Source organism: Streptomyces sp. NPDC019224 (genome assembly GCF_040632605.1).
Taxonomy (GTDB): Bacteria; Actinomycetota; Actinomycetes; order Streptomycetales; family Streptomycetaceae; genus Streptomyces.
Map to the genome: position 1 here is coordinate 1 of NZ_JBEYCF010000058.1, position 48,473 is coordinate 48,473.

At 73.1% G+C, this 48,473-nt stretch carries 42 protein-coding genes and 2 pseudogenes; 23 read left to right on the plus strand and 21 right to left on the minus strand.

Annotation, left to right across the window (positions count from 1 at the left end; translation table 11 throughout):
• Nucleotides 1-819: IS5 family transposase (locus ABZ564_RS27915; protein ID WP_360861714.1), on the plus strand; the 819-nt coding region annotated here is incomplete at its 5' end.
• On the opposite strand, the gene ABZ564_RS27920 is transcribed toward ABZ564_RS27915, so the two are convergent.
• Both ABZ564_RS27920 and ABZ564_RS27925 read right to left on the minus strand, forming a co-directional pair.
• A complete protein-coding gene (locus ABZ564_RS27920) occupies nt 767-1,381 on the minus strand; it encodes a hypothetical protein (protein ID WP_360861716.1) in 615 nt (204 codons plus the stop codon). The two genes, ABZ564_RS27915 and ABZ564_RS27920, sit on opposite strands and share 53 nt — an antisense overlap.
• 45 nt (nt 1,382-1,426) lie before the next feature.
• Nucleotides 1,427-1,639, minus strand: a pseudogene (locus ABZ564_RS27925) (IS200/IS605 family accessory protein TnpB-related protein); the annotation flags it as partial.
• Between the two features lie 339 nt (nt 1,640-1,978).
• Here ABZ564_RS27925 and ABZ564_RS27930 point away from each other — a divergent pair.
• Nucleotides 1,979-2,293, plus strand: coding sequence for a DUF5955 family protein (locus ABZ564_RS27930; protein ID WP_360861718.1), 315 nt, complete (start codon nt 1,979-1,981; stop codon nt 2,291-2,293).
• A 32-nt stretch (nt 2,294-2,325) separates the two neighbouring features.
• Here the strand turns inward: ABZ564_RS27930 and ABZ564_RS27935 are convergent, their stop codons facing one another.
• Together ABZ564_RS27935 and ABZ564_RS27940 are read right to left on the minus strand one after the other, a co-directional pair.
• On the minus strand, nt 2,326-2,958 hold the full coding sequence (locus ABZ564_RS27935) for a response regulator transcription factor (RefSeq protein ID WP_360861719.1): 633 nt from the start codon (nt 2,956-2,958) through the stop codon (nt 2,326-2,328).
• Nucleotides 2,955-4,157 (minus strand): sensor histidine kinase, encoded by a 1,203-nt coding sequence (locus ABZ564_RS27940; protein ID WP_360861721.1) that lies wholly within the window; start codon nt 4,155-4,157, stop codon nt 2,955-2,957. Before ABZ564_RS27940 ends, ABZ564_RS27935 begins: the two co-directional genes overlap by 4 nt.
• Nucleotides 4,158-4,266: 109 nt before the next feature.
• Between ABZ564_RS27940 and ABZ564_RS27945 the strand changes: the two genes are divergently transcribed.
• Together ABZ564_RS27945 and ABZ564_RS27950 are read left to right on the plus strand one after the other, a co-directional pair.
• The gene (locus ABZ564_RS27945) at nt 4,267-5,340 is read left to right on the plus strand and encodes an ABC transporter permease (protein ID WP_360861723.1); all 1,074 of its coding nucleotides are present in this window, start codon (nt 4,267-4,269) and stop codon (nt 5,338-5,340) included.
• Nucleotides 5,337-6,017, plus strand: coding sequence for an ABC transporter ATP-binding protein (locus ABZ564_RS27950; protein ID WP_360861725.1), 681 nt, complete (start codon nt 5,337-5,339; stop codon nt 6,015-6,017). The genes ABZ564_RS27945 and ABZ564_RS27950 overlap by 4 nt, the downstream gene beginning before the upstream one ends.
• A gap of 51 nt (nt 6,018-6,068) precedes the next feature.
• Here the strand turns inward: ABZ564_RS27950 and ABZ564_RS27955 are convergent, their stop codons facing one another.
• Nucleotides 6,069-6,869: an IclR family transcriptional regulator gene (locus ABZ564_RS27955; protein ID WP_360861727.1), complete on the minus strand. Its 801-nt coding sequence runs from the start codon at nt 6,867-6,869 to the stop codon at nt 6,069-6,071.
• Nucleotides 6,870-7,182: 313 nt separating this feature from the next.
• On the opposite strand from ABZ564_RS27955, the gene allB reads away from it, so the two are divergent.
• Nucleotides 7,183-8,532 (plus strand): allantoinase AllB, encoded by a 1,350-nt coding sequence (allB, locus tag ABZ564_RS27960; protein ID WP_360861729.1) that lies wholly within the window; start codon nt 7,183-7,185, stop codon nt 8,530-8,532.
• Entirely contained in the window at nt 8,529-9,644 is a 1,116-nt protein-coding gene (gene alc / locus ABZ564_RS27965; RefSeq protein WP_360861731.1) for an allantoicase, read from the plus strand. Before allB ends, alc begins: the two co-directional genes overlap by 4 nt.
• A 21-nt stretch (nt 9,645-9,665) precedes the next feature.
• On the opposite strand, the gene ABZ564_RS27970 is transcribed toward alc, so the two are convergent.
• The 5 genes from ABZ564_RS27970 to ABZ564_RS27990 form a co-directional block, all read right to left on the minus strand.
• Entirely contained in the window at nt 9,666-10,496 is an 831-nt protein-coding gene (locus ABZ564_RS27970) for an aldo/keto reductase (protein WP_360861732.1), read from the minus strand.
• 85 nt (nt 10,497-10,581) lie between these two features.
• Nucleotides 10,582-11,328, minus strand: a complete 747-nt coding sequence (locus tag ABZ564_RS27975; protein WP_360861735.1) for an SDR family oxidoreductase — start codon at nt 11,326-11,328, stop codon at nt 10,582-10,584.
• 98 nt (nt 11,329-11,426) lie between these two features.
• Entirely contained in the window at nt 11,427-12,011 is a 585-nt protein-coding gene (locus ABZ564_RS27980; protein WP_360861737.1) for a TIGR03086 family metal-binding protein, read from the minus strand.
• Nucleotides 12,012-12,040: 29 nt separating this feature from the next.
• Complete coding sequence (locus ABZ564_RS27985; protein WP_360861739.1) at nt 12,041-12,475, minus strand: hypothetical protein; 435 nt, start codon at nt 12,473-12,475, stop codon at nt 12,041-12,043.
• 126 nt (nt 12,476-12,601) lie between these two features.
• A complete protein-coding gene (locus ABZ564_RS27990) occupies nt 12,602-13,225 on the minus strand; it encodes a TetR/AcrR family transcriptional regulator (RefSeq protein WP_360861741.1) in 624 nt (207 codons plus the stop codon).
• Nucleotides 13,226-13,379: 154 nt separating this feature from the next.
• Here ABZ564_RS27990 and ABZ564_RS27995 point away from each other — a divergent pair, with 154 nt between their 5' ends.
• The 7 genes from ABZ564_RS27995 (at nt 13,380) to ABZ564_RS28025 (ending at nt 20,594) form a co-directional block, all read left to right on the plus strand.
• A complete protein-coding gene (locus tag ABZ564_RS27995) occupies nt 13,380-14,309 on the plus strand; it encodes a DMT family transporter (RefSeq protein WP_360861743.1) in 930 nt (309 codons plus the stop codon).
• Between the two features lie 160 nt (nt 14,310-14,469).
• Nucleotides 14,470-15,645, plus strand: coding sequence for a cytochrome P450 (locus ABZ564_RS28000; protein WP_360861745.1), 1,176 nt, complete (start codon nt 14,470-14,472; stop codon nt 15,643-15,645).
• 168 nt (nt 15,646-15,813) lie between these two features.
• A complete protein-coding gene (locus ABZ564_RS28005; RefSeq protein ID WP_360861747.1) occupies nt 15,814-16,797 on the plus strand; it encodes a sugar ABC transporter substrate-binding protein in 984 nt (327 codons plus the stop codon).
• Nucleotides 16,794-17,840, plus strand: a complete 1,047-nt coding sequence (locus tag ABZ564_RS28010) for an ABC transporter permease (RefSeq protein ID WP_360861749.1) — start codon at nt 16,794-16,796, stop codon at nt 17,838-17,840. The genes ABZ564_RS28005 and ABZ564_RS28010 overlap by 4 nt, the downstream gene beginning before the upstream one ends.
• Nucleotides 17,837-18,700 (plus strand): ATP-binding cassette domain-containing protein, encoded by an 864-nt coding sequence (locus tag ABZ564_RS28015; RefSeq protein ID WP_360861751.1) that lies wholly within the window; start codon nt 17,837-17,839, stop codon nt 18,698-18,700. The genes ABZ564_RS28010 and ABZ564_RS28015 overlap by 4 nt, the downstream gene beginning before the upstream one ends.
• A gap of 119 nt (nt 18,701-18,819) precedes the next feature.
• A complete protein-coding gene (locus ABZ564_RS28020; protein ID WP_360861753.1) occupies nt 18,820-19,983 on the plus strand; it encodes an ROK family glucokinase in 1,164 nt (387 codons plus the stop codon).
• A 14-nt stretch (nt 19,984-19,997) separates the two neighbouring features.
• Nucleotides 19,998-20,594 (plus strand): hypothetical protein, encoded by a 597-nt coding sequence (locus ABZ564_RS28025; RefSeq protein ID WP_360861755.1) that lies wholly within the window; start codon nt 19,998-20,000, stop codon nt 20,592-20,594.
• On the opposite strand, the pseudogene ABZ564_RS28030 reads toward ABZ564_RS28025, so the two are convergent.
• Nucleotides 20,556-20,842: pseudogene (locus ABZ564_RS28030) on the minus strand (isocitrate lyase/phosphoenolpyruvate mutase family protein); the annotation flags it as partial. The gene ABZ564_RS28025 and the pseudogene ABZ564_RS28030 overlap by 39 nt on opposite strands.
• Nucleotides 20,843-20,973: 131 nt before the next feature.
• On the opposite strand from ABZ564_RS28030, the gene ABZ564_RS28035 reads away from it, so the two are divergent.
• Together ABZ564_RS28035 and ABZ564_RS28040 are read left to right on the plus strand one after the other, a co-directional pair.
• Nucleotides 20,974-21,642: a hypothetical protein gene (locus tag ABZ564_RS28035; protein ID WP_360861757.1), complete on the plus strand. Its 669-nt coding sequence runs from the start codon at nt 20,974-20,976 to the stop codon at nt 21,640-21,642.
• A gap of 49 nt (nt 21,643-21,691) precedes the next feature.
• Nucleotides 21,692-22,297 (plus strand): class F sortase, encoded by a 606-nt coding sequence (locus tag ABZ564_RS28040; RefSeq protein WP_360861759.1) that lies wholly within the window; start codon nt 21,692-21,694, stop codon nt 22,295-22,297.
• A gap of 7 nt (nt 22,298-22,304) precedes the next feature.
• On the opposite strand, the gene ABZ564_RS28045 is transcribed toward ABZ564_RS28040, so the two are convergent.
• The 3 genes from ABZ564_RS28045 to ABZ564_RS28055 are packed head-to-tail and all read right to left on the minus strand — an operon-like array spanning nt 22,305 to nt 26,523.
• Nucleotides 22,305-23,768 carry a M20/M25/M40 family metallo-hydrolase gene (locus ABZ564_RS28045; RefSeq protein WP_360861761.1) on the minus strand — a complete coding sequence of 488 codons (1,464 nt, stop codon included), beginning with the start codon at nt 23,766-23,768 and terminating at the stop codon, nt 22,305-22,307.
• Nucleotides 23,761-24,825, minus strand: a complete 1,065-nt coding sequence (locus ABZ564_RS28050) for a DUF917 family protein (RefSeq protein ID WP_360861763.1) — start codon at nt 24,823-24,825, stop codon at nt 23,761-23,763. The genes ABZ564_RS28045 and ABZ564_RS28050 overlap by 8 nt, the downstream gene beginning before the upstream one ends.
• Before the next feature lie 57 nt (nt 24,826-24,882).
• Complete coding sequence (locus ABZ564_RS28055; RefSeq protein WP_360861765.1) at nt 24,883-26,523, minus strand: OPT/YSL family transporter; 1,641 nt, start codon at nt 26,521-26,523, stop codon at nt 24,883-24,885.
• Between the two features lie 233 nt (nt 26,524-26,756).
• Between ABZ564_RS28055 and ABZ564_RS28060 the strand changes: the two genes are divergently transcribed.
• Nucleotides 26,757-27,539, plus strand: a complete 783-nt coding sequence (locus ABZ564_RS28060) for an IclR family transcriptional regulator (protein ID WP_360861767.1) — start codon at nt 26,757-26,759, stop codon at nt 27,537-27,539.
• A gap of 99 nt (nt 27,540-27,638) precedes the next feature.
• Here ABZ564_RS28060 and ABZ564_RS28065 read toward each other — a convergent pair whose 3' ends face one another.
• Both ABZ564_RS28065 and ABZ564_RS28070 read right to left on the minus strand, forming a co-directional pair.
• On the minus strand, nt 27,639-28,319 hold the full coding sequence (locus ABZ564_RS28065; protein ID WP_360861769.1) for an AroM family protein: 681 nt from the start codon (nt 28,317-28,319) through the stop codon (nt 27,639-27,641).
• 360 nt (nt 28,320-28,679) lie between these two features.
• Nucleotides 28,680-29,909, minus strand: coding sequence for a metallophosphoesterase (locus ABZ564_RS28070; protein WP_360861771.1), 1,230 nt, complete (start codon nt 29,907-29,909; stop codon nt 28,680-28,682).
• Nucleotides 29,910-30,442: 533 nt separating this feature from the next.
• Here ABZ564_RS28070 and ABZ564_RS28075 point away from each other — a divergent pair.
• Complete coding sequence (locus tag ABZ564_RS28075) at nt 30,443-31,762, plus strand: type III PLP-dependent enzyme (RefSeq protein WP_360861773.1); 1,320 nt, start codon at nt 30,443-30,445, stop codon at nt 31,760-31,762.
• Nucleotides 31,759-32,340, plus strand: coding sequence for a GNAT family N-acetyltransferase (locus tag ABZ564_RS28080; protein ID WP_360861775.1), 582 nt, complete (start codon nt 31,759-31,761; stop codon nt 32,338-32,340). The genes ABZ564_RS28075 and ABZ564_RS28080 overlap by 4 nt, the downstream gene beginning before the upstream one ends.
• Before the next feature lie 45 nt (nt 32,341-32,385).
• Here the strand turns inward: ABZ564_RS28080 and ABZ564_RS28085 are convergent, their stop codons facing one another.
• Nucleotides 32,386-33,717 (minus strand): glutamine synthetase family protein, encoded by a 1,332-nt coding sequence (locus tag ABZ564_RS28085; protein WP_360861795.1) that lies wholly within the window; start codon nt 33,715-33,717, stop codon nt 32,386-32,388.
• A gap of 811 nt (nt 33,718-34,528) precedes the next feature.
• Between ABZ564_RS28085 and ABZ564_RS28090 the strand changes: the two genes are divergently transcribed.
• From ABZ564_RS28090 to ABZ564_RS28110, 5 genes are all read left to right on the plus strand, one after another.
• Nucleotides 34,529-35,245 carry an FCD domain-containing protein gene (locus ABZ564_RS28090; RefSeq protein WP_360861777.1) on the plus strand — a complete coding sequence of 239 codons (717 nt, stop codon included), beginning with the start codon at nt 34,529-34,531 and terminating at the stop codon, nt 35,243-35,245.
• A 126-nt stretch (nt 35,246-35,371) separates the two neighbouring features.
• Nucleotides 35,372-36,247, plus strand: coding sequence for an NAD(P)-dependent oxidoreductase (locus tag ABZ564_RS28095; protein ID WP_360861779.1), 876 nt, complete (start codon nt 35,372-35,374; stop codon nt 36,245-36,247).
• Nucleotides 36,248-36,355: 108 nt separating this feature from the next.
• Nucleotides 36,356-37,708, plus strand: coding sequence for an MFS transporter (locus tag ABZ564_RS28100; protein WP_360861781.1), 1,353 nt, complete (start codon nt 36,356-36,358; stop codon nt 37,706-37,708).
• Complete coding sequence (locus ABZ564_RS28105) at nt 37,705-38,613, plus strand: transketolase (RefSeq protein WP_360861783.1); 909 nt, start codon at nt 37,705-37,707, stop codon at nt 38,611-38,613. The genes ABZ564_RS28100 and ABZ564_RS28105 overlap by 4 nt, the downstream gene beginning before the upstream one ends.
• 2 nt (nt 38,614-38,615) lie before the next feature.
• Nucleotides 38,616-39,614: a transketolase C-terminal domain-containing protein gene (locus tag ABZ564_RS28110; RefSeq protein WP_360861785.1), complete on the plus strand. Its 999-nt coding sequence runs from the start codon at nt 38,616-38,618 to the stop codon at nt 39,612-39,614.
• 273 nt (nt 39,615-39,887) lie between these two features.
• Here the strand turns inward: ABZ564_RS28110 and ABZ564_RS28115 are convergent, their stop codons facing one another.
• The 4 genes from ABZ564_RS28115 to ABZ564_RS28130 all read right to left on the minus strand — a co-directional run bounded on the left by ABZ564_RS28115 (nt 39,888) and on the right by ABZ564_RS28130 (nt 47,646).
• Complete coding sequence (locus tag ABZ564_RS28115; RefSeq protein WP_360861787.1) at nt 39,888-40,523, minus strand: hypothetical protein; 636 nt, start codon at nt 40,521-40,523, stop codon at nt 39,888-39,890.
• Between the two features lie 29 nt (nt 40,524-40,552).
• On the minus strand, nt 40,553-44,248 hold the full coding sequence (locus ABZ564_RS28120; RefSeq protein WP_360861789.1) for a S8 family peptidase: 3,696 nt from the start codon (nt 44,246-44,248) through the stop codon (nt 40,553-40,555).
• A gap of 105 nt (nt 44,249-44,353) precedes the next feature.
• Complete coding sequence (locus ABZ564_RS28125) at nt 44,354-44,602, minus strand: hypothetical protein (RefSeq protein WP_360861791.1); 249 nt, start codon at nt 44,600-44,602, stop codon at nt 44,354-44,356.
• 122 nt (nt 44,603-44,724) lie between these two features.
• A complete protein-coding gene (locus ABZ564_RS28130) occupies nt 44,725-47,646 on the minus strand; it encodes an AAA family ATPase (RefSeq protein ID WP_360861793.1) in 2,922 nt (973 codons plus the stop codon).
• Nucleotides 47,647-48,473: the final 827 nt, after the last annotated feature.

Genomic DNA, 48,473 nt, shown 5'->3' on the forward strand with positions numbered 1-48,473 from the left:
CGGGCGCCGCGCTACCCGTCGGACATGTCGGACGCGGAATGGGCGGCGGTGCGGCCGCTGCTGCCCACTCCGGCCTGGCTGGAGAAGAAGGGCGGGCGCCCGGAGAGCTACTGCCACCGTCAGATGCTGGACGCGGTCCGATACCTGGTGGCGGGTGGTATCTCGTGGCGGGCGATGCCGGTGGACTTTCCGCACTGGGCCCGGGTCTACGCTTTCTTCCGCCGCTGGCGCCGGGAGGAGTTGGTCACGGAGTTCCACGACCGGCTGCGCGGGCAGGTCCGGGTGCGGGAGGGCCGTCAGGCGGAGCCGAGCGCGGGGATCATCGACGCGCAGTCGGTGAAGGGCGCCGCGACGGTGCCGGCCGCCTCACGCGGTTACGACGGCGGTAAGGCCATCAACGGGCGCAAGCGCCACGTGATCACGGACTGTCTCGGCCTGCTCCTGGTCGTCGCGGTGACCGCCGCGAACGTAGGGGACCGCGAGGCGGCCACCGGGTTGCTGGCCCGGCTGCGGATGCTGCACCGGGAGATCACCCTGGTCTGGGCCGACGGCGGCTACACCGGCGGCCTGATCGAATGGTGCCGTGACAGGCTCGCGCTCACCTTCGAGATCGTGAAACGCACCGACGACACGGCGGGGTTCGTGGTGTTGCCGAGGCGTTGGGTGGTGGAGAGGACGCTGAGCTGGCTGATGCATTCCAGGCGTCTGGCCAGGGACTACGAGACCCTGACGGCCACCAGCGAGGCAATGATCCGCTGGTCGATGATCACGCGGATGAGCCGGCGGCTGGCGCGGCCACGAGCCGCCGCCCGGCACTGAACATCCCCGAGGGCTCCTGGAGCAACCACCCGCGCTCGCCCAGGCGTTTCGCCTTCGAACGCACCCCTTCGACCTTCGCCGGCACCGACGTGTCCAGGCCAAGGGCCGCTGCGATGTCCTTGGCCCGCATCGCCTCGCCACCCGGCCGGTCCTGCAGCACGTTCACGATCCGCTGATTATCGAGCGAGAGCACCGACACCGGCAGCTCCTCCCGCCAGTGCGGCACGATCACACCCGGAACCGGCGCGGACACCGACCCGGGCAGCACGGCGGGCGCCGTCTCCCGCCCGCCCTCGGTTTCCGTCACGGCCGTGCTCTCGGCGGCGGACGCGGCCAGTGCCTCGACGAGCTCCTCGCGAGCGATCACCCGGCGGTCCAGCTCGACCTCGCCGGCCTCCAGCGCCGCCGTCGCACGCGCCGCCTCCTCCCGCAGCACCTCCACCCGCTCACGAGCACAAGCCTCCCGCGCTTCCAGCAACCCCAGCATCGACGTCATCGCGCACCCCTCGACGATCAGACGGAAACAAGACGCGGGATCACTTCCTCCCCCGAACGAAACCATGCCTGACCAGGCAGAACTCAACGATCATGTTCGGTTGAGATACGGCTTCTTACGCACAGCCCACGACTCAGCACTGTGTCCCAGACCGTCCGCACACCGGGCCTTCAGATCCCGCGACGCCAGCCCACCCTGATACGCGCCCACGGCCCGCAACACCCGCTCGTCCTGGTCGGTGAGGTGCTTGAGACGGCCCCGCACCGCCACCCCGGACGGCCCAGCCACCACGAACGACGCCGCCACCGCCCGCACACCGCCCACCACCACACCCCCGCCCACGACCGGCACGCCGCACCACCCGCAACAACGAGCAACACCCCCACAAGGTCACCCATTCGATCCCAGAACCTGCATTCCCCCACACCCCCACCACTCACTCCCAAGCACCACAGCTCACTCATGCGCACTCAGCCCACAGCAGTTCAGAACCCTACGGCGGCTCCTCCCGCCCACCGCCTCGTACCTCTGCGGGGCGTGTTACGCACGCGGAGTGGCGCCCAGCACCTTTTATGGCGTTAACTTGCCCGCATCCCCGGACACTTGACCATGGTCCCGGGACCGTCGGAACGACACTGGCACAAGGACGTGCGAGGGGGAGCTTTGTTGGAGAGTGTCGGGCAGGAGCAGGTGACCGGCAGCGGTGAGGACCCCAGGGTGGCGGAGCTGCGTACCGCGGTCTCCAGGCTCCGGCGGGCCCTGGCCGGGCACCCCAGACAGTTCCCCGACCGCGCCATCGCCGAGGACGAGCTCGCCGCGCTGGACGCGATGGCGCTCAGCGGGGCGCCCGAGATCCCCCGGCTGCGCCGCTCGCTGCTGCTGATCGCGGGGGCGATCGGCTCGGTCAGTGCGCTGGCGTCGGCGTTGCGGGACGTACGGGTCGCCGTCGACCTCTTCGGCGAGCCGCCACGGCGCTGACGGGGCGGGGGAGCCGGGCGCCTTCGGCGGTCTCAGCGGCGGATCAGCCTGCGGGCCGTCGCCGCCGCCACGGCCGCCGTGCGCGAGTCGACGCCGAGCTTCGCGTAGATGTGCACCAGGTGGGACTTCACGGTCGCCTGACTGAGGAACAGCCGCTTGCTGATCTCCGCGTTCGACAGCCCCTCGCCGACGAGTTGCAGTACTTCCAGCTCGCGCTTGGTGAGCGCCTGGGCCGGGGTGCGCATCCGGTCCATCAGCCGGTGCGCGACGGCCGGGGCCAGCGCAGAACGCCCGGCCGCCGCCGTACGGACCGCGGCCGCCAGCTCCTCGGGCGGCGCGTCCTTCAGCAGATAGCCCGCCGCCCCCGCCTCGACCGCCGCCAGGATGTCCGCGTCGCTGTCGTAGGTCGTCAGGATCAGCACCCGGGGCGCGTCCGGCGCCGCCGTGATCGCGGCGGTCGCCTGCGAGCCGTGCATCCCGGCGCCGAACTGGAGGTCCATCAGCACGACGTCCACCCCGCCGCCGGCCGTCCGGGCGACCGCCTCCTCGGCGGTGGCGGCCTCCGCGACGACCCGGAAGTCCGGCTCGGTGTCCAGGACGGCCCGCAGCCCCGCCCGTACCACCGGATGGTCGTCGGCGAGCAGCAGCCGGACGGGCCCACTCATGCCGCCTCCCGCCCGGCCCGGCCCACCGGAAGCGGCAGCGTCAGCGCGACGGCGGTGCCCTGGCCGGGCGCCGACTCGACGCTCAGGGTGCCGCCGAGCGACCGGGCCCGGGAGCGCATCGCGGGCAGCCCGAAGCCGCCGGACTCCGTGGCACCGGCCGCCGGAACGTCCTGCGCGAAGCCGCGTCCGTCGTCCACCACGTCCAGCGACACCGAGGTGTCCATGAAGCTCAGCGTGATCTCCGCCCGCCCCGCCCCGGCGTGCCGCACGGTGTTGGACAGCGCCGACTGGGCGGTCCGCAGCAACGCCACCTCGTACGGCGTCGGCAGCTCGACCGGTGTGCCGCTGACCGCGAACCGCACGGCGAGCGCGGGCGTCGTGGAGCGGGCCGACAGCCGTTCCAGGGCGGCCGTCAGGGAGCCGTTCGCCAGGTCGGGCGGGGTCAGCGCGCGGACGAAGCGGCGCGCCTCGGCGAGATTGTCCTGCGCCGCCTCGCGCGCCCGGTGCACATGGGCGGCGGCCGGGGCGTCCTCGGGCAGCGCCCGTTCGGCGGCGCGCAGCAGCAGCTGGATGGAGGACAGGCCCTGGGCGAGGGTGTCGTGGATCTCCCGGGCCAGCCGCTCCCGCTCGGCCAGCGTGCCTGCGGCGCGCTCCGCCTCGGCCAGCTCCGCACGGGTCGCGACCAGCTCCTCGATGAGCTCGCGACGCCGCTCGCTCTCCCGGAACAGCGCCTCGTAACCGAGGACCGTGGCGACGGCGACGGCCGCGCCGAGCAGCGGACCGATGAACGTGCCGGGCGTGACCGCCTGCCCGTGCAGCAGGAAGCTCGCGATGGCGGCGGCCGCCGTCACCACCACGGCGGGCAGGCCCCAGCGCGTCGGCAGCAGATGCAGCTGGAGGAAGTAGAGCGGGAAGGCCACCCACAGCGCGTCCGGCGACAGCACCAGCAGCGCCGCCCACAGGACCCCGAGCACCGCCAGCCACCCGGCGCCCGCCCGGGTCCCCGGCTGCACGGACCGCGCCACCGCGCCCGCCACGTACACCGCCGCCAGCACCCCGGCGACCGCCGTCACGGCGCCGGGGTGCTGGACACCGGCGGTGAACGCCTTGACGGCGGTGAGCGCCAGCAGGCCGAGCATCAGCCCGTGCAGACACAGCCGCAGCGCGGCGGCGACCGGGGGATGGACACGCGTCTCCATGATGTTCCAGCGTAGGCGCGGGCCGTCCGGGGCCGGTCAATCGAAAGGTTGATGTCGTCACCAGCCCGGGGGCGATGTTTCCGGGACAGGCGGAAACGACGCTGGATCCATGTTCGTCGCATGGAGAGACCTACGGTTCGCCAAGGGCCGGTTCGCGCTCATGGGCACGGTGATCGTGCTGATCACGCTGCTCGTGGGCCTGCTGTCCGGCCTGACCGCCGGGCTGGCCCGGGAGAACACCTCGGCCGTCACCGGGCTGAACGCCGACCACCTCGCGTTCGCCGCCCCGCCGGACGGCCGGTCGGTGTCCTTCACCGACTCGGCCGTCGGTGAGGACGCCGTACGCGCCTGGGTCGGGCGGCCCGGCGTGGAGTCCGCGCACCCGCTCGGCATCCGCACCCTGAACGCCACCGCCGGTACGGGGAAGCGCACCGCCGCCGTCTCCGCGTTCGGCGTCGAGCCCGGCAGCGGCCTGGCGCCCGCCCGGGTCGGCCCGGGCGAGGTGGTGCTCTCGCGCGGGGGCGCCGACGAGCTGGGCGTACGCCCCGGCGACCGGCTGACCCTCGGCGGCCGGGAGGCCACCGTGGCCGCCGTCGCGGGTGACGCCTCGTACAGCCACACCCCGGTCGTCTGGACCGACCTCGCCGACTGGCGGCGGTCCGGGAGCGGGGACGGGCGCGCCACCGTGATCACCCTGGCCACCACCTCCGCCGCCGATCTCGCCGCCGGTGACCGGGCGGCCGGCACCCGCACGCTCTCGCTGGACGACTCGCTGACCGCCATCGGCTCCTACCAGGCCGAGAACGGCTCCCTCCAGCTGATGCGCGGCTTCCTCTTCGCCATCTCCGCCCTCGTCATCGGCGCGTTCTTCACCGTCTGGACGATCCAGCGCAGCGGTGACGTCGCCGTGCTCAAGGCGCTGGGCGCCTCCACCCCGTATCTGCTCCGGGACGCGCTCGGGCAGGCCGTCGTGATGCTCGCCGTCGGTACGGGCCTGGGCACCGCCCTCGCCTCCGGCATCGGCGCCCTGGTCGCCGGAGGGGCCGTGCCGTTCGTCCTCGACGCGGCGACGGTCCTCGTCCCGGCCGCTGTGATGATCGCCCTCGGCGCGGCCGGGGCCGCCCTGTCCATCCGGCGGATCACCGCCGTCGACCCGCTTACCGCGCTCGGGAGTGCCCGATGACCCTCACGCTCACCGATGTCACCCTCACCTACCCGGACGGCGACGGGCGGCTCACCGCGCTGGACCGCGTCGCGCTCGACGTGCCCGCGGGCACCCTCACCGCCGTCGTCGGCCCGTCCGGCTCCGGCAAGTCCAGCCTTCTCGCGGTGGCGGCGACCCTGGTCGCCCCGGACGGCGGGGCGGTCGTCGTCGCCGGGACGGACACCACGGGGCTGGGGCGCGCGGAGAAGGCGGCGCTGCGGCGGGAGCGCGTCGGCATCGTCTTCCAGCAGCCCAACCTGCTCCCGTCGCTGACCGCCGTCGAACAGCTCCAGGTCATGACGCATCTCTCGGGCGGCCGGGCCGGTGCCGCCCGGGCCCGCGCGCTCGATCTGCTCGACGCGGTCGGTCTTGCCGGGCAGGCCGGCCGCAGGCCCCACCAGCTGTCCGGCGGGCAGCGCCAGCGGATCAACATCGCCCGGGCCCTGATGAACGACCCGGCCCTGCTGCTCGTGGACGAGCCGACCAGCGCCCTGGACCACGAGCGCGGAGCGGCCGTCCTGGACCTGCTGGTGACGCTGACCCGGCAGCGGTCCACGGCGACGGTCCTGGTCACGCACGACCGCGCCCACCTGGACCGCGTGGACCGCACGGTCACCATGCTGGACGGGCGGCTCACGGCCCCGGCGCTCGCCTGAAACGGGGGCGGGCCCGGGCCTCTCGGAGGTCCGGGCCCGCCTCAACGCCGGTCAGCCCGCCGCGCCGCTGCTCGCCAGCGCGTCCGACAGCTCCTTGGCCGCCTGCTGGAGGATCGGCACGATGCGCTCGGTGGCCGCCTCGGTGACCCGGCCCGCCGGGCCGGAGATCGAGATCGCGGCGGACGTGGGGGAGTTGGGCACCGAGACCGCCAGGCACCGGACCCCTATCTCCTGCTCGTTGTCGTCCACCGCGTAGCCCACCCGGCGCACCTGGTCCAGCGCCTCCAGGAAGCCGTCCGGGGTGGTGATCGTCTTCTCGGTGGCGGCGGGCATCCCGGTGCGGGCGAGCAGTGCGCGCACCTCGTCCGGAGGGGTGTGCGCGAGCAGTGCCTTGCCGACGCCCGTGGAGTGCGGCAGCACGCGGCGGCCGACCTCCGTGAACATGCGCATCGAGTGCTTGGACGGCACCTGCGCCACGTACACGATCTCGTCGCCGTCGAGCAGCGCCATGTTGGCCGTCTCGCCCGTCTCCTCGACCAGCCGGGCCAGATACGGGCGGGCCCAGGTGCCGAGCAGCCGTGCAGCGGACTCGCCGAGGCGGATCAGACGGGGGCCGAGCGCGTAACGCCGGTTGGGCTGCTGACGTACGTACCCGCACAGGACCAGCGTGCGCATCAGGCGGTGGATCGTCGGCAGGGGCAGTCCGCTGCTCGCGGAGAGCTCGCTCAGGCCGACCTCGCCCCCCGCGTCGGCCATCCGCTCCAGCAGGTCGAAGGCGCGCTCGAGGGACTGCACACCGCCGCTGGAACCGGCGGGCTTGGAGTCGGAAGTGCTGGCGTGTGACGGCGGCACGTCAACGGTCCTTTCGAAGCGGAGGAGCAAGGCAGCAGCCTACCGGGCGCTTTTCGATCGGCCCACAGTCGACGGGGGCCGTCCTGGCCGGTCAGCGCCCGTCTGTCCGGGAGTCCGCAGGCCGCGCGGGGCCCCTGCCACGCGACTCCTGGCCCACCCTACATTCCGCACTGCGAAATCTGGCTTTTACTTTGTGGAAACATCCAGTGGGGTCCGGGAGTGCGCGGGGCGAGGGGGAGGGGTCTTGACGGGTCGCGCTCCCGAGTGAAGACTCCTTCAACAGTTCGTTGAAAGTGCGAAGTGAGGAGCACCGGTGTCCGGTCCGGACGTGAAGCTGCTACTGCGCTCGACGCGCGTCGTCACCCCCGAGGGGACCCGTCCCGCGGCGGTCGCCGTCACCGGCGGGACCATCGACGCCGTTCTGCCGTACGACACCGAGGCCCCGGCCGGTGCCCGCGTCGAGGACTTCGGGGACGACGTCCTGCTGCCCGGCCTCGTGGACACGCACGTCCATGTGAACGACCCGGGCCGCACCGAGTGGGAGGGCTTCTGGACCGCCACCCGCGCGGCGGCGGCCGGCGGCATCACCACGCTCCTCGACATGCCCCTCAACTCGCTGCCGCCCACCACCACGGTCGGGAACCTGCGGATCAAACAGGCGGTCGCCGAGCCCGAGGTGCACGTCGACACCGGCTTCTGGGGCGGCGCGATCCCCACCAACGTCAAGGACCTGCGTCCGCTCCACGAGGCCGGGGTCTTCGGCTTCAAGTGCTTCCTGTCGCCCTCCGGCGTCGAGGAGTTCCCCGAACTGGACCAGGAGCAGCTGGCCCGGTCGATGGCCGAGGTCGCGGGCTTCGGCGGGCTGCTCATCGTGCACGCCGAGGACCCCCGCCACCTGGCGTCCGCGCCGCAGCAGGGCGGCCCCGCCTACGCGGACTTCCTCGCGTCCCGGCCGCGCGACGCCGAGAACACCGCCGTCGCGGGCCTGATCGCCCACGCCCGGCGGCTGAACGCCCGCGTCCACGTCCTGCACCTGTCCTCCGGCGACGCCCTGCCGCTGATCGCCGCCGCCCGGCGCGAGGGCGTCCGGCTCACCGTCGAGACCTGCCCGCACTTCCTCACCCTCACCGCCGAGGAGGTCCCCGACGGGGCGACCGAGTTCAAGTGCTGCCCGCCGATCCGGGAGGCCGCCAACCAGGACGCGCTGTGGCAGGGGCTCGCCGACGGCACCATCGACTGCATCGTCTCCGACCACTCGCCCTGCACCACCGACCTCAAGACCCCGGACTTCGCCTCCGCCTGGGGCGGCATCTCCTCCCTCCAGCTCGGCCTGCCCGCCATCTGGACCGAGGCCCGCCGGCGCGGCCACACCCTCGACGACGTGGCCCGCTGGATGTCGGCCGCCCCCGCCGCCCTGGCCGGACTGCACCACAAGGGCGCCATCGAGGCGGGCCGCGACGCCGACTTCGCGGTCCTGGCGCCCGACGCCACCTTCACCGTCGACCCGGCCGAGCTCTTCCACCGCAACCAGGTCACCGCGTACGCCGGCCGCACCCTGCACGGCGTGGTGCGGTCCACCTGGCTGCGCGGCGTACGGATCGCCGCCGACGGCGTCCTCACCGAACCCACCGGCCGCCTCCAGACAAGGGACCCCCGAGCATGACGGCGACAGCGCACTTCACCGGCGACGCGAACCCGTACGGCGGCGGCGACCCGTACGCCGACTACCGCACCGCCGGCCACCCCTTCACCCACCTCGTCGACCTCGCCGACCGGCGCCTCGGCGCGGGCGTCATCGCCGCCAACGACGAGTTCTTCGCGGAGCGCGAGAACCTGCTCAAGCCGGAGCCCGCCCACTTCGACCCGGAGCGCTTCGGCCACAAGGGCAAGATCATGGACGGCTGGGAGACCCGCCGCCGGCGCGGTGCGAGCGCCTCGCGGCCCCACCCGGCGGACGAGGACCACGACTGGGCGCTGATCCGCCTCGGCGCCCCCGGCATCGTGCGCGGCCTGGTCGTCGACACCGCCCACTTCCGCGGCAACCACCCGCAGGCCGTCTCCGTCGAGGCCGTCTCGATGCCCGGCTCGCCCTCCCCGGAGGAACTGCTCGCGCCGGACGTGAAGTGGACGACCCTCGTCCCCCGTACCGCCGTCGGCGGCCATGCGGCCAACGGGTTCGCCGTCGACGTGGAGCACCGCTTCACGCACCTGCGGCTCAACCAGCATCCGGACGGCGGCATCGCCCGCCTGAGGGTCTACGGCGAAGTCGCCCCCGACCCCGCCTGGCTGACCGCGCTCGGCACCTTCGACGTCGTCGCCCTGGAGAACGGCGGCCGGGTCGAGGACGCCTCCGACCGCTTCTACTCCCCGGCCACCCACACCATCCAGCCCGGCCGTTCCCGCACAATGGACGACGGCTGGGAGACCCGCCGCCGCCGCGACCGGGGCAACGACTGGATCCACTACCACCTCGTCGAGGAGGCGGACATCCGCGCCGTCGAGATCGACACCGCGTACCTGAAGGGCAACGCGGCCGGCTGGGCGGAACTCACCGCCCGTGACGCGGAGACCGGCGCGTGGACCGAACTGCTGCCGAGGACCCGGCTGCAGCCCGACACCGACCACCGCTTCGTCCTGCCGGAGGCCGTACGGGCCCACCAGGTCCGGCTCGACATCTTCCCGGACGGCGGCATCTCACGGCTGCGCCTCTTCGGCTCGCTCACCGAACGCGGCGCGGCCCGGCTGACCGCCCGCCACGCCGAGCTCGGCGGCTGACGCGCCGGGACCCCGGGAGCGTCAGAACTCCTCGTGCTCCTCGGGGTCCCCGCCGAACCGCTCCCGCCGCCCGTCCGAGATCCGCCCCAGTTCCTCGGGCGTCAGCTCGAAGCCGAACAGGTCCAGGTTCTCCCGCTGCCGCCCCGGATCGGCCGACTTCGGGATCGGTACGGCCCCGAGCTGGGTGTGCCACCGCAGCACGGCCTGACCCGGGGTGACGCCGTGCGCCTCGGCGACCGCCACCACCTCCGGGTCGGCCAGCAGGCCACGGCCGCGCCCCAGCGGGCTCCAGCTCTGCGTGACGATCCCCTTCGCCGCGTGCACCGCCCGCAACTCCTCCTGCGGCAGCCGAGGATGCAGCTCGATCTGGTTGACGGCGGGCACCACGCCCGTCTCGTCCTCCAGCCGCGCCAGGTGCTCGGCGGTGAAGTTGGACACCCCGACCGACCGCACGAGACCGTCCTCGCGCAGCTTGATGAGCGCCCGCCAGGTGTCCACGTACAGACCCACCTTGGGCAGCGGCCAGTGGATGAGACAGAGGTCCACGTAGTCCAGGCCGAGATTGTTCCGGGACTCCTCGAACGAGGCCAGCGTCTTCTCGTAACCGTGGTGCCGGCCGGGCACCTTCGTCGTGACGAAGACCTCTTCGCGCTCCACCCCGCTGCGGGCGATGCCGCGCCCCGTACCGGTCTCGTTGCCGTAGTTCAGCGCGGTGTCCACGAGCCGGTAGCCGAGGCCCAGGGCCCCGGCGACGGCCTTCTCCGCCGCGTCGTCGTCCAGCGGATAGGTGCCGAGCCCGACCGCCGGGATCGTACGGCCGTCGTTCAGGGTGTGCACCGGGATACCGGACATGATCGTCCCTTCTCGTCGTCCTGCCGTCGCGGGCCTTGCCGCCCCGCCCAGCGTAGGCGGGGCGGGGAGCGGCGGCAGGGCGACGTCAGGCGGCGTGGCCGCCGTCCACGACCAGTTCGGCGCCGGTGACGAACGCGGCCTCCGTGCCGGCGAGGTACGAGATCAGCGCGGCGACCTCCTCCGCCGTGCCGAACCGGTCCAGCGCGTTGGCCGCGCGCTGCCCCTCGGCGAACGGGCCGTCGGCGGGATTCATGTCGGTGTCCACGGCGCCCGCCTGGACCAGGTTGACCGTGATGCCGCGCGGGCCCAGCTCGCGGGCCAGCGGCTTGGTCAGCCCGGAGAGCGCGGACTTGCTCATCGCGTAGAGCGTCCCGCCGGGTCCGCCCGCGTGCCGGCTCAGGGCCGTACCGAGGGAGATGATGCGGCCGCCGTTCTCCATCACCTCCGCCGCCGCCCGGCAGGCGAGGAACACCGCCCGGACGTTCACGGCGAGGACCCGGTCCACATCGGAGGGCGTGAGCGTGCCGATGGGGCCGAGGACACCGATCCCCGCGTTGTTCACCAGGATGTCGAGCCTGCCGAGTTCCTCCGCCGCCCGGTGCACCGCCGAGGCGGCGGCCTCCGGGTCGGCCGAGTCGGCGCGCAGCGCGACCGCCCGGCGACCGGTCGCCCCGATCGCGGCGACGACCTCCTTAGCGGCGCGCTCGTCCCGTACGTAGGTCAGCGCCACATCGACTCCGTCCCGGGCGAGTCGCAGGGCGGTCGCGGCGCCGATGCCCCGGCTGCCGCCGGTGACGAGCGCGGTGCGGGGGGTGGGGAGGATGCTGTTCATCGCGATTCCTGTCCGTTGCCGGTCGTGCTGACAGGAACCAGGAAAGTCGTTCGGCGCCCCGGAGACCGGCGGGAAACGGACGCCGAATCCGGTGCCGGTCAGCGCCAGTCCGGCGAGCGGCCGAGCGCCGCCAGTACGCGGGCGAGCGGGCCGCCGTCCGCCACCGGCAGGGCGGGCCGGAAGGCGGCGTCGGGGCGCTCGCGCGCCGCCCCGCCCGGGACGCGCAGGGCCAGGGGCAGGGCGGCCGCCACCACCTCGTCCGGCAGCGCGAGGGGCAGCCCGAGCGACGCGGCCACGTCCCAGGAGTGCACGACGCAGTCGATGAAGTGGAACCCCATCGCGGCCACCCCGGGGAACGTCGTCCCCGCACTGATCTCCGGCAGTGCGAACCGCCGCTCGGCCGCCCCCGGCCGCGCGAACGCGTCGAGCACGGCCCGGGCCGTCCCCCGGTACCAGGCCGCCGGATCGTTCCCGGCCCCCCGGGGCGCCCAGGCGGCGGCGTCCGCCCCCTCGCCCCGTGCGGCGGCGGCGAAGCCGAGGTGCTGGGCGCCCATGTGCTCCACCAGGCGGAGCAGCGTCCAGGCGTCGCAGGGGGTGGGGCGGTCCCAGTCGCCGGGATTCGCGCGGCCGACGAGGCGCACGGATTCCAGCGCCGCGACGTGGTCCAGTTCGATGATGTCCATGGGTGGTCCCTTCGTCAGCGGAATGCGGGTCAGGGCGTGTCCACGGGCCACGGCGCCGCCCCGGACACCAGCCGCCACGCGGAGTCGTACACCGCCGAGCGGCTGGTGAACGGGGCCGTCCAGGTCGCTGAGCGCAGGGCGCCCCCGTCCCGGTGGGCGCGGACGATCTCACGGTGGTCGGGGCGGGCGACGAACCCCATCAGGTGCTCCTCGGCCGTCCAGACGGTGATCGAACCGGACCGGTCCATCCGGGGGCCCACGTCCACCCAGAGCCACATGCCGACCGCGCCCGGCGTCCGGGGCCAGGTGCGGCGCAGCCGCATGCCCGCCGTGCCGACGGAGAACGTGCGCCACGGGCGGTGCGTGACGAACTCGGTGACCCCGACGACGACCTCGGCGCCGGGCTCCACGGCCCGGGCGGCGGGGCCCGGTTGCCACCGGGTGCTCCAGAGAATCTGCGGCACGGTCGATCTCCTCCTGGCACACGGGGGCCGTCCACCGCGGGTCCCCGCGGTGGATGCCCATGACCCTACAAGTAGACGAACGATCGTGCTATTAGTTTGGCCGGGCCGCACCCGCTCCCACGCGTGTTACGCGTCCACCGCCACCGCCCGGAGCCGCCCCAGGATCGCGCGCCACGCCCGCGTATAGCTCTCGGCGCTGCCGCGCAGCACGGAGTCGCCGTTCGCCAGCTCAAGGAACGCGATGATCTCGAAGGCCAGCTGGGCCGCGTCGCAGTCGTCCCGGATCTCGCCCAGCGTCCGCGCCTCCACGATCCGCGCCTCCACGAACGCGAACCAGCTCGCCTGCGCCGCCAGCAGCGCGTCGTGCACCGCGCCCTCCCTGGCGTCGAACTCCGCGAGCGCCGCGTAGAAGAAGCAGCCGCCTGGGAAGACCCGGTCCCGCGAGTAGGCGATCCAGGACTCGCACATCCGGCGCACCCGGCCCAGCCCGGCGGGCGTCTCACGCGTGGGGACCACCACATGCTCGTCGTGGACCGCGGCGGCGGCCCGCACGGTCGCCAGCTGAAGCTCCTCCTTGGAGCCGAAGAGCGCGAACACCCCGCTCTTGCTCAGCCGGAGATCCGTGGCCAGCCGGCCCAGCGACAGCCCTTCGAGCCCCTCCACCGAGGCGACCGCGGCCGCCCGGGCGAGGACCAGCTGCCGGGTGCGGTTGCCGCGCTCGACCCTGCCGTCCTGGCGTGTTCCGGCCATCCGGTGACTCCGTGCTCCGATGAGGTGCGGGCGGCCCGCGTGGGGCGCGTCCGGGGGGCTCGTCATTCTAGGAGGGCACCCGGTAGCGTGATCGTTCCCCAGTGCGAGTCGGTGCCGTCTCCACGTCGTCCCTGTGGAGAGAGCAGGAGTCCAGGTGTCCTCCGCCGCCGTCCCCGTCCCCGTCCTCGCGCCGCCGCGCCGGGCCTGGCTCACCGATCTGCCCGTCCTGCTGGTCGCGGTGGTGTGGGGCTCCAGCTACCTGGCCGCCAAGGGCATCACCACCCCGCAGACCGTGGCCGCCGTCCTCGTGCTGCGGTTCGCCGTCGTCCTGCCCGTCCTGCTGATCGCGGGCCACCGCCGACTGCGCGCGCTGAACGCAGCCCAGTGGCGGGGCGCCGGGCTGCTCGGCCTCGTGCTCAGCGGGATCTTCCTGGTGGAGACGTACGGCATCGTGCACACCTCGGCGACCAACGCCGGGCTCATCATCAGCCTCACCATGATCTTCACCCCGCTCGCCGAGGCCGCCGTCACCCGGACCCGGCCGACCGGGACCTTCCTCTCCGCCGCCGGGCTCTCCGTCGCCGGCGTGGTGCTGCTGACCCAGGGCGGCGGATTCACCAGCCCCTCGGCGGGCGACCTGCTCATGCTGGCCGCCGCCCTCGCCCGGACCCTGCACGTCCTGCTCATGGCCCGCATCAGATCCGTGCAGTCCGCGGACTCGCTGTCCCTGACGACCGTGCAGCTCGGCAGCTGCCTCGCCGTCTTCGCCCTGCTGGCCGCCGCGCCGGGGACGGGCGCGGCCCCCTGGACGGCCGCCGCCGGATTCGGGGCCCGGGAATGGGGAGGGCTGCTCTTCCTGTCGGTGTTCTGCACGCTCTTCGGGTTCTTCGTGCAGATGTGGTCCGTACGCCGCACCTCCCCGTCGCGGGTCAGCCTGCTGCTCGGTACGGAACCGCTGTGGGCCGCCGCCGTCGGCATCGCGATCGGCGGCGAACGCCTGGGCCTCGCCGGGGCGGCGGGCGCCGTGCTGGTGCTGGCCGGAACCGCCTGGGGCCGGCGCGGCGCGGACCGGGCCACGCCCTGACCGGCTCACTCCTGGAACCCCGCTCACGCACGACGCCGGTCCGCCCGGCGACGAGAACGGATCGAGCCCGCCCTGAACCACTCGTCCCCGGCGGGCCTCCCGGCATACGCTGACCGGGCCGGCCCCGAGTGCGGGGCGCTGCGACCGGGAGGGTGGGCCCATGTCCGAAGTCGAGGTGGATCTCAGCGGGTTGGCCGACTTCACCGCGAATCCGTATCCCTCCTACGAGCGGATGCGGGCGGCCGGGCCCGTGCACCTCGTCCGCACCGACGAGTTCGACCGGATCTGGCTCGTCGTCGGTTACGACGAGGGCCGGGCCGTCCTGGCCGACCAGCGCTTCGGCAAGGACTGGCGGTCGCTGCCCGGGGAGACCGGCGGCGGCCCGATCAACGCCAACATGCTGGTGATGGACGCCCCCGACCACACCCGGCTGCGCAAGCTGGTCGCCCGGGAGTTCACCCCGCGCCGGATCGAGGCGCTGCGCCCCCGGGTCCAGGAGATCACCGGTGAACTCCTCGACGGGATGGTCCCGGAAGGCCGCGCCGACCTCGTGGACGCACTCGCCTTCCCGCTCCCCATGACCGTCATCTGCGAGCTGCTCGGCGTCCCCGACCTGGACCGGTCCGCCTTCCGCAAGCTGTCCAACGGCGTCGTCGCCCCGGCGGACGCGGTGGAGGAGGGCGAGGCGGTCCGCGCCATGGGCGCCTACCTCGCGGAGCTGATCGAGGACAAGCGCCGCTCACCCGGCGACGACCTGCTCAGCGCGTTGATCGCCGCCCGCCACGAGGACGACGACGCGCTGGCGCCCGACGAGCTGGTGGGCATGGCCTTCCTGCTGCTCGTCGCCGGCCACGAGACGACGGTCAACCTCATCTCCAACGGTGTCCGCGCCCTCCTCGACCACCCGGACCAGCTCGCCGCGCTCCGCGCCGACCTCTCCCTGCTCGACGGGGCCGTCGAGGAGATGCTGCGCTACGACGGACCCGTCGAGACGGCCACCATCCGGTTCGCCCGGGAACCGGTCGTGATCGGCTCCCGGACCATCGGGACGGGTGAAGCGGTCCTGGTCTCGCTCGCCGGCTCCGACCGCGACCCGGCCCGCTACCCCGAGCCCGACCGCTTCGACATCCGCCGCGACGCCCGCGGCCACCTCGCCTTCGGACACGGCGTCCACTTCTGCCTGGGCGCGCCGCTCGCCCGCATGGAGGGCCGCATCGCGATCCGTGCGCTGCTGGAGCGCTGCCCCGGCCTGGAGGCCGACCCGGACGCCGCCTCGTTCGACTGGCTGCCCGGCACCCTGATCCGCGGGGTGCGCCGCCTGCCCGTACGCTGGTGAGCGACGCGCCGCCACCCTCTTCGTGCCCCTCCGGGTCCCGGCGGCGCGGGCTCGGGGATACTTGCCCAGCCGGGCCGGGTCCACAGGGCCCCGGCTCCACCGGCAGCACAGCGAGCAGCACAAGAAGGGCACGGCGTCGTGGCAAGGGTTCGGACAGGGGTACGTGCGATGGGCGCCGTACTTGCGGCCGTGCTGGGGGTGTCCCTCATGGGATGCAGCAGCACCGGCGGCAAGCGGGCGGAGGAGCGTGCGGCCAAGGCCGCGGCCGAAGGCCGGGCCGCGGTGAACACGCCCCGCTGGACCTTCGCCATGGTCACCCACTCGGGCGACGGAGACACCTTCTGGGACATCGTCCAGAAGGGCGCCAAGACGGCGGCCACGAAGGACAACATCAACTTCCTGTACTCGCACAACGACGAGGGCCAGCAGCAGGCCCAGCTCGTGCAGGCGGCCATCGACAAGAAGGTCGACGGGCTGATCGTCACGCTCGCCAAGCCCGACGCCATGAAGGACGTCGTCGCCAAGGCCGTCCGCGCCGGCATTCCCGTGATCACGGTGAACTCCGGCTCCGCCGAGTCCAAGGCGTACGGCGCGCTCACCCACATCGGCCAGGACGAGTCCATCGCCGGCGAGGCCGTCGGCGAGGAGCTGAACAAGCGCGGCCGCAAGAAGGCCCTGTGCATCCTGCACGAGCAGGGCAACGTGGGCCACGAGCAGCGCTGCGGCGGGGCGAAGAAGACCTTCGACGGCCAGATGCAGAACCTGTACGTGGAGGGCACCAACATGCCCGACGTCCAGGCGTCCATCGAGGCCAAGCTCCAGTCCGACAAGGACATCGACGCGGTCGTCACCCTCGGCGCGCCCTTCGCGGACGCCGCCGTCAAGGCGAAGCAGACCGCCGGCAGCAAGGCCGAGATCGACACCTTCGACCTGAACGCCAAGGTCGCAGCGTCGCTCCAGGCCAAGACCCTCGGCTTCGCCGTCGACCAGCAGCCCTACCTCCAGGGTTACGAGGCCGTCGACCTGCTCTGGCTCTACCGCTACAACCGCAACGTGCTCGGCGGCGGCCGCCCGGTCCTGACCGGCCCGCAGATCATCACCTCCGACGACGCCGCCCAGCTCGCCGAGTACGCGGACCGGGGCACCCGATGAGCGCCGGCCCCGGATCGTCCGCCGTCGTCGACGAGCGGCTGCTGCGCACCTCGCCGCTGCGGAAACTGCTCGGCCGCCCGGAGCTGGGCTCGGTCGTCGGCGCGCTGGCCGTCTTCCTCTTCTTCGCGGTCGTCGCCGACAGCTTCCTGCGCGCCACCAGCTTCGGGACCGTGCTGTACGCGGCCTCCACCATCGGGATCATGGCGGCGCCGGTCGCGCTGCTGATGATCGGCGGCGAGTTCGACCTCTCCGCCGGCGTGATGGTCACCAGCTCCGCGCTGATCTCCTCGATGTTCAGCTACCAGATGACCGCCAACGTCTGGGTCGGCGTCTTCGTGTCCTTGCTGGTCACGCTCGCCATCGGTGCGTTCAACGGCTTCATGCTGACCCGTACGAAACTGCCCAGCTTCATCATCACGCTCGGCACGTTCCTGATGCTGACCGGCCTGAACCTGGGCTTCACCAAGCTGATCAGCGGGACCGTCTCGACGAAGACCATCGGCAACATGGAGGGCTTCCCCTCCGCCCGCAAGGTCTTCGCCTCGTACTGGACCGTGGGCGGCGTCGAACTCAAGGTGACGCTCCTGTGGTGGGCCGTCCTGGTGGCCGTCGCCACCTGGATCCTGCTCCGCACCCGCTTCGGCAACTGGATCTTCGCGGTCGGCGGCGGAACGGACGCGGCCCGCGCGGTCGGCGTGCCGGTCGTCCGCACGAAGATCGGGCTCTACCTCGGCGTCGCCTTCGCCGCCTGGGTCTCCGGGCAGCACCTGCTGTTCAGCTACGACGTCGTGCAGTCCGGCGAGGGCGTCGGCAACGAACTGATCTACATCATCGCGGCCGTCATCGGCGGCTGCCTGATCACCGGCGGCTACGGCTCCGCCATCGGCTCGGCGGTCGGTGCCTTCATCTTCGGCATGACCAGCAAGGGCATCGTGTACGCGGAGTGGAACCCCGACTGGTTCAAGTTCTTCCTGGGAGCGATGCTGCTCCTGGCCACCCTGCTCAACGCATGGGTGCGCAAGCGCGCGGAGGCGACGAAATGACGGCCCCCAAGGCGCCGGACGGGCCGCAGGACACCGGCCGGCAGGCCCTCGTCGAGCTCGACGACGTGGCCAAGTACTACGGCAACATCAAGGCCCTGGAAGGCGTCTCGCTGGAGGTGCACGCGGGCGAGATCTCCTGTGTGCTCGGCGACAACGGCGCCGGCAAGTCCACCCTCATCAAGATCATCGCGGGGCTGCACCGGCACGACGCCGGACGGTTCCTCGTGGACGGCGAGGAGACCACCCTCGCCAACCCGCGCGACGCCCTGGACCGGGGCATCGCCACCGTCTACCAGGACCTGGCCGTCGTCCCGCTGATGCCGGTCTGGCGCAACTTCTTCCTGGGATCCGAGCCGACGACCGGCGCCGGCCCCTTCAAGCGCCTCGACGTGAAACTGATGCGCGAGACGACCCGCTCGGCGCTGCTGCGCATGGGCATCGACCTGCGCGACGTGGACCAGCCCATCGGCACCCTGTCCGGCGGCGAGCGGCAGTGCGTGGCCATCGCGCGCGCCGTCCACTTCGGCGCGAAGGTGCTGGTCCTGGACGAGCCGACGGCCGCGCTGGGCGTCAAGCAGTCCGGCGTGGTCCTGAAGTACATCGCGGCCGCCCGGGACGCGGGACTCGGCGTGGTCCTCATCACGCACAACCCGCACCACGCGTATCTCGTCGGTGACCGGTTCGTCCTGCTGAAGCGGGGCGCCATGGCCGGCAGCCACACCAAGGAGAGCGTCACACTGGACGAACTGACCCGCCAGATGGCGGGCGGCAGCGAGCTGGAGGAGCTGAGCCACGAGCTGGAGCGCGCCTCCGGACCGGGCGGCGCGACCCCCGGACCCGCCGCCGGCAGCACCCCGTAAGCACGTCGCCCGCCGCCCCGTCCGACGGCCCCGCCCCCCGGGCAATGGCAGAATCGGGACGGACGGGCGCCGTCCGCCACCGGGAGCACCCCCCGGTCACCCCAACCCACGCAGGGACGATGAGCACGTACCGCGACTTCGCACACCGCGGCTCCGCCCGCGCGACCGTCCTGCGGACCGTGGGCACCCGGGAGAGGCGCTCCCACCTCACGGCGCCCCGGGTCCCCACCGTCGGCATCGACATCGGCGGGACCAAGGTCATGGCCGGCGTCGTCGACGCCGACGGCACGATCCTGGAGACCGTGCGCACCGAGACCCCGGACAAGTCCAAGAGCCCCAAGGTCGTCGAGGACACCATCGTCGAGCTGGTCCTCGACCTCTCCGACCGGCACGACGTACACGCCGTGGGCATCGGCGCGGCCGGCTGGGTCGACGCGGACCGCTCCAAGGTGCTCTTCGCCCCGCACCTGGCCTGGCGCGACGAGCCCCTGCGCGACGCCCTCGCCTCCCGGCTCGTCGTCCCGGTCATGGTGGACAACGACGCCAACACCGCAGCCTGGGCCGAGTGGCGCTTCGGCGCGGGGCGCGGCGAGGACCACCTCGTCATGATCACGCTCGGCACCGGCATCGGCGGGGCCATCCTGGAGGACGGCCAGGTCAAGCGCGGCAAGTACGGCGTCGCGGGTGAGTTCGGCCACATGCAGGTCGTGCCCGGCGGCCACCGCTGCCCGTGCGGCAACCGCGGCTGCTGGGAGCAGTACAGCTCGGGCAACGCCCTCGTCCGCGAGGCCCGCGAGCTGGCCGCCGCCGAATCCCCGGTGGCCCACCAGATCATCGAGCGGGTCAAGGGCAACATCCCCGACATCACCGGACCGCTCATCACCGAACTGGCCCGGGAGGGCGACGCGATGTGCGTCGAACTCCTCCAGGACATCGGCCAGTGGCTGGGCGTCGGCATCGCCAATCTGGCCGCCGCGCTCGACCCCTCCTGCTTCGTCATCGGCGGCGGCGTCAGCGCCGCCGACGACCTCCTCATCGGCCCGGCCCGGGACGCCTTCAAGCGCCAGCTCACCGGCCGCGGCTACCGCCCCGAGGCCCGGATCGCCAAGGCGCAGCTCGGCCCGGAGGCCGGTATGGTCGGCGCGGCGGACCTCGCCCGGCTGGTCGCCCGCCGCTTCCGCCGCACGAACCGCCGCCGCGTCGAGCGGTACGAGCGGTACGCGCAGATCTACGACCAGGCGGCGAGCACCCTCCGCAGCAACCGCAGCACCCGCACTTCCTAGGGACCCCCACACCCATGACCGCAGCCGAGAACCCCGTCGTGCCGCGCCAGTCCCCGTCGCCGGAGGGGGACGACGGTCAGCAGCGCGAGAGCCGCCGGCGTCTGATCCGCCGGCGCCTGATCACGGCGACGATCATCGTGCTGCTCATCGGCGTCCCGGCCGGCTACCTGCTGATCTCGGCGGGCCAGAGCCGCCGCTCCGGCCAGGACAAGGCGGCCGAGGCCGCCGCGCAGGGACTGCGGCCCGGCTGGCCGTCGCGGATGCTGCGCCGGATCTTCGAGGTCCCGATCCCCGGCTACGCGACCGACGTGCAGTACTACGAGACGAACAACTGGAAGGCCAGCCGGATGTACGTGCAGTTCCGCACGACGTCCAACGGCCTGGACAGCTTCCTGACCGGCATCGGCACCGGCCGCGCCGCCCTGGAGCCCGGCAGGGTCACCATCGGCGCACGCGACACGAAGATCGCCGGCTGGCACTTCGGCGACGGTGTCTCCTGGGCGGGCACCACCCACACCAACAAGGACCCGCGCCCCACGCAGGACATCACCGTCGACATGACGGACCCGATGTCACCCGTCGTCTACGTCGTCTCCGCCGCGACCCCCTGACCTGTCGCCCGGCGCCGGCGCCTGCATGCCGCCGTACGACAGCGCCCCCCTGCGCGCGGGCCTGCCGTCCCTGAGCGCGGCGGCGGTGGCACGGCCCCGGCCGGCGCCTCCCGGTAGAGCAGCGAGCCCAGGCCGACCCGGCGCACTCCCAGGGCGCCCAGTTCGGCGAGGCCGGGCCCGGCCGGGCTGTACAGCACGTTCAGCGGGGTGGCGAGGGCGGCGGTCAGGGCGGCGATCCCCGGCCGGGCCGTTATCGGCTACTCAGGGTACTTGTCACACTTTTCAGAGTGTTACGCGTCATTTGTCCCGCGGCTCATGGCATCTCTTGGGTCGATCGGTTGATCAGTATGACAATCACCCTGGCTCGAAGGAGTTCAGCATGCGCATTTCCGCTTCCGTCCGTTCCCGCAGCGCCCGCGCGGGAACCGTCGCGGCCACCGCGGTCCTCGCCGCCGGCGCGACGCTGGCCGGGGCGTCCGCCGTCCACGCCGCCCCCGGCGACAGCGGCGACATCGACATCCGCCCGGGCGGATGGGCGGCACCCGGCAGCAGCGCCGGCGCGGTCTGCAAGTTCGTCCTCCAGGCCGGCAACTTCGGCGACATGCGGTCCGTCCCGTGGACCATCACCGCGCAGCCCCCGACCATTCCCCCGGGGGACACCCTGAGCAGCACCCTGCCCCTGGTGAACGGCTCGGCGCGCAGCCCGGAGTACCTGCTCCCCGAAGGCACGTACCAGCTGGTGTGGATCGCCCCCGCAGGCCCGAAGAACAAGGCCTTCAAGGTCGACTGCTCCAAGCCGGCCGCCAACAACGGCACCACCGGCAACAGCGAGCGCGGCTCGGCCGCTTCGGGCTCCGCGGCGGCCTACGAGCAGCCGTCCGGCGGGGTGCCCGCGGGCGGCGGGGGCGTTCCGGACATGGAGAGCGTCGGCTCCGAGAGCGACTCGAACGTCGGGACCACCGCCGCGATCGCGGCCGGCGCCCTCGGGGCCGCCGGGCTGATCATGGTCCGCCGAGCCGCACGCCGCCGTGCCCGCAACGAGGCGTAACCCGCGCGGAAGACGCCGACGGGGCCCGAGCCGGGCGTGTCGTCTCACGATGACGCTGGGCGTGACCTCCTTGCTGGTGACCGGCATCGTCCGGGCGGGTTGTGACCCGTCCGACGATCCGGTCGCCGCCGCCCACGGCAACGACGCCGCGGGCGGCGGCGGCCGGTCGGCCTCGCACGCACCCCTGTCCCCGTCGCGTCCGGTGAAGGTCGCGGTGCCCGCCATCTTCGTCGAGGCGCCGGTCACCGGTCTCGGGCTCGACGAGAAGAGGCACCTCGGGGCCCCGCCGATGAGCAGACCCAGAGAAGTGGGCTGGTACCGCGACGGGCCCTCGCCCGGCGAGATGGGGACCTCCCTGATCGTCGGCCACCGCGACACGGCGACCGGACCGGCGGTCTTCCTCAACCTGAACGCCCTGCGCCGGGGCGACACGGTGAAGGTCACCCGGGCCGACCGGCAGACCGCGGTCTTCACGGTCGACGCGGTCGAGACGTACACGAAGGACGAGTTCCCCGACGACAAGGTGTACGGCGGCACCGGCCGTCCGGAACTCCGGCTGATGACGTGCGGCGGGCGTTTCGACAAGAAGGACGGCTACTCCGCCAACGTCGTCGTCTTCGCCCACCTCACGTCACTGAAGAGCCGGAAGGCCTGACGGCCCCTCACCCCGCCTGCGGCTCCCGGACGGCGAAGGCGTTGAGGGTCAGGGACAGGCTCGCCGTGAGCCGCCGCGCGTAGGGCACATGCAGCGACTCGTTCGGGCCGTGGGCGTTCGCTCCCGGGCCCAGCACTCCGCAGGCCAGGAACTGGGCCCCGGGGAACTGCCGGGACAGCTTCCCCATCAGCGGAATGGTGCCGCCCTGGCCGATGCGGGCCACGTCCGCCCCGTCGAAGCAGGCCCGGCTCGCCTCCGAGAGCGCCTCGCCGAGCCACGGCTCCTCGGCCGGAGCGTGCCAGCCGTCCGCGAGGACCCGGTCGGGCGTGAAGCGGACCGTCGCGCCGTACGGCGGGTCCGCCTCCAGGAGCCGCGCGGTCTCCGCGACGGCCGCCGCGCTGTCCACGGTGGGCGGCAGCCGCAGCGCGAGCTTCACCCGGGTGTGCGGGCGCAGCACGTTGCCGGCCGAGGCGACCGGGGGCAGCCCGTCCGCACCGGTGACCTCCAGACTGGGCCGCCACGCCCGGTTGAGCAGCAGCTCACCGGGGTCCCCGGCCACCGCCGAGGTGTCCTCGTGCCAGTCGAAGCGCTCCTGGACCCCGTCGCCCAGCAGCGCCGCCGCGGCACGGGTCTGCTCCCGGCGCTCCGGCGGGATCTCGCCGTGCAGTACGGCGGGGCGCAGCGTGCCGGTCGCGCTGTCCTCCAGGCGGTCCAGCAGCTGCCGCAGCACCCGGAACGACGACGGCACCACGCCTCCGGCGTCCCCGGAGTGCGCCCCGTCACCGAGCACGCGCACGTCCAGCGTGCCGCCGCAGGCCCCGCGCAACGACGTGACCAGCCACAGCCGTTCGTAGTCGCCCGCGCCGGAGTCCAGGCAGACCACCAGGCCCACCTCGCCGATCCGGTCCTCCAGGGCCGCGAACCAGTGGTCCAGGTCGGGGCTGCCCGACTCCTCCCCGGCCTCGAACACCCCGACGCACCGGGGACGGGCCGCTCCCTGTTCGGCCAGAGCGCGGATCGCGGTCACCGACGCGGGCAGCGCGTACCCGTCGTCGGCGCCGCCCCGGCCGTACAGCCGGGTCCCGTCGAAGGACGGCTCCCACGCGGTGCGCCCGCCGGTCCATCCGTCGCCCTCGGGCTGCTTGTCCAGGTGGCCGTAGAAGAGGACGGTCTCCTCGACCCGGGCGCCCTCGCCGGGGACCTCGAAGAAGATCAGGGGCGTACGGCCGGGGGCGCGCAGGACCTCCGTCCGCAGACCCGGCAGCGGCACCTCGCGCAGCCAGGCGGCCGCCGCGTCGACGGCCCGGTCGAGGTGCCCGTGGGCCTCCCACTCCGGGTCGTACGCGGGGCTGACCGCAGGGACGCGGATGTGGTCCCGGACCAGCGGAAGCACCTCGGTCTCCCACTGCGCGTCGCAGAACTCCCGTACCGGTCCGGGGTCGGCGACGGCGGCCACGGGTGCCTCAGACATGGGTGAGCGCCTTCGCGGCGGGGGCGAACTCGATGCCGAGCAGCGCCTCCACGGGGGCGTACACCTCGGGCATGTACATCGTGGGGGAGAGCAGCAGGTTCTCCGCCGGGGCGACCAGGACCTCGACCCGCTTGCCCACCTCGACGTCGGCGGAGGCGAGCGGCTGCCCGGCCTCGTCGAACGTCGTGATCAGGTCGGGGAAGGAGGCACGGCGGCCACCGGCCAGGTCGAGCGCCATGTACTCGTTGACGAAGTGCAGGGTGGTGCCGGCCGCGTCGTCCAGGACGGCGACGCCGACGTCCAGGCCCTCGCGCTGCTCGCAGCGGTACTCGCGCACGGTCCCCGTCGCGGCGATCTCGCCGCCCAGCTGCCGGGCCGCGCCGGCCGGGCCCTCGGCCAGGAAGCGGTGGCCCAGCTCGATGGCGAAGCCGATGGCGCCCGGGGCGCCGTTGCGGACCGCGTAGCCGACCTCGACCGGGTTGCGGGCGACGCCCACCCAACCGCCCGCCTCCACGGAGGCACGGCGCACCACGTTCGAGGTGGCGTCCAGGCGGCCGGAGACGGCGCCCTCGACGTAGGCGTGCGGCTTGCCGCCCGCGTAGCCCTGGTAGGAGCGGTAGCCCTCGCGGCGGTGCAGGCCCATCGCTCCCATCTGGCTGGAGGGGTGGGCGCGTCCGTTGCAGGCGAGATCGATGACGGGCAGTCCGGTCAGCGCGGAGTGGAACCAGCCGTTGATCGTGGTCTCGGCGCCGTTCTCGTTCGTGTGCAGCGCGACCAGGTCGCCCGGCAGGTCGCGGCGCAGCAGCTCCAGGGCGCGCACCAGGTGGATCGGCAGCACCTGGGGGTCGGGCGCGGCGGGGGCACCGACCAGGGCCACGGTCGCGGTCAGGTCGCCGTCGGCGAACTCGTCGGCGCTCCACAGCTCGGGCGTGCCGACCTGGAGGGCCAGCTCGGCGGTGCGCAGGCCCCGCTCGACGAAGCCGCCGCCTCCTCCACCCAGTACGGCACCGCCGTACACGGCCGCGCGGATGTCGTCATGGGTGAGCTGGCGCTTCATGGGGTCTCCCAGGGTGGTGCTGTGCGGGTGGTACGAGAGGGTGGTGAGGGGGTCCGGCTACTTGACGGCCTTGAACACGCCGTTGCCGAAGGAGTAGAGGGCGTCGCCCGCGATCGCGCCGCCGGCGAAGACCTCCAGGTCGCCCTTGACGTCCTTGCCGAACAGACGCGGGGCGATGACACGGGCGGCGATGCCGGCGGCGACCATCCAGCCGGCCATCGGGGTGGTGATGAGGAGCCCGGTCGCGAGCAGGATGCCGAGCTGGCGCTTCGACCCGCCGATGATCTGCACGATCGCGCCGGGGATCGCCCACAGCGCGAGGTGCTGGGCGGTCTCCACGGACGGGCCCGCCTTGATCGCGGCGACGTACGCGGCGTCGATCGGCGCGGTCTGCCCGTTGTCGAAGAACATCCGGTACGAGACGAGGACGACGACGATGGCGACGCCGAAGCCGATCATCGCGGCGATCAGCTGCTGGCGGCGACCCTCCAGCTCGAAGGCCGGGTCCACGTTCTCACCGCGAAGGAGGTAGCCGGTCTTCAGGTCGTAGCCCATGTCCGCGAAGGCCGGGCCGGTCGCGGCGGTGAAGCCGGACAGCACGACCAGCGCCTCCGGCGGGAAGCCGATGAGGATGCCGAGCAGCAGCGTGATCAGGGCGATCGCGAAGGCCGGGAACCAGCCGGAGTGCATGGCCGCGATGCCCACCAGCAGCTCGTGCAGGAAGGCCGCGACGGTCGCGTACACCAGGAAGCCGACCAGCATGCCGGGGCTCATGTGCGTGGCCGCGCCGGTGCCGAAGGCCAGCAGCACCGAGATGACGAGGTAGGCGCCGAAACCGAGCCGCATCGAGCGGCCCAGCCGCCGCGCGCCCTCGCCGGCGTCCTCCGCCGCACCGGCCGCACGGACCTCTGCCGCATTCGTGCGCCGGGCTTCGAGGATGGTGCGGCCGACCTGGACGAGGGCGACCAGACCGGCGCCGATCATCATGCCGTGCGGCAGGTACATCGCGTTGATGTCGAGGTCGAACAGGGTGTCCGCGTACTGGCTGAACAGCAGGCCCACGCCGAAGGCGGCCATGGCGCCGAACCCGCCGATCAGGGCCACACCGAAGGCCGACATGGGCAGCGAGAACACCGCGCCCACCAGACCGGTCAGCAGGCCGAGGCCGAGCACCTTGGCACGCCGGCCGCCCTCGTCGCCCGCCTTGATCGCCTCGGCGGCGGCGAGCCCGAGCGGCCAGGGGTTCTTCGCGGGGAACGCGGGGGTGTCGTACATCCGGTACAGCAGCCAGGCGTCGACCAGCATCGCGGCGGCCACCCCGATCAGCATCGGGATGATCATGTCGTCCATCCCGAACAGGAACGGGATGCCGATCGGCAGGAACAGGCTGTTCGCGGCGCCGAACGTGGCCGAGGAGATGCTCGTCTGCGCGAGGTTCTGCGCGTGCACCGAACGGAAGCCGCGGAGGGCGACGAGCGGCACCCGGGCCAGCGTCATCGCGGCCAGCGCGCCGATCAGCGAGGTGCTGGGGGTGACGCCGAGGGTGGCGAGCAGCTGCACGCCCACCACGGCGCCGAACACGCTGAGCACCACGGTCAGGATCAGGTTGCCGGGTGCGAGGGCGCGTGGATGGCGCGCTCCGTCGGCCGCTGAGGGCGGGGCGTCTGTGACGGCCTGGGGCGTCGCGTCGGTGCTCATGGATCTCCGGTGCTTCTGTGCGGGTCGGCGTGAAGCCGCTCCAAGGAGTTCTAAAATATGGAACCGTATGTGAATATATGGATCTCATGGATCATCCCCACGAGGCGCTCCGGCGTCAAGGGGGTAGCCCGCGGTCTCGGTATGTGAGCGCGCCGGGGTGGTGAGGAAGCCGCGCGGGCGCCCCTTACGATCAAACGCACGAGCTCCGGGAGCTCGGGGGAGGCGGGAGAACGGTGAGCACACTCGCCAATGCGCGGGACGTCCTGCGGCTGCTGGCGCGCCTGCAGCGCGATCTGACGGTGACCGATGTGGCGGGCGCCCTGGACCTGCCCAAGAGCTCCGTGTCGCGGACGCTGAGCATGATGGCCGAGTACGGCTTCCTGGACCGTGACCCCGTGAGCCGCGCCTACCGGCCCGGTGAACTCGTCATGGAGGCCTCGTACCACTTCCGCGCCTCGCGCAGCACCGCCTCGCTCCTGGAGGAGGAACTGGCCAGGCTGGTCGCGGACATCGGCTACACCGGGTACGTGGACGTGCTCGACGGCGCCGAATCGCTGGTGCTCCACATGCGGATCGGCGCCGTCGGGGCCCTCCAGGCCTACACCCCGGCCGGCACCCGCGCCCCCGCCTACGCCAGCTCCATGGGCCGCGCCCTGCTCGCCCGCCTGGACGACGCGCAGGTGCTGCGACTCGTCGACGCCCGCCTCGAACAGAGCACCGGCTCCGCCCCGCGCACCCCCGGTGAGCTGGTCTCCTCCCTGGCCCGGGTGCGCGCCGACGGCTGGGAGTCCTCGCGCGGCGAGTTCGTGCCGAACGTCGCCGGCATCTCCGCGGCCGTCGTCGACGGTGATACGGGGCAGGTCTTCGGCATAGGGATCGCCCTGCCCGCCCCCGACCTGCGCCACGAGGACGAGGCGCGCTTCGGCCGGGCGGTGCGGGACGCCGCCCGGCGCGTGGGGAAGCGGATCGGGGACCCGTACTGGCTGCGGTACGTGGGGGCGGACGCGGCGGGCTGACACCGGCGGCCGTCGGGCCGGCCGGGTCCTCCCGGGCCGGCCTCCCGCCGGGCCGCCCCCGCCGGGCCGTTGCCGGTCGAGCCGCGCCCGCCCCGCCCGTCAGCCGAGCAGGGGGCCGAGCATCGCACCCACCACCGCGCCCGGGGTCAGTACCGGCACGGTGATCCCCGCCGCGCGCAGCGCCTCGCGGTGCCGGGTGCCGTAGCCCATGCAGTCGAGCACCAGGGCGTCCGCCCCCTCCTCCAGTCGGGCACGGGCCGCCGCGCACAGCGCCGTGGTGTCGTCGGCGTACGGCGAGGCCGTGGTGAACGACGGGGCCGGGGTGAGCGCCCGCCACTTCGTGCGGGCCTCCGCCACCTGCTCCGGCAGCGGCACGACGATCCCGATCCGGCTGCCCCGCAGCGCCGTGCCCACGTACCCCGTCAGCAGCGCGTCCGGCTCGACGAGCCGCGCCCGCCGCGTCCGCAGGCCCGGGAACTCCCCGGTGCACAGGAGCACCACGACGTCCGCCCCCTCGTCCTCCACCCGCTCGACCAGGGCTACGAGCCCGGCCCCGACGGCCTCGGCGTCCAGCGTCACGGAGCCCCCGTCGGCCAGCCGGCTCAGCAGGGTCGCCCGCCCCGCCACCGCCCCGAACCGTGCTTCGGCCTCCGCCCGACCGAGCCCGTCGAGGACGCCCGCGTGCCGTATCCGGGCGGTCGGCGGCAGCTCCGCCTCGATCGCCACGGAGAGGTCGGGGCGGGGGGACTCGCCGATGGTCAGGAAGGTCACGGTGTGCATGAGGCCTCGCTTCAACGCTGTTCCGGATAATGGAATCGGATTCCGGATAACCGTAGTTGGATGGCCGGTGCACCGATAGACCTGCCGGGCGGCTGTGTGAGCGCAGGCCTGGCCTGTGCACCGCGCACGCCCCACCCCCGCGCCGGGTGTGCGCGGTGCACGCCGGGGCCGGAACGCGGCTGCTTATGGTGCCGCCACCCCTGATTCCGGGGGCCGTAGCCTGGCTGGGCCGGAAGGACACACCGATGAGCACCATGAGAGACGCGGACCGGGGCGCCGGACCCGCCCAGCCCGCGTCCGCTCACCGGACCGCCCCGGGGAGCCGAGCCGGTCAGGAAGCGGACGGGGCGCTGCGGGGGGTCATGGAGCGGCGGGGGCGTCCGGCCGTCGCGGCGAGCGCAGGACCAGCAGGGTGATCTCGCTGGGCGCGAAGACCCGGAAGGGCGGGCCCCAGAACCCGGTGCCCCGGCTGGTGTAGAGCAGCGTGCGGTCGCCGTGGCGGCTGAGTCCCGCGACGGCCGGCTGGTCGAGGCGGACCAGGTAGTGGAACGGCCAGATCTGGCCGCCGTGGGTGTGGCCCGAGAGCTGGAGGTCGACGCCGCCCTCGACGGCCCGGTCGATGAACTTGGGCTGGTGGGCCAGGAGCAGGACGGGCAGACCGGGGTCGGCTCCGGCCAGGGCGCCGGCGAGGTGGGCGCGGTGGCCGGCCAGGCCGGAGGACTCGGCGGTGACGTCGTCCACACCGGCGACCACGAGGCTGTCGCCGCCGCGTTCGAGCAGCACATGGCGGTTGCGCAGCGGCTGCCAGCCCAGCTCGTCCATCAGGTCGACCCAGCCCTGGGCCTCGCTGTAGTACTCGTGGTTCCCGGTCACGTAGACGCGGGCGTGGGCGGCGCGCACCGTGCCGAGCGGCGCGGCCTGGGCCCGGCGGCGGCCGGCCGTGCCGTCCGCGATGTCCCCGGTGTGGCAGACCAGGTCGGCCTCCAGGGCGTCGACCTCCGCGCAGACCCGCTCCGACCAGCGGACGCGGTCCAGCGGTCCGTAGTGGGTGTCCGTGATGAGAACGACCCGGGTGCCGTCCAACCCGGCTCCCAGACGCGGCAGTTCCACCTCGAGCCGGCGCACCCGCGGCACCCGCCGGGCTTCGGCGTACCCCCAGGAGAGCAGCACGGCGGCGACCGCGAGCACCGCCCCGGTGACGGTCCGGGCACGGTCCTGCCCGTCGCCCGCGCCGGCCGCGGTCAGGGCGGGCCGCAGCAGGACACCGAGCAGGACGGCCCAGGTGAACAGCACCCAGATCGTCCCGAGCAGGGTGTCCCCGACGATCGCCGCCCGGTCCCGCTGCCGTCTGCCGTGCCCCCGCACCATCGCGAACGGCATGGTGACGAGACCGAGGACGAACAGGCAGGTGCCGCCCACCGTCACGGGAAGCGGCCAGTGCTGACCGGTGTACAGCAGTACCCAGCACGGCACGGCCCACAGCAGCACGGGCGCGACGAGGGGGACGTAGCGCATGAGACGGCGCAGCCGGCTCTGCCGCGCCGTGCGGGCCGAACCGTCCGCGGACCGGGTTTCGTCGGTGTCGGTCACGCTTCCCCTCCTCGGGCAACCGGAAGTCCTCGGGCAACCGGAAGGCGCCCGGAATGCCGCCGCGCACTGTACCCGGCCGGCCGGGGGCGGCCGGGTGCCGAGGTGCGCCGCGGCACGGTGACGGTTCGCCGGAATCTATCTCCGCTGCTTCGGCACCGTTTTACAGAGCACTGATTTACGGAGCACTGATCGCGGATGTCGGCTTCCCTCCGTCCGCGTGACGAAACGCTCGACTTCTCGGCACGGCGGGCGGAGCGGGGGATGCCGGCGAAAGCGCGCGCGTCAATCCTTCAATGACTCGCGCCGACGCCGTTCGAGTGGATCGGGGACGGAAATCCCTTGTGCGGTCGACACCTTGTCACCGGGTGCCGTGGTCTTCGGCCCGTTCGAAGGCCGGCGGTGCCGCATAGAGTGCGAAGCGGCGAGGGGGCGCCAGCCGTGTGTCACGGCCAGTCCCGTGTCCCCTCGGCCGACATTCCGCGTGCCAGCCAGCTCTTGGCGCCCCCTTTTCCAGTCGGAACGAAAGTTCACACGTGAGGCCACAGACCACCGACATGCACCCGATCACCGGACCTCGCCAGGCCGTTGATCTCGGCAGAGCCCACCACCGCGCCGCGACCGCACTCACCCACTCGCGCGGGACCGCCGGGCCCCTTCCCGGCCGGCAGGACCACTCCGCCCTGCGCGCCGCGCTCGCCGCCGCCACGGAGGACGCCCTCGTCTACGACCTGGACGGTATCGGCCGCCAGTACGCCGCCCTCTGCGCCGAACTCCCGGGCGTCGCGATGCGTTTCGCGATGAAGGCGTGCCCGGTGGACGAGGTGCTCGGCCACCTCGCCCGGCTCGGGGCCGGCTTCGACGCCGCGAGCCCGCAGGAGATCGCCCAGGCACTGCGTGCCGGGGCCGCTCCCGGCCTGGTCCACTACGGCAACACCGTCAAGTCCGACCGCAACATCGCCGCGGCCTACCGGCTGGGTGTGCGCGACTTCGCCACCGACAGCCTGGAGGACGTCATGGCGATCGCCCAAAACGCCCCCGGGGCACGGGTGTTCTGCCGGATCGCGACCACCGGTGAAGGGGCGTTGTGGGGTCTCAGCCGCAAGTTCGGCTGCTCGCCCGAGGACGTGCCGCGCGTGCTCGGCGCCGCGCGCGCCCTCGGACTGGTCCCCTCCGGGCTGTCCCTGCACGTCGGTTCCCAGCAGATGACCGCCGAGGCGTGGGTCACGGCGATCGACTCGCTGGCCGCCGTGCTCCGGGCGCTCGGCCGGTGCGGGATCACCCCGGACCGGATCAATCTCGGCGGCGGACTGCCCGCCCTCGGTGTCCTCGACCGGTGCGGCCGGCCGCTGGTGCCGCCGTTGAGCAGCATGTTCACGGCGATCCGCGAGGGCATGGAACGGCTGCGCGCCGCCCACTCCGTCCCGCTCGACTTCCTGCTGGAGCCCGGTCGGCACCTGGTCGCCGACCACGGTGCGATCCGCGCCCACGTCGCCCGGCTCACCTCCCGGCACCGGCTCGACGGCACCCGCGAGCGCTGGCTCTACCTGAGCTGCGGCAAGTTCAACGGCCTGTACGAGATGGACCAGTTGCAGTACCGCCTGGAGTTCCCCACGCACCCCGGCGGACAGTTCGTCGATGCCGTGGTGGCCGGACCGACCTGCGACAGCGACGACGCGTTCGCCCAGGAGGGCGGCCCGGTACGGGTCCCGCGCGCGCTCGCCTCCGGCGACCCGGTGTGGATCCACTCCTGCGGCGCCTACGCCACCGCCTACACCACCCGCGGCTTCAACGGCTTCGAGCCGCTTCCGTGCACCTGCGTCGGCGGCCGGGGACAGGGCGGAGGAGAGGCATGACCGGCACCAGGATCCGGCTGTTCCAGGACGAGGACTGGGACGACGTGGTCGCGCTGGAAGCGCTCGCCTACGGCGCGAGCGGTCTGTCCGAGGGGCGCGAGGCGCTGCGCTCGCGCCACCGTGCCTCCCCGTCGACCTGCTTCGTCCTGGAGCACGCGGGCGCCTTCGGCGGCTACCTGCTGGCCCTGCCGTACCCGCTGTTCCGCTGCCCGGACCTGAGCCTGGCCGAGGAGAGCGCGGCGCGGCCCCGCGACCGGGGCGGCAATCTGCACGTCCACGATCTGGTCGTCGCCGAGGGGATCCGCGGCCGGGGACTGGCCCCCCGGATGCTGCGCCACCTGGAGGAGGCCGGCCGGGCGGCCCGCCACCGGTCCCTCTCGCTGGTCGCCGTGAGCGGCTCCCGCTCCTGGTGGTCCCGGCTGGGCTACCGCGCCCGGCCCGAGGTCGCGCTGCCCGCGAGCTACGGCGCCGAGGCGGTCTACATGACGAAGTCGCCGGAACCCGCCGCCGACGTGCCGGGACCCGCCGCCGACGCACCACCCGACCTCTCCGCGCCCCCCGGAGGCTCCGCCCCCTGAGGGGCGCTCCCGACCGGCCGCGCCGGCCGGTCGGGAGCGCCCTCGTCAGTAGCGCCAGCGGACGGCCTCGACGATCTCCGCGTCGGTGCGCCCGGAGAACAGTTCCGCCTCCGCCCGCCGGACGGCCAGCACGGCCTCGTACAGCTCCCGGCCGAGCGCCTCCCGCAGCGACGCCGACTTCTCGAACGCGTCGATCGCCTCCGGCAGGCTCGCCGGGAGGCGCTCGGCGGAGCCGAGGGCGGCGGGGTCGCCCGGCGTCTCGGGCGGGAGCGGCAGCCCGGAATCCAGGCCGGCGAGCCCGGCGGCCAGCACGCCGCCCACCGCCAGGTAGGGGTTGGCGGCGGCGTCGAAGCACTTCACCTCGGCGTTCGCCTGCCCGGCGGCGGAGCCGGTGATCAGGCGCAGCGCCGCCTCACGGTTCTCCAGACCCCAGCAGCGGTAGGCCCCCGCGAAACGCGAGGGCACCAGCCGCAGGTAGGAGGCGACGCCGGGCGCACCGAGGGCGAGCAGGGCGGGCAGCTCGGCCAGGACGCCCGCGAGGAACTGCTCGGCCTCGGGGTGCATCCCATGGCGCCCGGGGCCGCCGTGCGCGAGGTTGCGGCCCTCTCGCCAGAGGCTGAGGTGCAGATGGCTGCCGTTGCCGAGCGAACCCTCGGTGAAGACGGGCGCGTACGAGACCCGCAGGCCGTGGCGGGCGGAGACGGCCCGGATGGTGTGGCGCACCAGCATGGTGGTGTCCGCCGCCTCGACCGGCCCCTCGGCGGCGACCGAGACCTCGAACTGCCCGGCGGCGTACTCGGGATGGAGCTGGAGCACGGTCAGCCCCTGGTCGGTGAGGACGCGCAGCAGGTCCCGCAGGTAGTCGGAGTGCTCGACGAAGCGGGTCATCCCGTACGCGGGTCCGGACGTCGCGGGCGCCCCGGCGGCGTCGGCCACCACCCATTCGACCTCGATGCCGGCCCGCACCGAGAACCCCCGCCGCTCGACCGCCTCGGCGGCCCGGCGGGCGAAGCCGCGCTGGCAGCCGGGATGCGGGGTGCCGTCCTGCGCATAGCGGTCGGCCGGCGCCCAGGCCCAGCCGGGCTGGGCGGCGAGCGGGACGAGCCGGTCCAGGTCGGGGACGAGCCGCAGGTCACCCACCGGGCCGGTGCTCGAGGACGTGACGGTGAAGGAGTCGTCCACCAGGGCGAGGTCGAAGCAGGGCACCGCGCCCACGCCGTGCCCGGCGGCATGCGCCAGCCGGGCGCGCGGGACGGACTTCACCCGGGTGAGGCCGGCGTTGTCGACCCATCCGAACACCACCCCGTCGATTCCGGCGGCTTCGAGTCGGGCTTCGACCGCCCGGGCCTGCTCGGCCCTTTCGGTGCGGGGATACATGATGGTCATGCCGGCCATGCTCGTGCGGGCGGGGGCCGGTGTGCCACCGGACGGCCGGGAGTTCACCCGTCCGTGCGGGGCGAACCTCGGAAGCTCTTGCCGAACGGTTTGCCGGGTGAGCGCGGAGAAGGACACGCGCATGAGTGAAACCGGCCAGGTCCCTCTGGTCTCATCGGACTTGGTCCGACTGCGGTGACCGAGGAGCCGACGGTTCACCGCTCCGGCGGAGGAGGCCGTCCCGCGCGGACTTCCCGGCGGGCGGGCACCTCGCTGTCTCGCTTCGGACGGTGGAGGGGTCCGATCGCGGTGTCCCGCCGATTCCGTTCACTGGCCGCCGGGTGGGGGATGGCCGGGGCCGGCACCCGGACCTTGCCGGCCGCAGCGGAGCGAGTCCGGCCCCGCCCGTACGTCACCTCTGCCGGTCGGTCCTGTCCAGGGACGAGGCGGGCCGCGCGGAGGGTGAGGTGGCGTCGCTCCGTCTCGATCCCGGTCATCGTCGCCTCGGCGCGTCCGCACGAGGGGCGCGATCGACGAAGCCGCCTGGATGCCGTGATCGGGGAGGCCGTGGCCGACGTGCTCGCGTTCCCGGTCCGGCCCGATTCGGGCTGCCGGACCGGTGTGACGTACGACGTCAACGGTGGCTCACGCACCCCCCGAGTCCGCGGGGTGGCGGTCGTCGGGGCGCCGAAGGGTTGCGCAATTGGTTGAACCAAAGGGTTGACCTTGCGCTTTCTCGCGCCATAACCTCCCCGCATTGGTTAAACCAATCTGTTTCGGCGGTCTCGAGGGTGACCGGCGTGAGGAGGCTTTGATGGCCATGGACCTGGCTCGGTTGGTGCGTGCGCTCTCGGAGCAGAGCACCCCGGACGGCGACGAGGGGCGGCTGAGGCTGCCCACCGAGCGCGCGCTCGTGGACAGCCTGGAGATCAGCCGTGGGGCGCTGCGCGAGCAGTTGTCGATCCTGGAACACCTCGGATTCCTGGACCGCACCCAGGGCCGGGGCTCCTACCTCACAGCGCCCGGCACCGGCTTCCTCCAGCTCTACTTCGACCTGGCGGGCCAGCTCGGGCACCTCAGCCAGCCGCAGTTCCGCGACGCGCGGGAGATCCTGGAGACCGCGCTGGCCGAGGCCGCGGCCCGCCGCGCCACCGCCGACGACGTCGATGCCCTGCGCGCACTCGTGGACGAGATGGTCCGGGCCACCACCGCGGGGGAACACGGCGCCGCGCTCGAAGCCGACCTCGATTTCCACCGCCGCCTGTGCGACATCGTCGGCAACCCGGTCTTCAGCATGCTGCACGACGCCCTCAGCCATGCGCTCCGCAGCGAACTCGTCGAACGGCGCGAGCGCGCCGGGCGGGTCCCGCTGCCGACCGGCCGCAGCCTGGTCATCGACACCGTGCACTACGGAATCGTCGAGGCCATAGACGGGCGCGACGCCGAGGGTGCGCGCGCCGCCATGCGCCGCCACTTCGAAGTCTGGTCCTCGTTCACCGACGCCTCGGCCCACGAGGCCGTCCGCCCCTGACCCACTTCGGATCCCTGCCCCCGCGGATCCGGCTGATCACCAGCCGGCCGCGGTCGGGCACCGATCCCGCCCGGGCCGCCGAGCCGGATCGCCGATCCCGCCCGGGCAGCCGAAAGGAACCACCTCATGACCCCCCACTCCGTCACCTTCGTCGGCATCGGCGCCATCGGGCTGCCCATGGCCGCGCGCATCGCCGCCGCCGGGCACCACGTCACCGGCGTCGACCCCGCCCCCGGCGCGGCCGACCGCGCCCGTGACGCCGGGCTCGCCGGCGCCGTCGGCTCCGTCGAGCAGGCGCCGGACGCCCCGGTGACCGTCGTGATGGTCGCCACGCCCGACCAGTTGGCCGCCCTCGTGGACACCGTCCTCGACGCCCGTCCCGACCAGGCCGGACGCCACTGGGTGATCATGAGTACGGTCGGCCCGGAGGCGGTGCGCCGGGAGGGCCGACGACTCGCCGCGGCCGGCGCGCATGTCGTCGACGCGCCCGTGACCGGCGGCGTCGCCCGTGCCCGTACCGGCGAACTGACCATCTTCGCCGCCGGTGACACCGCGGACGTGACCACCGTGACCCCCGTGCTGGGCGCCTGCGGCACCGTGCGCACGGTCGGTGACCGGCTCGGCGACGGCCAGGCCATCAAGGTGGTCAACCAGCACCTGTGCTCGGTCCACATCGTCGCCGCGGCCGAGGCCCTCAACCTCGCCGGCAGCCTCGGCCTCGACCGCCACCAAGTCCTCGGACTGATCGAGACCGGGGCCGCCGGGTCGTTCATGCTCTCCGACCGCGGGCCGCGGATGCTCGAAGGCACCGACACCGAAGTCACCAGCACCGTCTCGATCTTCGTCAAGGACAGCGGCCTGGTGGCCGAGGCGGCCCGTGCCGCCGACGCGGACACCCCGCTCCTCGACCTCTCCCGCGACCGCTACCTGGCCGCCGCCGAGCGCGGACTCGCCGCCCGCGACGACTCCCGCGTCATCGAGACGTACCAGAAGACCCCCTGACCGCCCCTCAGGGCACCGGCGCCACCCCCGAGCGCCGGGCCGGAGAGCCTCCGCCTCTCCCTCGGGCCGAACCTCGGGCCGCACCCTGGGCAGAACAAGGAGCCGCCGATGAGTGCCGTCAGCAACGCCGCCGACGCGTCCCACCGCGACAACCCCGCCACCGTCTCCCTCGCCTCCATGGTCGGATCGGCGGTGGAGAGCTATGACTTCTTCATCTACGGAACAGCCTCCGCCGCCTACTTCGGCACCGCCTTCTTCCACACCGACAACAAGCTCGTCGGGGTCCTCGCGTCCTTCGCCACCCTCGCCGTCGGCTTCTTCTTCCGGCCCCTCGGCGGTTATCTCGCCGGTCACTTCGGCGACCGCATCGGACGCAAGACCGTCCTCAACGCCTCCCTGCTCCTGATGGGAGCGGCCACGGTCCTCGTCGGCGCGCTGCCCACCTACGCCCAGGCGGGCATCGCCGCACCGCTGCTGCTGATCCTGCTGCGCATCCTGCAGGGCATCGGTTTCGGGGCCGAGTGGGGCGGCGCCGTCCTGATGGCCGTCGAACACGCGCCGCCGCGCCGCCGCGGCTGGTTCGGGGCCGTCCCGCAGATCGGCATCCCGGCAGGTCTCCTCCTGGCCAACGGCACCTTCCTGATCAGCGAGCAACTGTTCACCGGGAACTGGGTGTGGCGCGCGCCGTTCCTGCTGTCCATCGTGATGGTGGCCGTCGGCCTCTTCATCCGGATGCGGATCGAGGAGTCCCCGGAGTTCACCGAGATGAAGGAGCGCGGTGAGATCCTCAAGACACCCGCGCTCGATGTGCTGCGCCGCGACTGGCGGCTCATCCTGCGCATCACCGCGCTGCGGCTCGCCGAGACCGGCGGCTACTACATCGCCACCAGCTTCGTCCTCTCCTACGTCGGTCTCGCCGAGCTCGGCACCAGCAACGACGTACTCCTGGGGACGGTCATCGGCTCCGCCGTCGGCCTCGGCAGCCACCTCTTCTTCGGCGCCCTGTCCGACCGCATCGGCCGCAAGCCGGTGTTCCTCATCGGGGCCGTCTTCACCATCGCCTTCGGCTTCCCGCTGTTCCTTCTGGTCAACACCGGTGTCACCGCCCTGATCGTGACAGCCGTCGTGCTCGCCCTGGTGCTGAGCCACGACCCGATCTTCGCCGTCGAATCCTCCTGGTTCTCCGAGCAGTTCCCCCGCGAGGTCCGCTCCTCCGGCATCTCGCTCGGCTACAACCTGGCCTCCCTCGTCGCCGGTCTGCTGCCGTTCGCCGCCACCGCCCTGTACGGCTGGATCGGCTGGGCGGGCCCCGCCGCCCTGTTCTGCCTCCTCGGCATCGCCTCCGTGTCCGCCGCGATCGGCGCTCCGGAGACGGCCCCGGTCAGGACCGGCCTCGACGACGGCACCCCGTCCGCTTCCGCCGATTCATCCCCCACCCCCATCCCCGAGAAGGTCCGATGACTGCCACAACCGTGACCGGGGCCCGCCACACGGCCCGTACCCTGCCCGAGCGCGTCGCCCACGTCGGCGAGGCCGCGTACCGCATGCGCCACCACGTCCTGACCATGGGCGAAGGACAGGGCCAGGGCTACGTCGGTCAGGCCCTCGGCGCCGCCGACACGCTCGCCGCCGTCTACACCGACCAGCTGCGGCTGCGCCCCGAGGACCCCGACTGGTCCGGCCGCGACCGCTTCCTGCTCTCCACCGGCCACTACGCGATCGGCCTGTATGCCGCGCTCGCCGAGGCCGGCACCATCCCCGTCGACGAACTCGCCACGTACGGCACCGACGACTCCCGCCTGCCGATGTCCGGGATGGCCTCGTACACGCCCGGCATGGAGATATCCGGCGGCTCCCTCGGACACGGCCTGACCGTCGCCGTGGGCATCGCCCTCGGCCTGCGCCATCAGAACAATCCCGCCCGGGTGTTCAACTTCCTCTCCGACGGCGAACTCGACGAGGGCTCCACGTGGGAGGCGGCCATGGGCGCCCATCACCACAAGCTCGGCCACCTCACCGCCCTGGTCGACATGAACGCCCTGCAGGCCGACGGCGCCACCCACACGGTGCTCTCCATCGAGCCGGCCGAGGAGAAGTGGCGGGCCTGCGGCTGGTTCACCCAGCGCGTCGACGGCAACGACGTCGAAGCCCTGCTGCGCGCCCTGGACGCGGCCACCGAACAGGCCACCGCCGAAGGCCGGCCCTCCGTGATCCTGTGCGACACCCGCGTCGGCCGCGGGGTCCCGCTCCTGGAGAACCGCGAGAAGGCCCACTTCATGCGGATCGAGGAGCACGAATGGGAGATCTGCCGACAGCAGCTGACGGCCGGTCACGATGCCGCGGCCACCAACGGAACGGAAGCCTGACCATGACGACCACCACCGCAGCCCAGCCGAAGCGTCTCACCACCTCGGCGATGATCGCCTCCTTCGCCGACCCCGGCCAGCGCACCTCCCCGGCCCCCTTCGGCAGGGCGCTCGCCGAACTGGCCGAGAGCGACCGGCGGATCGTCGGTCTCACCGCCGACCTCGGCAAGTACACCGACATGCACGTCTTCGCGCAGGCCCACCCCGACCGGTTCTTCCAGATGGGCATGGCCGAGCAGCTGCTGTTCGGCGCGGCGGCGGGCATGGCGGAGACGGGCCTCGTCCCGTTCGCGTCGACGTACTCGGTGTTCGCGGCCCGCCGCGCGTACGACTTCATCTGCCTGGACATCGCCGAGCCGAACCTCAACGTCAACATCGTCGGCGGCCTGCCCGGCCTGACCACCGGCTACGGGCCGAGCCACCAGGCCACCGAGGACGTCGCGATCTTCCGCGGCATGCCCAACCTGACCATCGTCGACCCGTGCGACGCCCTCGACATCGAGCAGGCCGTCCCGCAGCTCGCCGCCCACGAGGGCCCCACCTACCTGCGCCTGCTGCGCGGCAAGGTGCCCCTCGTGCTCGACGAGTACGACTACACCTTCGAGCTCGGCAAGGCCAAGATCCTGCGCGGCGGCCGGGACGTCGTCCTCGTCTCCAGCGGCCTGATGACCATGCGCGCCCTGCAGGCGGCGGAGAAGCTCGCCGCCCACAACGTCGACGCGGCCGTGGTGCACAGCCCCACCCTCAAGCCGTTCGACCAGGAGACGGTCCTGCGCGAACTCGCCGGTGACCGCCTCGCGGTGACCCTGGAGAACCACACCGTCGTGGGCGGCCTGTTCGAGACGGTCGCCTCCGCCGCCGCCCGCACCGGCCTCGGCAAGCAGATCCTTCCCGTCGCCCTGCCCGACGAGTTCATCGACGCCGGCGCCCTGCCCACCCTCCACGACCGCTACGGCCTCGCGGCGGACCGGGTGGTCGAGCGGGTTCTCGCCGCGATGTGACCCGCCGGGGCCGGTACCCGGCGGCACGGCCGACGGCCGTCCGATGGGCACCGTGCGGTGGCCATCGGACGGTGCCCTCGGGCGCCGCTTCGGGGCGGGCGAGGCCGAGGGCCGGAGGAAAGGACCAACCTGCCTGCCTTGCCGCCGTCTTGCAGGTGCAGGCCTCGCGCGCGGGTGCGTGCGCGCGGGGTGCCTATGTGGCCGGTCGGCTTGGGAAAGCGTACGGCCGGGGCGGGGTCGTGCTCCCGCCCCGGCCGGTACCGGTGGGCCGGTTCAGCGCAGACGGTACGCCGTGGGGAGGGTCTGCCGGACGGTGTCTCCCTTCGTGTCCGAGGCGTGGACCCGCAGTCCGACGCCCTGCGGCGCCTGCTTGGCGCTCGGGTTGTCGATTCGTGCCGTGAAGGTGTTGGCCCCCGCGGCTCGGGTGCTCACCTTCCTCCAGGTCTTGCCGCCGTCGTAAGTGGCCTCGGCGGTCAAGTCGTTCACCTTCGGCGGAGTGCTCAGGCGGTCCTGGTAGTAGGCGGTGATCGTGATCCGATGGGTCCGGCCCGCCTGGGCGGTGTTGTCCAGGGCCAGGCCCAGGTCGTACCGCAGGAAGATCAGCGGCTCGGGGCGGCAGGGCTCCGTGCTGTCGCCGGTCAGCTCGCCCATGCAGGGGTTCTGCTCGGGGGCGTCGCCCTTGGCCGGCCTTCCGGAGACGTACTCCCAATGGGTCGTGGCGCCGTTCGTCCGCGCCTCGAACGTGTAGCGGGCCGAGCCGGCCGGGAGGTCGTAGGCGGCGAGATCACCGGTGCCGTTGCAGGCCGAGAGGACGAGTGCCGCCCCGGCGGTCATCGCCGCGAGGACACCCTTGCCCAGCCGGGTTCGCCGCAGTCTCCCGCGCATCGCGTCCATCCCTTTCGTGCGCATGGTCGTTGTTCCCGCCGTTCTCCTCTTCGTCATCCGATCTCTCCGGTGTCCGTGGCGTACAACTCCTGTGTGCGGCGCTCGATCTCGTGCCCGGACTTGTCCTTGAGGCTGAAGTCGCACAGCGCGTCCTCCGTGGGGCGCAGCTCCGGGAGGGTGGGGCCGCAGGCGCTTGTACCGAAGGTGTTCTCCGTCAGCGACTGGTTGTTCAGGACGCCGACCATGGCCTGGCGTCCGCCCCCGCTGCTCGTCACGTAGAACGTCGGGTAGAAGGTGTCACCCTGGCGGCAGGCCGAGCACGGTCCGGAGGCCACCGTGTAGCCCGAGGCGGTCCGCACCTGCCGCGCGGCTCCCGGCACGCTCGGTCCTTCGTTCCAGTGCACTTCCTTCTGCCGGGTGAGGACCACCTCCTGGGTCTCGCTGCGGGCCCCGGTCAGCGTGGAGTGCTCGGTGTTGTCGCCCCAGCCGGCGGTGAACCGGTCGACCGCGTCGTCCTGCGGCTGGAGGTACACCGTCAGCGTGGACCGGGTGGGGACGAGCGGCAGGTCGAGCGTCGGCAGCAGCGGAGTGGACCCCGACAGCCGCAGCCAGGACAACTGGTGGACCGTGCCGGGCCGGTCGGCATGGAAGTACTGGACGACCGGCCGCATCCTCGCGGTGTCCAGCCGGTACTGGAGGCCGGAGGGAACGGCGCCCTCGGCGACGAACGAGGCGGCGTAGACCTTCGGCTCGGCGCTGCCGCCGAGTTCGATCCGGACCGTGCCCGGGTGGGCCTTGAGCCGCTCGACGAGCCGGGCGGCCTGCCCCTCGTCCACGCTCACGACGGGCAGCGCGGCATACGGTTCGAGTGCGGGGCAGGTCTCGGGGCCGCCGGGGCACAGCAACTGGCTGTACGTGCCGCCCAGTGAGGTGAGGCCCGGAGCCGCGACCAGGACGCCCTTGGCGCCCTCGGCGGCGGCGGCCTTCACCCGGGTGTCCCGCAGCTCGGCGAAGTCGCACGTGGTGCCGCACAGATCGGTCGGCCTCATCAGGACGAGCTTGCCGTCCACACCGGCCGCGGCCAGCTCGGCGGGGGTCCCGCTGCCCGCGTCGACCACCGGTACGCGCCCCTCGGTGGCGAGCCGCGGAATCGCGGCGACGGCCTCCTGCCTTGCCAGCAGACCGCTGGGCAGCTGTCGCCCCTCGACGGTCACCAGGGCCGTGTCCGGAGTCTGGTAGCGGGCGGCCAGGTCGAGGGCCGGCCCGCCGCCGACGGCCTTCATGGTGACGACCGGAGTCGTCCGCACGCTGTACGTGTTCTGGGTCAGCGTGCCCGTACGCACCTTCCCGGTCGGCAGCGCCCACCAGTGCGACGTCTCCCGGGCCTGGTAGTCGGACCGGAGAGCGGTCGCCATCGCCCATGCCCCCGTCGCCGAGATCCGGGCCGTGGAACTGACCGCGGAGTAGGTCTCGGTCGCCGCCGAGGTCCGCACACTCACGGGAACCAGCTTGCGCAGGTCCAGGGTGACCGTGGTTGCCCCGGTGAGCTTCACCTCCGGCGCCAGCGGGACCGCGCGCTGCTCCTCGCCCGAGCCGTCCTTCCAGGTCACCGGGATGGTGGCGGCATACGTGCCGGCCTTGTACAGCTGGGCGGTGGTCGACTCGCCACCGGTCTCGGCGACCAGACCGTCGTACAGGGGGTCCCTGTCGTCGACCGGCAGGAAGACCGCGTCGCCGTACGTGACGGAGGTGGCGCCCTCGGGCGGTATGACGTTCAGGGTCAGCGGTGCCCGCTCGGCCTCCAGTACGGCCTGGACGCGCGTCGCCGTACGGACCGTCCCGGACGTGTCGCGGGCGGTCAGCCGGCCGTCCCAGCGGCCGTAGGACCCCTGGGCGCCGAGCGCGGCGCTGTCGAGCGTCACCTCGACGTCGGCGGATCCACCGGCGGGGAGGGTGAGCTTGTGCCGGTCGAGGGTGAGCAGGCCCGCCGGGGCCGAGGCGCCACCGCTCGTCGCCGAGGCCGTGAGGTCCAGCGTTGCCGCGGCGCCGGTCAGGTTGGAGTAGGTGACCGTCCTGGTCACGGGCGCGCTGTCGTGGGGGCGGCGGCCGAAGCTCAGGTTCCCCGCCGCGATGATCCGCGGATCGGTGGCTTCGGCGAGGTCCACCCGGCCGGCGCCCTGCGCCTTCTCGTCGTACCCCAGGTCCTTGGCGGTGCTCATCAAGAGCGCCTTGATCTGGTCGCCCCGCAGCTCCGGATGCTGCTGGGCGACCAGGGCGGCGGCCCCCGCCACGTGCGGGGTGGCCATCGAAGTGCCGCTGGCGCTCGTGTAGTTGTCGTCCACCGGGGTGCCGAGGGAGGTGCCCGCGGCCCGTGCCGCCACGATGGCGACGCCGGGAGCGGCGATGTCCGGCTTGGCCGCGTAGTCCCCGGGGCGCGGGCCCCGCGAGGAGAAGGGCGCCATCTTGTCGCTCTTGTCGACCGCCGCAACGGTCAGCGCCTCGTCGGCGACGCCCGGAGTCCCGACCGATGAGGTGCCCGGACCGGCGTTGCCCGCCGCGACCACGAAGAGGGTCCCGGTCTCCTGGCTGAGCCGGTTGAGCGCCATGCTCAGCGGGTCGGTGCCGTCGGTGGGCTCACCGCCGATACTCATGTTCACGACCTTGGCACCGGAGTGGGCGGCCCACTCCATGCCCGCGATCATGTCGGCTTCCTCGCACACGCCGTTGTCGTCGCAGACCTTGCCGACCAGCAGCCGGGCGCCGGGGGCCACGCCCGTGTACTTTCCTCCGGATGCGGCGCCGTCGCCCAGGATGGTGGACGCCACGTGGGTGCCGTGGCCCTGGCCGTCCTTCGCGTCGGGAGCCTTGCCGGTGAAGTCGGTCTTCTCCTCGATCCGGCCGGCCAGGTCCGGGTGGGTGGCGTCGATGCCGGAGTCGAGCACCGCCACGCGGACGCCCTTGCCGTCCAGGCCGCGGCTCCGGGCGACGCCGGTGCCTATCTGCGGTACGGAGACGTCGAGGCTGACCCGGGACACCCCGTTGAGCCACACCTTCTCGACCCCGGCGAGGGAGCCGGCCGAGCGGGCGGCGGAGGCCGGTCCCGTCTTGCCTCGTACCCCCCTCCACCACGTCCCGTTCCCCGCGATGCCGAGCGAGCGGCCGCCGACGCTCCGCAGCGCTCTTCCCGTCCTCGCCCCGGCGACCTTCGGGGCCTTGGCGACGTCGTGCTCGTCCTTGTAGGTGACGATCACCGGGACCTCGGCACGGGCCTCGGCGCCGCCGCTTGCCGCGACGGCCTGCGACAGCGCGGTGAGGTCGAAGAGCGACCAGTCGAGGACTCCGTCGCTCAGCAGGTGCATGGCGTCGTTCGGTACGACGTGGACCTGGCCCCTGCGGGTGATGGTGTGGAAGACGGTGGCGGGTCCGCCGGTGCGGTGGGCGGCCTCGGTGTCGCGCACGACGGGCTTGCCGTCGTCGTTCAGACCGAGGGACACCGTGTCGCCGGTGACCAGCGTGACGTCGACAGCGCCTCCGGACGAGGCGACGACGTCGGCCAGTTCGGCGTTGTCGAGGGGGGAACCCGGGGTCGTCGTGCGGTCGGTCGTGCCCGCGGTCCCGGAGGCCGGGACCTGCTGGACCGGCTGGGCCGCCTGGGCCGGGAAGGCCGGTACGGCCATCCCGAGGATGACCACGCCGGCGGTCAGCGCGCCCAGGCGGCGTCCGGGACGCCTTGCTTTTCTTCGCCTCATCTATCGCTCCCTGCGGGACGTTCGAACGGGGGTGTCTAGGGACAGGGGTCTTCCGACGTACGGGGTACGGGTACGGGGATGCGGAAGCACGGACGGGAGTCCTCGTCAGAGGGGGCCGTACTCCTCGTCGAGCGGGTCGCCGCCGTGCGGGATGCGGCCGGCACCCGGAGCGTGCGCGCTGCGAGGTTCCGAGGCGTCCGTCGCCTCCGTCGGCAGTTCGCCGGACGGACCGCCGGACGCCTTGCCGGGCCGATCACCGGACGGTTCGCTCGGTGCGGGGAGATCCGGGCCGGGGCGCGCGGGCGCCCACGGGCCGTTCGCCGGTTCGTGGGCCGGCTGGTTCGCGGGTGACATGACAAACAAGTGTGGCGACGTTCGTGGCCCTGTTCGATCACTCAGATGAGGTAATCAATCGTCCGGCGTCCCGGGCGCGGGTTTTTTCGCACCGGGTCGGGCGCGGGCGAAGGGATGACCTTTTACTCGTCTCCCAGCAGCGGCCGGTCGGTGACCACCAGGCCCGACTCCAGGAGCCTGGTCGCGAGCGCAGTCCGCGAGGCGACCCGGAGCTTGCGCATCGCCGACCTCACCTGGGTGCCCACGGTCTGGGCGGACACCACGAGTTCGTCGGCGATCTGCCGGTTCGTCCGGCCTTCGACCAGCAGCCGGGCGACCTCCAGTTCGCGTGGCGAGAGCCGGTCGCCGTAGCCGGGCCTGCCGGGGGACCTGCGGGTGCCCCGCCGCCCGCCCAGTGCCCGCGTCACCCGGCCCGCGTCGCCGTGCGCGCCGAGCCGCGACAGCTCCTTCGCGACGTCGGTGAGCAGGCGTACGCCGGCCCCGTCCTGGCCGGCGGCGAGCAGGCAGTGGCCCTGACGCTCCCTGGCGAGCAGGGCGTCGTACGGGCGTGGCAGCGCGTCCCACGCCTCGGCCGCCCGTGCGAACAGCGCCGCGGCATCAACGAGTTGGCCCTGGTCCTCCGCGAGGAGCGCCCGGCAGGTCATGAGGGCGGTACGGGGTGCGGGCGCGTTCTTGCCGTCCAGGCCGCGTTCGAGCGCCGTGACCAGCTCGGCTGCTTCCGTGGGCCGGCCCACGGCCAGCAGCGCCTCGACCCGTACGAGAGCGACCTCGGTGACGCCGGGCCACAGCCCCCGGACCACGGTGATCTCGGCCGGCTCCTCGGTGAGGCGCAGCGCCTCCGCCGGATCGCCGTCGCGCAGGCACAGCCGCGCCAGCGCGGTCGCGGCCTCGACCCGCTGCTGATCGTCACGTCCGGCGAAGCGCAGCCGTTCCTCGGCGCCCTTCCGGTCGCCGGCCGCGGCCTTGAGCAGACCTGCGACGAGGGCCGCCACGGCCCTGTCCCGCAGCCGCATCCCGAGATCGTCGTCACTCAGCCGTGCCGCCCGCTCGGCGAGTCCCGCCCAGGCGCCGGTGGCCCAGTCGAGGCGGGTGCGCACGGAGGCGATGCTGCCGAGGTAGTCGAGCAGTTCGAAGCGTTCGCCGAGGGCGAGAGAGCGGTCGAGGCGCGCCGCGGCTTCGGCGTAACGACCCCACCGTATGGCCTCCTCCCCGACGTTCGCGTGGCCTATCGCGGAGATCTCCGCTTCCTGCGGGCCCGCCACCTCGTCGGGGATCTCCCGGGCCACGTCCCAGCCGGTCTCCTCCCCGAGCGTCAGCAGCGCGTAGGAACGTTCCACCAACTGGCGCAGGCGGTCGTACGGAGTGAGCGAGGGGACCTCCGGCAGCCTGTTCAGCCATTCCAGGTGCTCCGAGGCAGGCCGTGCCTGCCCGAACGGCAGGGCCAGCAGCAGGTGCGCCCGCGCCGCCTCCGGCGAGCGGGCCGGGAGGTGGGCGACCGCCTTCCGTATCTCCAGCCAGCCCGCCCGCATCTCTCCCGCCGCCATGAGCACCCGGCCGGTCTGGAAGCGGACGAGCGCTTCCTGCTCCGGCGGCAGCGTCCGGTCGCGCAGGGCGGCCCGCAGGGACCGCACGATGCCCGAATAGGGGTCGGCGCCGTGCAGGGCCTGGAACTGGATGTTCGCCACCAGCCGTGCCAGCGCCTCGGCGGGCAGGGTGACGGTGGTGACCAGACTGTGCAGCAGCAGGGCGGAGGTCGCCACGTCACCCGACTGCGCGCACAGGCCGGCCGCCTCCTCCGTGTATCTGCGCGCGGCCTCGGCCTCACCGGCCAGCCGGAAGTGCCCGGCCAGCTCCGCGGCGGGCGGCGCGCCCCGGTCCTCCAGTGCGTGGGCGGCCCGCAGGTGCATCCCGCGCCGCTCCCGGCCCGGGACGACCGCGTACAGGGCCTGGCCGGTGAGAGAGTGCCTGAACAGCCACTGACCGGCCCTGTTCTCGCGTATCAGACCGCTGTCCAGCGCGTCGGCCACCGAGGGGGTGAACCGCTCCTCGGGCAGTCCCGCCACCGCCGACAGCGTGCCGTGACCGGCCGGGCCGGAGAGCACCGACATCGCGTACAGGACCGTCCGGGTGTCGGGGCGAAGCCGTCCGACGCGTTCCAGGACGCCGTCGCGGATCGTGGGCGGCACCTCGATGCGGTCGAGGCGGCGGCGCGCCCACCCGCCGGGCCGGCGGACCAGGTCGGCCCGGTCGTGCATCAGCCGCACCATCTCCTCGACGGCCAGCGGTACGCCTTCCGTGCCCGCGTGGAGGAAGGCCGCGAACTCGGCCGAGACGTGCTCGTCCGCCAGCATCGAGGAGACGAACTCGGCGGTCTCACCGACGTCCAGCGCCTTGGGGGTCAGCCGGACGAGGTGTGCCTCGGCGGGCAGCCGGGACGACAGCCGCAGCAGCAGGGAGTCGGCCGGCACCTCCTCCCCCCGGTAGGTGAGCACCAGGCTCACCGGCTGGGGCCGCCGGGAGACCAGGAACAGCAGGAACTCCAGGGTCGCCTCGTCCGCCCAGTGCACGTCCTCCAGGACCAGCAGCGCCACATCGAGGCGGTCGAGTACCTCGACGAAGGCGCGGAACAGCCGGTGCCGGGCGGTCGTCGCGTCGTCCAGGGGCTCGGGAGCCGGGGGAAGTCCGGCCGCCCATTCGGGGAACAGCGGACGCAGCGCACCGGCCAGACCACTGAGCCCGAGCCCGGCGACGCCCTCCGCGCCGCCGACGCCCTCGCGCACCGCGTCGACGACCGCGCCGAGCGTGTACGGCACGCGCAGATCGGGGCAGGCGCCGGTCAGCGTACGGGACACCCGTCCGGCGTGCGACGCGGCGAACTCCCGCAGCAGACGGGTCTTGCCGATGCCCGCCTCGCCGTCGATCAGGACCACGCTCGGCCGGTGCAGGGCCGCGTCGAGCGCGGCGACCTCACTGCCCCGGCCCACGAACCGCGGCGCCGAGAGCTCCGGCAACCGGCCGCCACCGGTGTTGTTCCGCTCCGCCACGGCCCACCCCTCTCCGTCCCCGGCCCAAACGATCAACGCTGGTGCGGTGCCGACCCTATCCATGACGCATGCATCCCTTCCCGCGGAGTACGCACAGGAACGTCGCATGCCGCTTCGAGGGTGTGGGCCGGCCATGGAGTGACCTCCGAAATTCCGACACCTGGACCCTGGAGTCATCAGGTGCCGATCGGAGTGGCCCGCAAGGTTTCCCGCTACGCCGTCCCGGCCTTCGGGACGGCACCACTCGCTTTGCCGCAAACGGGGAACAGCCGGCAGCTGTGCCGATGCGGGAAGCAGGGCGTCGACGTGTGGACCGGGCGCGAGCGTGTCCGGCAGGACACGCTGCGTCAGGGGCACCCGCACACCGAGGGGCTCAGACCCGGTCGATGGGGCCGTGGCAGTGCTCACCAGGCCGAGCCGCGGCTGCGTCGAGCCGGCCGGCTTCCCCCGGCTGTGTGAGATCTCGTGAGACGTGAGAGGGTTTTCCGGGTGACCGAGACACCACCGAACACCCTGCAATACCGCTTTGACGGGCCGGAAGACGCACCAGTCCTGGTGATCGGCCCCTCCCTCGGTACCACCTGGCACACGTAGGCAGAACCGTCTTCTGACGTCCACGTGGTCCAATTCGACGCTGTTCACGCGGGTTTGGACTTGGTGCTCCAGGTGCGTCGACGGTGTTGGTGACAGGCGTGTGACTAGCTGTTTCTCAACCGTGGGGCGTTCGATGACGGCCCGTACGGCGTCCTGGATCAGGTGACGGAGCCTTGGTGCGGGCACCGGAAACGGGGCCTTGTTCATAGCGTGTCGGTTGTCTAGGCCAGCCA

Coding starts and splice junctions, on each gene's coding strand:
- ABZ564_RS27980 (WP_360861737.1), bottom strand. CDS start 12,011: ATGGACATCATCGAACTGGACCACGTCGCGGCGCTGGAATCCGTGCGC.
- ABZ564_RS28020 (WP_360861753.1), top strand. CDS start 18,820: ATGAGCACGTACCGCGACTTCGCACACCGCGGCTCCGCCCGCGCGACC.
- ABZ564_RS28095 (WP_360861779.1), top strand. CDS start 35,372: ATGACCCCCCACTCCGTCACCTTCGTCGGCATCGGCGCCATCGGGCTG.
- ABZ564_RS28110 (WP_360861785.1), top strand. CDS start 38,616: ATGACGACCACCACCGCAGCCCAGCCGAAGCGTCTCACCACCTCGGCG.
- ABZ564_RS28055 (WP_360861765.1), bottom strand. CDS start 26,523: ATGAGCACCGACGCGACGCCCCAGGCCGTCACAGACGCCCCGCCCTCA.
- ABZ564_RS28065 (WP_360861769.1), bottom strand. CDS start 28,319: ATGCACACCGTGACCTTCCTGACCATCGGCGAGTCCCCCCGCCCCGAC.
- ABZ564_RS28025 (WP_360861755.1), top strand. CDS start 19,998: ATGACCGCAGCCGAGAACCCCGTCGTGCCGCGCCAGTCCCCGTCGCCG.
- ABZ564_RS28045 (WP_360861761.1), bottom strand. CDS start 23,768: ATGTCTGAGGCACCCGTGGCCGCCGTCGCCGACCCCGGACCGGTACGG.
- ABZ564_RS28125 (WP_360861791.1), bottom strand. CDS start 44,602: ATGTCACCCGCGAACCAGCCGGCCCACGAACCGGCGAACGGCCCGTGG.
- ABZ564_RS28105 (WP_360861783.1), top strand. CDS start 37,705: ATGACTGCCACAACCGTGACCGGGGCCCGCCACACGGCCCGTACCCTG.
- ABZ564_RS28035 (WP_360861757.1), top strand. CDS start 20,974: ATGCGCATTTCCGCTTCCGTCCGTTCCCGCAGCGCCCGCGCGGGAACC.
- ABZ564_RS28120 (WP_360861789.1), bottom strand. CDS start 44,248: ATGAGGCGAAGAAAAGCAAGGCGTCCCGGACGCCGCCTGGGCGCGCTG.
- ABZ564_RS28050 (WP_360861763.1), bottom strand. CDS start 24,825: ATGAAGCGCCAGCTCACCCATGACGACATCCGCGCGGCCGTGTACGGC.
- ABZ564_RS27975 (WP_360861735.1), bottom strand. CDS start 11,328: ATGAACAGCATCCTCCCCACCCCCCGCACCGCGCTCGTCACCGGCGGC.
- alc (WP_360861731.1), top strand. CDS start 8,529: ATGACGGCGACAGCGCACTTCACCGGCGACGCGAACCCGTACGGCGGC.
- ABZ564_RS27970 (WP_360861732.1), bottom strand. CDS start 10,496: ATGTCCGGTATCCCGGTGCACACCCTGAACGACGGCCGTACGATCCCG.
- ABZ564_RS28010 (WP_360861749.1), top strand. CDS start 16,794: ATGAGCGCCGGCCCCGGATCGTCCGCCGTCGTCGACGAGCGGCTGCTG.
- ABZ564_RS28080 (WP_360861775.1), top strand. CDS start 31,759: ATGACCGGCACCAGGATCCGGCTGTTCCAGGACGAGGACTGGGACGAC.
- ABZ564_RS28040 (WP_360861759.1), top strand. CDS start 21,692: ATGACGCTGGGCGTGACCTCCTTGCTGGTGACCGGCATCGTCCGGGCG.
- ABZ564_RS28090 (WP_360861777.1), top strand. CDS start 34,529: ATGGCCATGGACCTGGCTCGGTTGGTGCGTGCGCTCTCGGAGCAGAGC.
- ABZ564_RS27935 (WP_360861719.1), bottom strand. CDS start 2,958: ATGAGTGGGCCCGTCCGGCTGCTGCTCGCCGACGACCATCCGGTGGTA.
- ABZ564_RS28005 (WP_360861747.1), top strand. CDS start 15,814: ATGGGCGCCGTACTTGCGGCCGTGCTGGGGGTGTCCCTCATGGGATGC.
- ABZ564_RS27950 (WP_360861725.1), top strand. CDS start 5,337: ATGACCCTCACGCTCACCGATGTCACCCTCACCTACCCGGACGGCGAC.
- ABZ564_RS28085 (WP_360861795.1), bottom strand. CDS start 33,717: ATGTATCCCCGCACCGAAAGGGCCGAGCAGGCCCGGGCGGTCGAAGCC.
- ABZ564_RS28100 (WP_360861781.1), top strand. CDS start 36,356: ATGAGTGCCGTCAGCAACGCCGCCGACGCGTCCCACCGCGACAACCCC.
- ABZ564_RS28000 (WP_360861745.1), top strand. CDS start 14,470: ATGTCCGAAGTCGAGGTGGATCTCAGCGGGTTGGCCGACTTCACCGCG.
- ABZ564_RS28015 (WP_360861751.1), top strand. CDS start 17,837: ATGACGGCCCCCAAGGCGCCGGACGGGCCGCAGGACACCGGCCGGCAG.
- ABZ564_RS28115 (WP_360861787.1), bottom strand. CDS start 40,523: ATGCGCACGAAAGGGATGGACGCGATGCGCGGGAGACTGCGGCGAACC.
- ABZ564_RS27990 (WP_360861741.1), bottom strand. CDS start 13,225: ATGGCCGGAACACGCCAGGACGGCAGGGTCGAGCGCGGCAACCGCACC.
- ABZ564_RS27940 (WP_360861721.1), bottom strand. CDS start 4,157: ATGGAGACGCGTGTCCATCCCCCGGTCGCCGCCGCGCTGCGGCTGTGT.
- ABZ564_RS27945 (WP_360861723.1), top strand. CDS start 4,267: ATGTTCGTCGCATGGAGAGACCTACGGTTCGCCAAGGGCCGGTTCGCG.
- ABZ564_RS27920 (WP_360861716.1), bottom strand. CDS start 1,381: ATGGTTTCGTTCGGGGGAGGAAGTGATCCCGCGTCTTGTTTCCGTCTG.